Genomic DNA, 57,671 nt, shown 5'->3' with positions numbered 1-57,671 from the left:
AAAATAAAGATATTCAATTAACGAAATCATGGTTACCTAGTTCATTAATTGGATATGGTATATTTGCATATGGATTGAAGGTACTAACTCAATTAAAAAAAGCATCTAAATAAGATGCTTTACTACATGTGAGTATAGAGTACAAATCTTTCACTCAAAATAATTCTCCTAATTCGTTTTTTATGAACGAATTAGGAGAATTTATTTTGGTTTTTGTAAAGTGCATACTTGCTTAAAACAATTCTTATGTCTTAGGCTTATTATTTTCTTTATACATATTATCTGTTATTGCATATATTACATCATCAACTATTTTATCTTTATGAATACGATTTTTAGGCATTACGCCTACTTTTTTCATGCCAAGTCTTTTCATAACTTGTCCTGATTTGGGGTTTAATGTACTATGCACACCTTTAACTTGATTTAATCCCATTTCTTCAAATGATAATTTCAACAATTGATTAGCTGCTTCTGTTACATAACCATTTCCGCTATACTTTAGGTTAATCACATAACCAATTTCTGCTCTCTTATGATCTACTTCCAATCGTAAATCAATTGTACCTATAAATTTATCGTTTTCTTTTAATATAATACCGTATTTTCCTAACGGGGATTGTAAATAATACTTTGTAATGACTTCTCTTGTTTCATCTTTAGACAAATGTGTTGGAAAGACATGCGTTGTATTTTCAATATTAGAAGCATATTCAAATAATGACTGCGTATCTTCTAAAGACACAGGTCTCAATATAAGTCTTTCTGTTTCCATTGTTTGATATTCCGCTAATTTCACTAGTAAGTCCATATTATTTAATCCCCCTTTTAACCTTTATTTATATTCGCTTTGTGCAAGTGCTAAACAACCTATTACGCCTTGGTCATCATTTAAACTAGGTTTCACAATATAAGTTTCAACTGGTGGTAAATTTAAATAACCATTATTCAATATTTCAAATTGCTTATGAATTTTATCTAATAAATGATCTTGATGCATGACACCACCACCAAAAATAATCTTTTCAGGTGATAACATTAGCGTTGTATTATAAGCCGCTTGAGCTATATAGTAAGCTACCATATCCCAAGTCTTATCTTGTTCTTCAATATCTTTAGCTTTAATACCTGCACGTTTTTCTATAGCTGGTCCAGACGCCAATCCTTCTAAACAAGTATGATGGAATGGACAATTACCTTCAAAATCATCATCTTCATGCTGTTTTATAGACATATGACCCATTTCAGGATGACTTAGTCCTTGAATGTAACGACCATTCATCATAGCTCCACCGCCTACACCTGTCCCGATAGTGTAATAAACTGCTGAATCAACGTTTTTTGCAATTCCTTTTTGATATTCGCCGTATAAAGATGCATTAACATCTGTAGTAAATGCTATAGGTACGTCAAAATATTTTTTTACTGAACCGATAAAATCAAAATCTTTCCAAGCTGTCTTCGGAGTAGATGTAATATATCCATATGTTTTTGACTCTTTATTTATATCGATAGGTCCAAATGAACCTATTCCAATACTTTTCAATTCATAATTTTTGAAAAAATTAATAACTTCAGTCATTGTTTCTTCAGGATATGTAGTTGGTATAGAAACACGCTCAATAACATTTAATGCTTCATCACCTATTGCACATACAAATTTTGTTCCTCCCGCTTCAATTGCTCCATAATATTGCATGATTGACACTCGCTTTCTCATTATCTAATATTTTTGTAATTTTAAAACCATTTTTTCTTTTTAAATACAACTAGCATGATTGCTGCTATTGCTACCATAATGAATAATACAATGTAATAACCGTTGTGCCAATTTAATTCAGGCATATTTTCAAAGTTCATCCCATAAATACCGGCTATAAGTGTTAATGGCATGAATACGACAGAATAAATCGTTAAAATTTTCATAATGTTATTCATTTTAAATGAATTCAATGAAATATAATTATCCCTTATATCACTTGTCATTTCCCGTGAAGCATCAACCATTTCCATCTGTTTAATAAGATGATCATTAATATGCATGATATATAACAATTGTTGTTCATTCAAATTTAATACTTTTCCTTCACGCATCCGATAAACTAAATCTTTCATTGGTTGAACAGTTCTCTTAATTAATAACAACTCTTGTCTTAAATTAAACGTATCATCAATCAAAGTCTTTGTAGAACTATCTACATTATGCCGATCTTCAAAGTTAAAGACTTTATCTTCAATATCGTATATAAACGGAAAGAAATTATCTGTTATATCATCTAAAATATTTAATAATATATCTTTTGGTTCTTCATATTGTACCGTACGATTAAAAAGTTTTCTTTTAATTGTATCAATTTCCTCAAATCGTTCTTTATGGAAAGTAACAATGTAATCTTCGCCTATGAATATATCGATTTCTTCTGATTCTAGCGTTTTTAAATCTAAAGCATGAAATACTAAAAATTGATAACCATCATACTGTTTGAATTTTGGTCTCTGTTGTACCAATGTTGCATCTTCAATAGATAATGGGTGAAAATCAAAATATTGTGCGAGTACATTTGTTTCTTCTTCAGTTGACTCGTTCATATCAACCCATATCCATTTATACTTTTCTTGAACTTCACTAGGAAAGGTAGTTTCTTTTATCTCATCATTTAAATTTATGTAATAAGTTTTAATCATATTTTCACCGCTTAGAATTGATTTAAATTCATTATATATTATTTTAAAGTTTAGAACATAAATTGATTGTTCAAAATAATTCTCCTAATTCGTTGGAGTTTTAATTAACAGATTAGGAGAATTTATGTATGTATACGATTTTGAAAGTACAAGCTTCAACGTCAGCACTTTGCAAAATCGTTACCGTTTATATTTGATACTATTATAACTTCAGAACAATTAGTCTTGCTCCTTTTATACTTAATTAAGAAAATACGATAGTCTTGTTTCCATTAACAATCACTTTATGTTCACAATGCCATTGTACCGCTCTAGCTAGTACTTCTGATTCTACATGACGACCTGTATTTTTCATATCTTGTGCTGTATAGCGATGGTTCACTCTTACAACATCTTGCTCGATAATCGGACCAGCATCTAAGTCTTCTGTTACATAATGGCTTGTAGCACCTATTAGTTTAACCCCTCTTGTATACGCTTGTTTATATGGATTAGCTCCGATAAATGAAGGTAAAAATGAATGGTGTATATTGATTATTTTCAAGTGGTGTCTATCAACAAATTCAGGAGATAATATTTGCATATATTTAGCTAATACTAATAAATCAACGCCATATCCTTCACAAATTTCTGTTATTTTCTCTTCACTTTGTCGCTTTGTTTCTTTTGTAACTTCTACATGATGAAATGGAATACCCATGTCTTCTACAAATTTTCTATTATTTTCATGGTTGCTTATAACGCAACTAATTTCGATAGGAAATTCTTGTCTATTTGCTCGTAACATAATCTCACTTAAAGCGTGATCTTCTTTAGAAACGAGTAGCGCAGTTTTCACTTTCGTGTTAGCGTCATAAATTTTGAAATGTATATTTCTGCTATTTAGTTCTTTTTCTAATAGTCCTTTAACTTCATCATTTTGATCGAAGACTATTCTTAAATATAAATGATTTTCATTTTCTTGAACATCTGTATAGTGATCCAAATGAAATATATTAGAGTTTGTATTTTTAATAGTTGTAGAGATTAAAGATGTGATCCCTATTTCATCTTTACAATCTGCAAGTAAAATATAATGATTATTCATGTTTCTCATCCTTTTATAAATTGTGTAAAAATTCTTACGATAATAGCTATTATAAAATTTTATATGAGATAACACAATCAAACTTGCCTACTTATTCCAATGTAAGCGAATTCAGTTAATAATTATTATTTAAATACATAAATTGATCCAATTGCAATTCTTCCAATGTATCTCTTATTAATTTTTTTCTTTGGAAATAATTTAATCCATATTTTTCAACTGGAACAACTTTACCTTCGTAAACATACTTACCATTAAATAAAGTGCGATTTTTTGTCACTTTAATAGTTGAGAGCGCCCCTTCTTCTGGCGAAATAAAAAATGAATCAAATACTTTGTAGATGAAGTCACCAATTTTTTTATTGTATTTGGTTTTGCCTAAATTAGTAGACACAGCTCCCGGATGTACAGCCGATACATTTAATCCATGTTTACTATAACGTTCATCCAATTCCTGCATAAAGTAAAGTACTGCTAACTTAGATTTACTATATGATTTGACTGGGTTAAATTTTAGTGGGTAAGCAAAATTATGATTCCCCATAGCTGTATATTTGTATGCACCTGATGATACAACAATAATTTGTTTATCTTCACTTTCCATTATTTTTTCGAATAAAGTATGTGTTAATAAAAAATGACCTAAATAATTTGTTCCAAACATGAGCTCATAACCATCTACAGTTTTTTGCCTTGTTAAAGAAACGACACCCGCATTATTAATCAGGCAATCTACATGTGTATAACGATTTAAAATATTAGTTGCTGCTTGCATTACACTCGCTAGATCAGATAAATCACATTTGATGATATCAACACGCTTATAAGGGTGTCGTGCCTGTATGAGCTGCTTAACTGATTCTCCTTTATCAACGTTTCTACAAAGTAATATTAAAATATCATATTCTGACGCTAATTCAATTACAGTGCTTTTGCCTATACCAGACGTAGGCCCGGTAATAGCTAGAATTCTATTCGACATTATAATTACTCCTTTTATTTATTAAGTTATATTTACCCGAAAAAATGTATAATTAACATAAATGAGAATGAAAAATCGCTCTTTCTATTCATAAGATTTTTTATCGCTTTGTCATGTCTACTGCCAACATAACTAATCAGGCTGAGTCATTTATTTATGTCCCAGCCTGATTAGTTTCTAAAATTACTTTTTTATATAATTTTCATGAACATAAATTAATTCTTTCGCCATCTCTTTTATAATTTCAGTTGAAATAAGTTGATCTTCTGCGTGTACCAATAACAGATTAAGTTTAATCTCTTCTCCTGCAGATTCGGATTGGATGAGGTCTTTATGAACTTTATGTCCTTCAGTTAAATATTTATTGCCTTCTTCAACTAAATCATAAGAATCATTAAAATTATTTGATTTTGCTTCTTGAATCGCTTGCATATAGGTACTTTTAGCCATGCCTACATTCGTTATAATCTGAAAAGCTATCTGTTCGTACTTTTCCATTTAATCACCTTATTCCATTAGACTTTCTGCTTGTTTAAGTACCCCTTCTCCATCCATCATGCCATATTGTTGCATGCCTATAACGTCGATTGGAACTTTTCCGTCAGCTATTTTTTCTACTTGAGCTTTTTGAAATCTCACTTGAGGTCCTAATAAAATGACATCAACTTCATCTATTTTCGATTCAGCTTCAGATAAAGCTAATGCTTCAATTTCATAATCTTTATTTTCTTTATTGGCAGTTTCTTGCATTTTTTTAACCAACATACTAGTAGACATACCCGCTGAACAAACTAATAATATTTTTTTCATTTTTATCTCTCCCATAATTTAAATTTAAAGAATGCCCAAGGTTTTAAGTAATCTAATAGTTGCAAGTCATGATTTTCTATTTTTCCTACAACATTCACTTTTCCTGTGTTGAGCATCGGTTTTAAAGCAATTTGTAATTCCCCTTTATATTGACCATATTCATCATTATCGATTAATACATCGCCTCTTTTTATAGCAACTGTATGATGAGGTGGAAATGATTCTTGTTTATATTTCACTCGACTTTGAGTAGATCGAATCAAATAGTCGCTTACATCACCTCTATAAAAATGTGGTTCTTCAAAAATAATTTTCTTTTCTAAATCTGTATAGCTTCCCACTAATTTAATATCAAAAGTTATCGGTTCATGGATTAAATCACTCAATTCCTTTAATTCTTTTTCAGATGGATAGCAATTACTGATAATAACATCATCTATTAAGCCGGTTGCCCATAAATATTTTGCTTGAGAAGTAATCGGCAAACCGCGATGTTGTTCTAATGTAGGAAGTCCTTCTGTAATAGGCCAAGGTCCAAAATCCGCTTCTTTACTAGATACAAATGCAGCTGTTCTCAAGCCGTAATGTTTAAATTTCTTACTGCCTTCTATAAAAAAGGCTTCAGATATACCTGCATAACGATGGGGATAAAAGTTATGACAACCTACGAGCCGATTTCGATTAGGTTCAAAGTCTAATACATTGTCTATATAATGATTCATTACGCTCATATTCAGCTCTATTTTGATTCCATATGGATTATAAGTCATATCACTCGTTTCTTTTGCTCCTACCCCTTCGTCGAGTCTGATACCATCTACACCCATTTCATAAAAGAATGATAAATCGTTAGTTTCAATATTTAATACTTTAAATGTTCTAGGTGCTACATCAACAAATATTTCAAAATTTAAAGACTTTGCGAATTGAATAATTTTTTTGATAGATGGAAGTATTTCGGATTTGTTTTCTTCAGTAATTTGTAATAAGTTCGTAAATATTCTAGAAAAACCGTACTCATGTGCTTTCTCTATATACTTTAAGTCATCAGCTTCCTTAGATTTCCCCGGATATAGAGATATCCCCAATTTTCTCATGATATAACCTCACAATTCTTTCAATTAATTTCTTTTTTATAATTTTGAATAATTTTACTATTTAGTTTATACTATAACAAAATTAAAGCGCTTACAAACAAAGGGGGATTAACATTGAATAATTTTGCAACTTGGATAGAAAATAAGCTTTCGGGACCAATGACTAAGCTTTCAAACCAAAGACATCTACTTGCTATTCGTGATGGGGTTATTTCAGCGTTACCATTCATTATATTTGGTTCATTTTTCTTAATATTTGCAACACCACCATTGCCAGAATCTTGGGCAATTACTAAGTGGGCAACAGCACATGCCGAAGAAATTTTAATACCTTATAGAATGACTATGTTTATAATGAGTTTGTATATCGTTTTTGGTATAGGATATAATCTTGCAAAATCCTATGACCTTGATCCATTATCTGCCGCACAACTTTCTACCGCAGCTTTTCTATTAACTATCGCACCTACTATGGACGATAAATTAGGTTTTGTTTTGCCTATGACAAATTTAGGTGGGCACGGTTTATTTGTCGCAATGATTGTTGCTATACTTTCTGTAGAAATATATCGTTTCTGTAAAATTAAAAACATCACGATTAAAATGCCACCACAAGTTCCACCTTCCGTCAGTCGCTCATTCGAATCTCTTATACCTGTCGTTTTTGTTCTAGGGTTTATGAGTATCATTACAGTACTATTCCAACTAGACTTACACTCACTCGTAGATAAAATTGTCGGACCGCTTGTGTTTGCAGGCGACACACTACCAGGTGTTTTAGTGCCAGTATTTTTAACAACATTCTTCTGGTCATTTGGTATTCATGGAATGTCTATTGTCGGTACGATAGAACGACCATTATGGGAAGTTTATTTAGCTAAAAACGGTGAAGCACATGCAGCAGGAGAAGCATTACCTCATATTGCACCCGAAACATTTTTCCAATGGTTTGTATGGATTGGTGGCGCGGGCGCAACTTTAGGTCTTGTTATTTGTATATTAATATTTGCAAAATCACAATTCCTTAAAAAAATGGGTAAAGCAGTTGCCATCCCTTCTTTATTTAACATCAATGAACCAGTTATATTTGGTTTGCCAATTGTATTAAACCCAATTATGGTCATTCCATTTATTTTAATACCTATCGTTTTAACGATTATCACTTATATCGCAACTGCCCTCGGATTAGTCAATGCGACCAGTGTAATGCCTCCATGGACTTTACCTGCTCCAATTGGTGCATACTTAGCCACTGGTGGCGATTGGCGGGCTATCATACTCGTATTAATCAATATTGCAATTTCTGTCGGTATTTATTTCCCATTCTTTAAAATGTATGATCGTAAAATGATTTTAGAGGAAAGTGGCGAATCTAAAGAAGAAATTGAAAAAGATATGGAAGAAGAAAACAAATAATAATGTAGAAGATATAAATAAGGATGAAAGATGCACGAAGATTTTTATAAAAAATAAGCATATCACTTTCAAACTGAAACAATCCGTTAAGTGATATGCTTATTTATTTTGAGTTAGAATTTATGTTTCAAGCTCTTAAATGTTAAAAAATAATATCAATAAAGAACCAAATAACCATAACGATCATGATAAGTGCTTTTGCTATTGTACTTGTTAAAAATCCTAATAGTGAACCTATACTTGCATTAAGTGCAGCACTGATATCACTCTTTTGTATAATTTCTGAAACGAATACTAAGATAAACGGTACGATAATAATACCGAAAGGTGGAAATACAAAGCAACCAATAATAACACCAACTGCTGCCATTGTCTCTCCTAATTTAGAACCACCAAATTTTTTCACAAAGTAACTGTTCATGATGATGTCCGACAAAATCATAAATACTGTAAAGAGTATCATAACCGTCCAAAATACCCATGATAATTTTGATGAATCTATTGCAAAATGATATATAAAGTACCCTATCCAAAGAAATAAAACGGATGGGATAATTGGTTTGATTAAACCGATAAATGCAATTACAAACATTATAATGATAAGTAACCAACTAATTGTTGTCATGTAATTTAGTACTCCTAACTAATTTGTGTATTGTTTTGTTCCTTATGTTCTATAGTGAAAATTAAAAGAACAAACGCAAGTGCTATCGAAAAACTTGAAACAAAGAACACATTTCCTAATCCTACTATATCACTCATGACACCACCAAGTAAATTTCCACCTAGTTGTCCAATAACCATAGCGTTCGCAAATAAAGTCGAAGCGTAACCTGGAAAGTCTGGTAAAATATCTTGGAAATAACTGATACCGAGCCCTAACAAAATAGCTAAGAAAAATGCTAAAGCTAATTGCCCAATTAACATTGCAGTAAAACTATCAAACACCCCGATACTGAAATAATAACCAAAGCCAAATATTGAACCTACCATGAGTAAAGTTTTCGTTCTGAATTTACTTGCAATAGCTCCTAGAATAATCATAAGCGGTACTTCTAAGCCTGCACATAAACTTGCTAAATAACCAACATGAGACTCATCATCTTTCAAATATTCAGTTACATATAAAGGCATGTTTAAAGTATACATCCATTGCCCAATATGCAATAGAATGAAAGCTAAAAATGGTATAAGTAAAGTCGGTTCTTTAATTAAGTTCGGAGCTTTTTTCTCTGGAAAATTCCCTACTATATTATTTAAGATTTTCTTTGGTTCCTTATAAAATAATAATAGTAATACGAGTACAGTTAAGAATATAGTAACCGTACCACCAAATAGACCGTCATAACCCAATAGTGAAAGTAATACAGTACCTATCAATGGACCAAATAAGAAACCTAATGAGAAAGTTGATCTTAAAACAGTATTGGCAAAGATACTTCTATCTTTATATTCTGATTCATTAATAGATTCACGAGCAGAAGCATACATTTGAGGCATTGCAGGTGCTGCCAGACCTTGGAACATTCCGTATAATACAATGAAGATCCAAATAGTATGTACATAGAAATAAATGGAGAAACATAAAGCACCCATTATAAGGGCTGTTGCGATAAGATATTTACGGTTGATTTTACCATTATCTGAAAACCTAGCTACTATAGAATTCACAGTGAAGGATGCTCCAGCAGCAAGAGCCATTAATAGACCATATTGGCCACTAGTCATTCCTAAGTGTTGTGTCGCATATAACACTAAGAACGGGGTAGTGATTGCGATTGCCATACCGAGTAATCCCATATTCACTGTAAAGAGCTTATAATTTTTGATTTGAAACAGTTTCAAAAACATGAATTCACATCTTTCTTTATTTTATTATATGCTTGTACTTTATAGCTAAACCCCTGTTACGTCAATGCTAAAATTGATATAATTTTTCTAAAGTTATAAAATAAATTTACATGATTTAAGAAGGAGAAAAGCCATGGTATTTAAAATTGATTATATTTCTACTGGTAAAGTTTCTAACGTTACGTTCGATAATCAAAAAACAAAAAAGACCGCCATTTATAAAACCCCTATTTCAAATAGTATGTTTTTATCAAAAACAGGGTTTGTTGAAGATGAACAACAATATAAAGGGCACGGCGGTCCTGAAAAAGCTATATGTTTCTATAGTAAAGATAACTATCAATATTGGAACGATATCATTCACCTGTTGCCTGAATATGCAATTTTTGGAGAAAACTTAACAGTCTCTGGCTTAACTGAAGCGGAATTAAATATCGGTGATACATATCAGTTAGGTGAAGCCACTATACAAGTATCTTGTCCAAGACAACCTTGCGCTACAATCGCGCAAAGGTATGGCATAAAAGACTTAGTTAAAAGAATGGCAGACAGTTGTAAAACAGGATGTTATTTTCGCGTAATCAAAGAAGGCTATGTATCACAAGGAGACGATTTAGTATTGATTGAACAAAAAAAGCCTTCCCTTTCTATACTTGAATTGAATGAAACACGTTTTAAAGATAATAAAAACAAACAACGCATACAATCAGTATTAAATCATGATGGTATAAATGAAGAAACAAGAAATATATTTATTAAATTATTAAAATAAATGATAACATCGTACAAATCCCTATCGGTTACTTCTTTTTAACATCAATTTGGTTTATGTAATTTTTAATCACTTCAATAAATGATTTTACTTGTGGTAATTGCAATACACTATGTTCATAACAAATATATGTTGACCGTTTTAAAGGCTTTTTCATGATATTTAATTTTTTAATTTCAAAAAGGTCTGTATCTATATCACCTATAACTAATTCAGGTAAAACTGTAACGCCTACACCATTTAATAACAATGCTTTACAAGTTGCGATTTGATCTACTTTTATAAGAGCATGGTATTCTTGTTTGAAATAATCTGAATACCATTCTTCAATTTGCTTTAAATATATTGGTTCAGCTTGAAATTCAATCATCGGTAATAAATGCAAATCATGTTTTCTATTTTTAGGATAAATAAAGTAATGTTGTTCATTTAATAATAAGTCGTTCTGTACATTCATTACTTCATTACCTCTAATTACTGTTACATGAAATTCATTCTGATATGATTTAATATGTTCACTTGAGCCAATTTGTAATTGTATATCGACGTTAGGGTAAAGTTTAGTATATTGCCCTAGAACTTGAGGCAAAATTGTTTGTCCAATTAACGAAGATACGCCAATTGAGATACTCCCATTAACTTCCCCGACTTTCGAACTTATTCTATCCAGTAATAGACGCTCTTCTTTAAGCATTTTTCTAGCGTGATCAATAACGAGCGAACCTTCATTAGTTGTTATTAATTGCTTCTTAGTCCTTATAAAAATATCTATACCAAAAAAGTTTTCGATAGATTTGAGACGTTGACTGACGGCAGGCTGCGAAATATAGAGAATGTCAGCAGCCTTCCTCAATGTCTTCACATCTTCTAAAGTCACTAATAGTTTGTAATCATCTACTTTCATAAAAAGACACCCTCCTCACATTTATTTCATTATAACATGCTTTAATTATTACAAGCATGCCTTTAAGCAACTACTACTTAAGACCGAATTATAAAAAATCTTACTATCTAAATTGAATACTTTTTTAAAATTAGTTATAGTTAAGCATGTAAATTAAATAGGAAGGATCTTACTATGTTACTTATTGAGATAATAAAGTATATTTTTCTAGGTTTATTGCAAGGTGTAACTGAACCCATACCTGTATCATCTAGTGGTCACCTTGTAATGGCTCAAGAATTTTTAGGCTTACATACAGAAGGTTTAACATTTGAAATTTTTGTAAATACGGCTTCATTAGTTGCTGTACTGATTTTGTTTAGAAAAGATATTATCGAACTCATTGTTGATACTTTAAAATTTATTAAAGGAGATCGCACTGAAGAAGTAATTCGAAACTTTAGATTTGCTATGTATCTTGTAGTTGCCACGATACCTGCTGGTGTTCTTGGGTTAATCTTTAACGATATAATTGGCGACACAAAAAGTGTTATGCTAGTCGGTTTCATGTTAATTGTAACTGGTATTGCACTATGGTTTATTAAAAATAAACGCGGTCAAAAGTTAGATAAAGATTTAACGTTAAAAGATGCGATTATAGTAGGGCTATTTCAAGCTATTGCATTAATTCCAGGAATTAGTCGTAGTGGTGCAACGATAGTTGGTGCTTTAGGTGTTGGTATGAATCAAAAAACAGCATTTAAGTTCTCATTCTTACTTTATATACCAGTAAGTTTAGGGACTGCATTGCTTGGTATTAAAGATATCATTCAAACACCCCCAGATTCTTCATTAATGATTTCTTATATGTTCGCATTTGTAGCTTCACTTGTGGCCAGCTATTTCTCTTTAAAATGGCTAAAAGGCATAATGGAACGCGGACAATTAGGTATATTTAGTAAATACTGTTTCGTTGTAGGACCATTAGCAATTATACTTGCCCTGATATTCTTATAAAAACTTTTAAAAAACGAGCATACACAGTATTAACTGTGTATGCTCGTTTTTTATGTAAATCATAGTTTAGGAATATTTATTTATTACTATTCTTATTTGCATTCATTATTTCATGAAAACAATATCTTATCTTTTTCTCTATTCCTTTAAAATCTGTTTCTAACTTGAACATAATCTCATGAGCAGTAACATATGCCTTATGAAATTGCGCTTTAGAAATTTTGTTTTCTTTAAGCATTCTTTCTAAATCATCTTCATCAACTAGTTCATATTCCCCTGTCTTTGGTATCACCAACACATCTAAGCATAAATCTAAAGTTCGTGCATTTCCAAGCTGGGTAATATTCCTCAAATTCACATCAAAATAATACTGCACTGGTTGATTTTGTTTATTATACATCACAGTAATACTATATGGCTTTTTCTCCGGTAATATTTGCATCCATTTATAGCCCTTGTCAGCTACTGTAATTTCTTTACCTACAACATTTACTATTAACGGTTCTTTTACTTCAAGCATCGTTACAAGTCCTACAAGACCTTTAAAGTGATTAGTATCCAGCGCAACTTCTTTATATTCGCGATTAAGGAGACGTCGCCAATGACGTTTGTCAATATACTTAACTTTCACAAGTTACCAACTCCTTTTATTCATTATATAAAAAACGGGAGCCGATATAAAGCATTCGAGTAATCTTTTATTTTTTTTATTATTTTACACAAAGAAACCACAAGAAGTTTGAAATTCTTGTGGCTTTGAAATGATTATTTATATATAAAATTTAAACTTTAAAACATATGTTTTTTAATTCTAAAATTTTACGTTATTCATGTGAAATATAATGTGACTTACCTTTTAAGAATAAACTTAAGATTAATGCAATAACACTAAACAGAGTTGCAATCCAGAAAGCGTCATTTATACCTTGTACAGTTGCAAGTTTATTTAGAAACTCAACAAGTGCTGACATGCCACTTTCTTTTCCACCAACAGAATCTGAAAGTGCTTTAACTTGTTCTTGAATAATTGGATCAGTTGAATCTAAATTATCTGACATGTTAGCTAAATGAGTAGTCGTATTTTGTGTCATAACTGTTACAAGTATTGCAGTACCAATTGACCCTGCCAATTGTCTCACTGTGTTACTGATTGCATTACCATGCGGTATCAATCGTTGAGGTAATGAATTCATCCCAGCCGTCATAATAGGCATCATGATGAAACTCATACCAAATGAACGTACGATATAAATAATTAATATTGTTGAATATGGTGTATCCATATTTAACTGTGTTAACTCCCATGTTGCAAAAGTCATAATTGTTAAACCAATTAAAGCTAATGGCTTAATACCAAATGAATCTAGCATTTTACCAGCAATTGGTCCCATAAAGCCCATTATTAATGAACCTGGTAACAATAATAAACCAGAATCTAATGGAGAAAACCCACGAAGATTTTGTAAGTAAATTGGTAATAATATCATACCACCAAATAAACTCATTGTTACGATAACGTTAATAACTGTCGTTAATGTGAACCCAGAATATTTTAATGCTGACATATCAAGCATTGGATTTTTCATTCTTATTTCACGAATAACAAACATTGTTGTAAAGATAACGCCAATAATTAATGATAATGAAACTGTTGTAGATGTCCATCCATTATTACCCGCTTCACTGAAACCGTATAATAATAGTCCAAAACCTAACGTACTAAATATAATACCTTGAACGTCTGGTTTAGGGTTAGACGTTTGCTGATAAATTCTAAACCAGAAATAACTGATTATGATAGAAATTAAACCGATAGCAAACATTCCGTAGAACATGATATTCCAATGGTAATTTTGTACAACCCAACCTGATAATGTTGGTCCTATAGCTGGTGCTAAAATAAATGCAATACCTAATGTACCCATTGCTGCACCACGCTTTTCTGGTGGGAAGATTGTCATAAACACATTAGAACCTAATGGCATAAGCACGCCTGCTCCTACAGCTTGTATGACACGTCCTGTCATCATCATTGGAAAGTTTACTGACAACGCGCAAATGAATGATCCGATTGTAAACAGAATCATTGCTATAATGAATAATTTTCTATAAGAATACTTACTGATTAAAAAGGCGCTGATTGGGATTAATATACCATTTACAAGCATAAATCCTGTCATTAGCCATTGACCAGTTGAAGCTGAAATACTAAATTCATTATTAATAACAGGTAATGCTACATTTAATAATGTTTGGTTTAAAATTGCTATGAACATACCGAACATCATTGCAATTAATATTTTATTTCTTGTAATACCTTTACCATAAACAAAATTAACATGATTCTTTTTAATTTGTTCGTTGATTGGTTCGTCTTCATGTATTTCCATACCACGATCAGATAATACAGAATCTTCATCTTCTGAATTATTATTATCGTCAGATACGTTTTCTTTAAATGATGGTTGATTATTTTCATCTTGGTTCATTTGTTCAACTTGCTCTTCTTTATATTCTTTTTGATGACGGTTAACTGTTAAGCTATCATCATCTTTAGATTTAAGTTGACTGTATTCTTCTTTATGATCTTTTTCAAAAGATTCATTAGAAACTTGTTTTCTTTTTTTACGTTTTAATACAAATGCATTAATTCCAATCCAAAGTAAGATTGCAATTATTATATAAGCCACCGTAAAGGTTGATGTCATAATACACCCTCCTTAATTCTTGTGGATTCGAACTTCAACATTCATTCCTGGAACAACATTTGTTGATGGCTTAGAATCAAATGTGATTTTCACTGGAACAACTTGTGTCACCTTTGTATAGTTTCCATTACTATTTGATGAAGGCATCAACGAGAAACTTGATGCAGTTGCTAATCCAACTTGAGACACTTTACCTTTAACACTAGCTTTTTGACCATCGATATCAATGTCAACTGCTTGTCCTTCTTCTACATCCTCTACATCTGTATCATCAATGTTTGCAGTTACATATAAATCATCAAAATTATATGCATAAGCAATCGGTGAGCCAGCTTGTACTAAATTGTTCTCTGTTTCAGAAGTTTTTACGATTGTACTTTTTGATGGTGCTTCAATCTTCATTTTTTGAGATTGACCATCTTCACCTTTACCTTCTACTTCACCAATTTTATCGCCTTTGTCATAAGTTTTACCTTCTTTAGCGTCAAAACTAGTTAAATTACCTGATACTGGACTAGCAATTTTAATTTGCTCTCCATCCACTTTTGCATTTTCTGTTTTTACATAATCTGTTGCTTCACTATAATAATGGAATCCTACTAGGCCAATAGCCACTAAAACCACTATCGTGATAACATTTACAAGCACGATTTTTTTCATTACTTTATATCCTCCATATTTCAATGATTTACTTATTATACGGCTACGCTTTTACTAATTAAACCAACAAAAATTAAAAATTTGTCGGGTTAAATTAACTAAAAAATCAGATAAATCAACATATTAAATTAAAGTTTTTAAAGTATATTAATATATATTCTATACTTTATTTGTTAAAATATAGGACATGTAAGTTATAGAGGTGAATTATGAAAAAACATGCGAGACAATTAATTATTAGTAATATGGTTTATTTATTGGAAGATTATCACTTTGACGAAATTACAATAAAAATGTTGTGCGCAGAAAGTGGTATTAACCGTTCAACTTTTTATGCCCATTTCAAAGATAAATATGATACATATGATGAAATCCAAAAATATCACATGAGTAATTACGAAAATTTAATGGATAATATTGAACTATCTATTATTGAAGAACCAGCCAATAGGAGAAAATATGTAAAACGGTATTTTACAAATGTTTTTTATTATATTTTAAAATACCAAAAATTTTTCTACAGTGTCTTTGTTTTACATCCTGAACGAGATTTTATCATTAACTTTATCAAGCTTATAAAAGACAGAATTGAAAAACTCATTTCTAAAATCGGTACATTACAAGATGCCAACTTCTTTCTTGAATATACAATTGGTGGACAAATCGCGTCTATATATAGTTGGTTACGTGACGGATGTCAGGACTCACCTGAAAAAATGGCAGATATTATGTATAGAAACATCTTAAGAATAAATAGATAAAAATTAATGCTCCTATTTCGTTAATTAAAATTCAAACGAAATAGAGCATTTATATTAGAAACTGGATAAACCAGTCTCTTCTTGTATTCTATATAATAGTTTCTTCCACAGTGATTCATCTTTATATTCATCATACTGTGCAGTGTATGAATGTTCATTATTAATCCATGCATCATTAAATGTTGTAGATAGTTTTTGAAACGCAGGATCATCCTGTTTACCTTGAATTATAATATCAGTTTCCAAATTGTAATCATTCATATTTCTTCTAGTTAAATTGGATGAACCTAATATCATCGTTGCATCTTTATTTTCATGTTGTTCAAACAATAAATATTTAGAATGAAATTGTTCCCCATTGCTTAAAGCCCATTTCACTTTAATATTATTATTTGTTCGATTAATTAATTCACTAGCTACCGGTTTATTAGGCACGCCTGGTTTTTCTTTACCAAAAGCTTCCTTATTAATGTCTAAAATAATTTTAATATCTACATTTCTTTTAGATGCTTTTATCAGTTCCTTAACTACATCACGGTCAGATAAATAGAACATACCTATTGAAATACGGTCTTTGGATTGTACTTTCTTAATGTTACTAATGACCTTTTCTTTAATTTTACCTTCTGTAGCCAATTGTACAGTATAACGTGCATTATCTTTCCAACTATTATGATTGATTTTAAAATCTGATTCGTCATATTGAGCACCGCTCATATTTATAGCAGCAATCTCAGATTTTATGAGTGCCTTTTGAATCGGACCAGACACTCTTACACCGACATTTTGATGATAACCACTTGGATCGTGAGGATTGCTAGAAAGTATCATCCCATGATTTTCAGTAACAAGTGTTTTTCTGTGATTGGCTTTCATATTTAATAACTTTAAATAACTTCTAACAGTAACATTTGGTGCTTCTCCACTCAGAGGGTTAGGCAACTTACCTTTCTCACTATTACCAAACCATTGAAATAATGTGCGATATGCACCTGAATAAATAGGATTAGAATCTCTTAACTTACTTAAATTTGTGTAACGTACATCTATATTATGATTCTTTAAATCTTTTATATTATCAGGCGTGTATGAGCCATAAAATGTATTGATAGGGTCTGTTAATATTATGATTCTAACATTTGGATTCTCTTGTTTTTTCTGAATTAAAGAATCTGTAATCCGTTTTGATATTGGTGGATACTTTTTGTCTCCAGTTTGATAACCATTGAATAAAAACATATCCATTATAATAAAATCATTTGCTTCTTGAATGGTTTCATTGACTTTATCAAATATTTCGTGGTCGTAATGCATTTCATTTCCGGATTTATATGATAAATCAGTTAATAGTTCTACATCATCTGTTTTAGTCTCTGAACTTAATTTTGATACTCCATGAGGTAAGGGCTTAAATACGTTATAAATACTGACTGCTATAATCGTGAATATTATTATATATAAACTCCATAAAATATAATGTTTCTTAAATTTACTTCTTTTCTTTTTACTTTTTGTAGATTTTTTTCTTTGCTTTAAATTATTTTTACTCTTCACATTTGTTTTCTTTTTATTTGCCAAATTTATAACCCCCTCTCCTTATATTTTTATTATATCAAAATATAATTGACAGCGATGGATTACTTTGGTATTTTTATTAATATTGAATTTTTCAGAATTTTTAGAGAAAATACATAGGAGTGAAGTAAATTGACAGAAGCATTAAGACCTTTCCGTGCCGACCATGTTGGCAGTTTATTACGCACAGAACCTTTAAAAGAAGCTAGAGAGAAATATTTTGAAGGTAATCTATCTAAAGACGAATTAAAAAAAGTCGAAGATGAAGAAATAAATAAAATAGTCGAAAAACAATTAGAAGTCGGTTTAAAAAGTATCACTGATGGAGAATTCAGACGTGCTTATTGGCACTTTGACTTCTTAGAAAATTTAACAGGTATTGAAGATTATGAGCCTGAAATTGGACTGACTTTTAATGGTGTAGAAACTAAAAAGCACGACGTAAGAGTTGTCCAAAAAGTTGAATTTAATCCTAATCATCCACACTTTGAACATTTTGAATATTTACATAAGCAAGTTGACGGTAGAGCTGTAAGTAAAGTGTCTATTCCAAGTCCAAATCAATTATTTCACCCAAATATTTTAAACCACGATATTTATCCTGATATTCATGATTTTGCTAAAGATGTATCAGAAGCTTATCGTCAAACTATTTTAAAATTTTATGAACTAGGTTGTCGTTACTTACAAATTGATGATGTTTATTGGGCTGGATTAGCAGCAACAAAACAACTTATCAAGAATAGAGAGCGTACAGAAGATGAAAAAGCAGAAGCAATTAAATTAGCCGCTAAAGTAGTGAATGATTCATTGAGAGATCTACCAAATGACCTATTAATTACTACTCATATTTGTAGAGGGAATTATCAATCTTCATGGGCAATTAGTGGTGGATATGAGCCAATTGCAAAAGAGCTATTCACAGAAAAATTACAAGGTTTCTTCCTTGAATACGATGATAATCGTTCAGGAGACTTTGAACCTTTAAGACATTTCGATAGAGACGATGCTTATATCGTTCTAGGATTATTCACTTCTAAAACTGGTGAATTAGAAGTTAAAGAGAATATACTAAATCGTCTTGATGAAGCGACAGAATATGTATCGAAAGACCAACTATGTTTAAGCCCACAATGTGGCTTTGCTTCAACTGAAGAAGGTAATATCTTAACAGAAGAAGCACAATGGAAAAAGTTAGCTTATATTGTTGAAACAGCAAAAGAAGTATATGGCGAACTATAATAACAACAATTAAAAATGTTTAACTATTTCATTTAAATAATGCTCCTAACCCTTTATTTTAATTAAAGGATTAGGAGCATTTATTTTGAGTATGAGATTTATATTTCGCCTTTTTTGCTATTTTATTCAATGGATTCAAATGCATACTTTTTAATTGCTTCTTCGTGTTGGGGGTAATCTACTAACAATTCTTCTTGAGTAAACAATTCGAATTTTTCAAATTGAAAACCTGGTGAACACATACAGCCTACTAATGCAAAATCATTATCGCCTTCAACAGTTGATGCAAATATTGTATTTTTAGGTACAAGTGCTTGTAACACATCACCATCTTGAATGTTAGGCCCTACTTTTACTTGTTCATAAACGCCATTGGAATGAATCATGTGCACAGTTAATGTTTGTCCTGCATGATAGTACCACACTTCATCTGATTGAATACGATGAAAATGAGATATGTTATCTTTTTCTAATAAAAAATATATACTCGTATACATCGCATTTTGGTCATCCAAAGTATGACTAGATTTAATAATTTCTTTATAATAGCCACCTTCAGGATGAGGCTCTAAATTTAGCCTATCAATCCATTGTTCTTGATTCATTTTTATCTCTCCATTTATAATTCAACGTTATGATAAACTTGTTGAACATCTTCTAAGTCTTCAATAGCATCTACTAATTTTTCAAACGTTTCTAAATCTTCTTCAGATAATGTTACTTCAGATTGTGCTAACCAAGATAATTCAGCAACTTCGAAGTCCTCTACACCATTATTTTTTAGGACAGTTTGGACTTGAGCAAATTGATCAGGTTCAGCATAAACAATTGTTAAATCTTCTTCTTCAATAACATCTCTAACGTCTAAATCTTCTTCCAATAATAATTCAAAAACTTCATCAGTAGATTTACCTTTAAATGCAAATACTGCTGTGTTATTAAACATGTATGCTACTGATCCAGAAACACCCATATTTCCACCATTTTTACCGAATGCAGCTCTAACGTCACTTACTGTACGGTTAACGTTGTTTGTTAATGCATCTACAATAAGCATTGAACCACTTGGACCAAAGCCTTCGTATCTTAATTCATCATAATTTTCTTCTGAACCGCCTTTTGCTTTTTCAATAGCTCTATCTACTATATGTTTAGGAACAGAATACGTTTTAGCTTTTTCCAATACGAATTTTAAATTTTGATTAGCCTCTGGGTCTGGCTCACCTGATCTAGCTGCCATGTATATTTCACGGCCGAATTTCGCGTATATTCTACTCGTATTTTTATCTTTTTGGGCTTTTTTTTCCTTAATATTATTCCATTTACGTCCCATAATTCCATCTCTCTTTCAAAGTGAGTTATTTTAACATTCTTATTATACAATATTGCGCTCATCTCGCAAAGTTTACCGTTTTATGTAAAAAAAGTGAGATTGAAAAATCTTGATAAAAGCAAACTTTTAATTTTGCCATATACTACCAATATAATAAAATAGACTGAGACATGTAATTTTGTCTCAGTCTAATTATTTAATCTCTCAAAATACTCGCTAATCTAAGTATATGCATGATGATGTTAAGTAAGTTTATAAATAAGTTAAATCCCATTTCTCTCGGTGAAAATTGACCTCTTTTCATTCGATTGAAATCGTACACTGTATATAATAAGAATAAACCAATTCCAATAACTGAAATAATTGTATGGAATATAGGATTATTTAAAAATATACCAATAAAACTAGCAATAACTAAAGCTACTAATGTAACAAATAAATATTTTCCTAATCCCGCGGCATTATCAATCATGAAGTAACCTAGCACACCAAAAGCAGCAAAGGCTCCTATAGCTAACGCGATATTACCATAAAATGCTTGAGTACCTAATGTTCCTAGGTAATACATAAACGATGTATAAGATAATATACCAATTAAAAATGCGAATAGATTTGATATTAATCCGCCAAATTTTCTAGATGATTTTGTAAATAAAGAAATCATTATCATAGCGAATACGCCTATTGTTATAGGTAGATATAATGCTGGTGGCACAAACTGACCTAAATATGTACCAATTCCAAAAATTACCCAATAGTATAAAAAATACAACCAAGTTTTTCGAATTGATGAACCTCGTGATTCTATTTCTTGATATGTACCGTAGTTATGTTCATAACTCAATTTTTATCATTCCTTTTATAAAGTATTATCCATATTTTACATGTTAGACCTTAACATATCAAACGAGTTGATTGATTCAAATTTGTAATATTCAATCAACAACCATATATTACCATATTACATATATACCCCACCATCACAGTGACTATGCATATAAATATTTTTCAAAACAATATTTAATATTATTGTGTTTTTATTACAAGATGATTACATACAGTACACAGGTTTTTATTTTTGTTACTATTTATCTATCGAGGGATTTATATATTAGCTATTAGCTTTATGCTTTATAACATAATATCGAGATAACAAGGAGGATAAGCCTTTGAAAAAATTTGCATTCGCGGTAACAGCAGTTTCAGGTGTTGCAGCAATCGCCGCTCATAACGATGCTGAAGCTTCTACACAACACACTGTCAAAAATGGTGAGTCATTGTGGGCTATTGCAGATCAATATGGTGTGTCAGTAGATCAACTGAAATCAAGTAACAACATTTCAGGGAATATGATTTTTCCTGGACAAGTCATTACTGTAAACGGAAGTAGTTCAGCTGGAGGAAGTGGTTCACAAGAAACAGCAACTTCAGGTTCTACATACACAGTTAAAAATGGTGATTCTTTAGAAGTAATCGCCCAAAAACATGGTGTTTCAGTTGACCAACTTATGAAATCAAATAATTTACAAGGTTATATTATCTATCCTGGTCAAACTTTAAAAATTGCAGGTGGTAGTGGTAGTGATACAACTGCACCTTCTGACAATACACCACCTTCTCAAACGGGCGGTAACCAAACATTTAATGACCAAAACTTATACGACTGGGGACAATGCACATATTATGTCTTTGACCGCAGAGGTCAAGCTGGTAGTGCAATTAGCACATACTGGGGAGACGCAAAATATTGGGCTGGCGCTGCACAAGCAGACGGTTTCCGTGTAGATAATACACCAGCTGTTGGTTCAATTATGCAATCAAGTGCTGGTCAATATGGTCATGTTTCATATGTAGAATCTATTAATGCAGATGGTAGTCTACTTGTATCTGAAACAAATTACAATACACCACCGGGTGTAACAGACTACAGAACAATCCCTGCATCTGAAGCTTACAACTATTCTTATATTCATTAATATATTGAAAGAGGCTGAGGCATAAATACATGTCTCAGCCTCTTTTATTATAATGGCAGTAGCTGACTGGATTGAAAATGCGCTTATATCAAGCTTTTTCCAACCCTAGTCATCCTTGCCGGGGTGGGACTACGAAATCTATTTATTAAAATGAGATTTCTGTCCCATCCCTTTTTTAATTTAAATTAAAAAGCACACTTTCAAGTTACAATTGAAAGTGTGCTTTCCTATTTTTATACAAATAGTACGCAAATATGATAAATAATAAACGATAGTATTATTGATACTGGTAATGTAATAATCCATGTAATAATCATTCTCTGAGCTGTAGTCCATTTAACACCTTTAACGCGTTGAGAAGAACCTACACCTAAAATTGATGAAGATACAACATGTGTTGTTGATACTGGTAAATGAATAAACGTCGCACCAAAAATGACAAATGCTGATGATAAGTCTGCTGCAACACCATTTGCCGGACGAATTTTCATAATGTTACCACCAACAGTTTTAATGATTTTCCAACCACCTACTGCTGTTCCAAGTCCCATTGCGGTAGCACAACTTACTTTAACCCACAATTCTATATCAGTTGTAGATTGTAGATTAGCTGAAATAAGCGCCATAGTAATAATACCCATTGCTTTTTGAGCATCGTTTGTACCGTGTGAGAAAGCTTGTAAAGCTGCTGTACCAATTTGAATAAATCTAAAGTTTCTATTTGTTCTTGTTAAGTTATTATTTTTAAATACAACTTTAAAAATGGAATACATCGTAAACCCGACAATAAAAGCAAGAATTGGAGAAGCAATTAATGCTAATATAATTTTAGAAAATCCTTGGTAATGTAATACGCCGAACCCTGCCGAACCGATTGCAGCTCCAGCGATAGATCCAATTAGAGCATGTGAAGACGAACTTGGAATACCAAAGTACCAAGTTATCAGATTCCATGCTATTGCTGAAAGCAATGCTGCTAAAATAACAATCGAACCATTTTCTAATTTGAATGGGTCAACGATATCTTTTGCAATTGTTTGGGCAACACCTGTCGCCATTAAAGCTCCGATAAAATTCATTACTGCTGCTAATAATATGGCATGTCTTGGTTTAAGTGCCTTTGTAGATACTGCTGTTGCGATAGCATTGGCTGTATCATGGAAACCATTAATAAAGTCAAAAAGTAACGCACATACAACAATAGCTACGGTAAGAATGAGTAAACTATCCATTTTTTAAACTCCTTAGCTATTTTTCATAATGATTTGTTCAAGTTTGTTTGCTACTAATTGACATTTATCTGCTACATCTTCTAATGATTCGTAAATATCTTTTATTTTTATTAATGTTACAGGGTCTGTTTCACTGTTGAAAATGTATTTAATAGATTGTCTTAAAATACCATCACAGTTAGTTTCATATTCTTTAATGTTGATTGAGTGAACGCGAATATGTGAGAATTTCTTCTCTGCTACAAGTGACACAGCAATTGCAATTTCTTTTACTGCTGCTTGAATGTTCTTAACGAATTCTGCCATGTAGTCATCAGAATAACTGATAGAGTACATTTCAAACATTGCTGATGTTTCTTCCATTTCATCTAAAACATCATCCAATGCATCACAAAGTTCAAGAATATCTTCTCTTTCAATTGGTGTGATGAAAGTTTGATTTAAATCTGTAATCATTTGGTGCATTAAATCATCACCATTTGATTCATAGGCTTTTATCTTATCTGAATAAGCTTTCAAATCGAAGTCAGAGTCAAAATCCATTTCTCCAAATTCAACAGATGCGCGGCTTAAATTCTCAGCTATAGCTTCTAGCTGTATACCAAACTTATCCTTTTTCTTATTAAACATTAATAATCCTCCCAAAATATACATCATAATTTACGTAATTACTCTTCCATTGTACTCTTTCAAATTGAATTAAACCACTATTTATTAATGTATTTTTAAATTTTTAAGTTCTTTGTAAACTTTCTGAAAATACAATGTTTACATTGATTTTTTATAACATAAAAAAAGACTAATGGCAAGCATTAGTCTTGAAAACCTTTATAACGCGCGTTGTATAACACGTTTAGAATGTATATAAGCAAGTACTCCAAAGAGAACATATATTAAAGAGTATAGTGACATAACAATTAATACTGGTGTGTAGAATGATTCTCCCATAAAGAACCAACCTGATTTAGCAGCAAAATAACCATGACACAAACCGATAATAAGTGGTAATGCAAAGTTAAAACTAATTTTCAATGCTATACCACGTGACATATCTCTTGAAGTATAACCAAGCTTTCTTAAAATCTTGTAATTTGAAGTTTCATCTTCAGTTTCATCAATTTGTTTAATATATATGATACAACCCGTTGATAGTAAGAAAGCTATCCCTAAGAATCCTAGCACGAATAACATTAAACCTAATGTGCTTTTAGAATTTTCATATATTTCATTGTAAGATAAAGCACCGCCATTTTCATCTTTTGCTACCTTAGCGAATATACTTTCAGCTTTTTTAATATCTTGTTTATTTTTTAAATTAATACCATATTGATCATTATAACTATCATTTTTAGCTTCATTCTTTTTCATTTCATTGAATGTATCATCTGAAACAACATTAACAGGACTATTAAATGAAACTATACTTGCTAAATATTTATCATTATTAATTGATTTAACTTTTAATTTTTTCGTTTCATTATTTACCTTATAAACAATTGGCTCTTTATCATCTACTGTTACAACTTTATCTAACATATCACTATAACCAACTATTGCAACTTCATCATTTTTTAAATTTATATCTTTAAAATCTGAAGCTTTTGCAACAACAGTCGGAGAATTAGATTGTTGACCTTCCATATCATTTCGAGCTTTAAATACTTTTGAATCATCTAACTTATAGAACGTCACATGGAAATCATGAACTTTATATGGAATACCTTCGTTCTTAAGTTCTTCTTTAAATTGTTTCGCTTTGTCTTCTTTAATGAAGATATAGTCATCTGGTGATGTATCACGAGCAGTTTCTGCTGCATTATAATATGAAATGTAACTTAAAGATAAGAGCCCTACTGCTAAAGCTGAAACAATTGCGATAATTGTAAGAGATAAAGCATTTGTTTTCATTTTATGCATAATAGATGAAGTTGATACAACATCTGTAACAGTTAACATTCCTCTTTTATACTTACGTATCGTATTGAATATTAAAGATATAGAACATCTAAATAGTAAGTAAGCACCTACTATTGTTAAGAAAAGTATAGTTAACATTCTTGTATATAAATCGATCATACCCTTAGAATTATCAAATAATACACTTGATAAATAATAACCACTAATAATCATAATGATACCTATTGCACCGAATATAAGCTCGTATAATTTTATTTTTTTAATTTTAGTATCCGTTGCATGATGTTCATTCATTAAAGTTAAAATTGTTTTTCGTTTAATGAAAATATAGTTTTGTATAGATATAATAATGTAAATAACAATCATTAATATTACAGTTTGTAAAAGTGCTTGTATACTAAAATCTAAATGTGCTTCTTGATTTACTCCAATTATTTTATAAAGTATCATAAGTAAAATTTTTGATGAGAAAAATCCTAAAATAGTACCTGAAATAACTGTAAGTGCAAATAACACTAGATTTTCTAAAGCGAATATTTTAAATACTTCACGTTTAGTCATACCTATTAATTGATATAATCCCATTTCTCTTGATCTTCTTTTTATAAATAATTGGTTTGCATATAATAAGAAAATCACAATAATAACAGTTAATAATGTTATACCAATTTTAATACCTGCGTCTGGCTTAACGCCAGATTGTAGACCTTTTAAATCATCTGAATACTTTAAAGTTACAAATCCAAAGAATAACATGACGCTCATCGTAATTGAAAAAACATACATACTATAATGCTGGATACTACGTCGTAAGTTTTTAATGACGATTTGATTAAAGCTCATTTACGACACCACCTAACACACTTTGTGTTTTGATGATTTCTTTATAGAATGTTTCTCTATCATCGTCTCCTTTATAAAGTTCAGAATAAACTTTACCATCTTTTAAGAAAATAACACGATTAGAATAACTTGCAGCTACCGAATCATGTGTAACCATTACGATTGTTGCACCAGTTGTTTGATTAAGTTGATCCAACTTATTAAGTAAATCTGAAGCTGATTTAGAATCTAATGCACCTGTCGGTTCATCAGCAAATATTATAGATGGTTGTGCTATAAAAGCTCTTGCTGCAGAAGTTCTTTGCTTTTGACCACCTGAGATTTCATTAGGATATTTGTTTTGGATATCTAAAATACCTAATACTTTACTAACTTCTTCGTATCTTTTATATGCTTCTTTTTTAGAGATTTTTTGAATTGTTAATGGCAACATAATATTTTCTTGAACAGTTAACGTATTTAATAAATTGTACTCTTGGAAAATAAAACCTAATTCTTTTTTTCTAAAGTTCGACATCTGTCTGTTATTCATATTTTGTAGTTGATTACCATTGATTTCAATTTGTCCACTAGTTGCGTAATCGATAGAACTTAATACATTAAGTAACGTTGTTTTACCAGAACCAGAAGGTCCCATTATGCTAATAAATTCGCCTTTTTCTACTGACATATCTATTTGTTTTAAAACTTCTTGTTGATTATTTTTAGAACCATAAACTTTTACTAGTTGTTCGGTTTTTAATATGCTCATTTTCAAAACTCCTTTAAATTTGTTTATGGTTTAATATTAATCGTTTACCGCTTCTAAATCCTTCGATTCATGATACAATTTGAACTTGCAAAGTGACATTATTGTCACTTTGCAAGTTCAATTGTTGTAAACATATTCGGATTAGGGAAAATGAGAAGGACTTTTGTACCTTCGCCGTATGTTGATTTGACATTCACTTTTATACTTAGTCCTTCAGCTATTTCTTTCACAAGATATAATCCCATGCCCGTCGCAGTTGATTCCCTTTGATTCGTTGTAGAAGTAAAACCTCTTTCAAAAATTCTTGGTAAATCTCTTGCTTTTATACCTCTACCTTTATCTTCTATTACTAAATAAGTTTGACCGTGTTGTTCTCCAGATTTAATCAATATATCACTATTTTCAGTGTATTTTAAAGCATTACTTATAATTTGTCTCAAGATGGTACGGCACCATTTTTCGTCAGTATAGACTTCTGTATTATCTATTTTTATATCGTAACCGACACCTTTGGCAATGCTTATATTTCTACCATGCTGAATTTCTTTTATGACCATATTTTTCAGATTAAAGTGTCCAAAGTAAAAGTCATTAGATTTAGAAGTTAATCTTCTAATGTATAATTGTTGATCGAGTAAGTAATCGATACGACTCCACTCATACAATAAATCTTGCTTTAACTTTGTGTCTTCTATTTGATCTAACAATAATTTCATAGCAGTGATAGGTGTCTTCACTTCATGAATCCATTCTAATAAATCATTTTTAGTTTGCTTAAGTTCTTTATTCTGTTTATGAATAGTTGAACGACTCGTTTCTTCATAATCTTCAATATAGTTAAATATAATTTTTTCATAAGCAGAATGTTGTAAGTCTTTATGTTCCATTTCTTTTAGAGACATATTCGACTTTAAAGCATGATAAAACCTTGTTTCTCTTGAATAGATTAATAACAAAAAGATAACAAATAAAATAAGATTAACGCATATTAAATATTGAGCACTTTTTACAGATATCGCTACATCAAGCCAAGAAGTGATGAGAATCACAATTTGCATAGCTATAAAAAATATTATCCACGGCCATCTTTCTTTTAAAAACTGTCTAAGCATCCTATCCCTCCGGCTCGTGGGCAATATAACCCTTGCCTACTTTTGTTTCAATTAAATCATTTAAACCAATGTCCGTTAATTTTTTTCTTAGTCTATTAACATTTACTGTTAAAGTATTATCACTAACAAATTGCTCATCATCCCACAATGCGGTAATAATTGTATCTCTTGTTACGATTTCATTTTTATGATTAAGTAAAATTTCTAATATAAACATTTCATTTTTAGTAAGTGATATTTCAATATCATTTTTTTCTATAACATGCTTACCATAATCTACACGAGCTTTATTCCATAATTTCACACGAGGTTCTTCTTTATTATACTGATAGACCCTTCTATATATTGCCTGTAATTTCGCAACGAGTACTTCTGTGTGGAATGGCTTTTGTATAAAATCATCTGCACCTAGTTCCATACTCATGACTTGGTCCATAGGATGGTCTCTAGAAGATAAAAATATTATCGGCACATTAGATTGTTGCCTAATCATCCGACACCAGTAAAATCCATCATATTTAGGTAATTGAATATCAATAATAACCATTTCTGGTTCTATTTTTTGATACTCTTCAAATACTAAACTGAAATCATTAATACCATGAACAGACCAACCCCATTTCTCAAGTTGAGTTTGCATCGCTTTAAATAGTGTTTCATCATCTTCTATAATTAATAATTCCATTCTATCCCTCTACTTAGTATATTTTTTTGATTCTCCTGCCTCTGAACGTAATTGAAAATCTTTAATTCTACAATCAATCTCAAATCCTTTTAATGTAACATTATGAATAGGTGCTTGAGATAAATAATAAATCCCCCAAGGAATTCTAGGTATATAATTAAATAAATGAACCATAAATTCATTCGTTTCTTTAAAACGTCTAAATTCTAAAATGCCATTATCTTCGTACATATTTACAGCTAGTGTGCCGCCTACTACTTTAAATTGTATTATATCATCACCAATATCATGACGTTCTCTTTGTAATTGTAATAATGGTTTATTACTATGCTTAAAATAAATATAATAAGTATCTTTGTAATGTTTAATCCTTACAAGCGTGCCACTTGTTTCTTCTAACCATTCAAAATAGTATTCCATACCTTGTTCTAAATTCCATGAATACGGTAATGGCATACGATGTACACTTCTAACATCATCATATTTCGACCTTTGCAATTCAATAGAAACAGCAGGTCGTTTAATAGATTGTTCTGTTTCGATAACTTCTGTACCGTATGATTTTAAAGTTTGAATTGTTTCTTGATCAAAAGGAGAGCCTGTAATATATATGATTTGTTTAACATTATTTGCTTTACATGCTCTTGCCATATTATCGCTAGCTATAATGTTTAAATTTCTTGCATTACTTTGAGTTAATTTTGCAGATTTTTTATTTGGATCTAAATAATATATTGCAATATCTATATCTTTTAATGCTTCTATCATATCTTTCAAAACAAAAATATCGCATTTTCTCCATAACACATCTTCTTCAGTCATATCTTCTTCATATTTTGTAATAGCATATAAATTGCCTATATCTTTTAAAGTATGAATTAAATGTTTACCTATATATCCTGAACCACCAGAGATTAATACATTCGGTTTCATGTTGAAACACTCCTTTATTAACGGTCTTTACACATATGTTATACTGATTATAACTTTAAACTTTAATTACCCTAAATATAACACTGATTATAAATAATAAATAGAAATAGGAGATATTTTATGGAGGAAATCATTCGAGAAATTAGAATAAATGACGTTGAAAATTTCAACAAATTATTAGATAGCGTTATTAACCAGTCAGAATATCTTTTGTTCAATCCTGGTGAACATCAAATTTCTATACAAAACCAAACATTATTTTTAGAAGAGATGATTACTACAAGTAATTCTACTATAATCGTTGCTGAACTAAATGATGTCTTAATCGGTTATGTTACTATTCAAGGCGGTCGTACACATAGAAACCAACATTCTGCAAAATTAGCAATGGGTCTATTACCAACATTTAGAAATAAAGGAATCGGCTATAAATTACTACAAAAATCTGAGTCTTGGGCGATAGAAAGACAGCTCCATCGATTAGAGCTAACAGTTGTTACAGAAAATGAACCCGCCTACCGCTTATATGAGAAGTTTGGTTTTAAAAATGAAGGTAGAAAAAAAGATACTTTGTATTTTAATGAAAAATATTATGATGAATTTGTAATGGCTAAACTTTTATAAAATCATCCACCTATATAAAACTAACAGGCTAAGACAAATAATTGTCTTAGCCTGTTAGTTTTTATTTATCTTTTTTTACTACAGTTTCAGATTCACGCTTTGTATTATTTTCATATGGTGACTTATTAGTGTTCGCACCTAAGAACATCATTACATTATTATAATTTTTCTTAGCTTCTTTTAAGTTCATATGAAATTGATATTGGTGACGTAATCCGTGTGTACCATCAAAGAATGTTGTTGTTGTTTGAACATTATATTTTTTTAGTACATCGTTAAATTCTCTATTTTGTGGGTCAAATGGATCTGCATCCCCTACTGTTAAAAATGTAGGAGGATAATTATCTGTAATCTGTTCAACTGTAGATAATTGATTAATTTGAGAAAAGTTTCTTTCCCATTCTTCAGAGCCTGTGTAACTTGTCATAAATAAATCAATTCTAGGAAATTCCGTACTTCTAACAGTTTGCATATTATATAAACCACCGAATAATATAACACCTTTAAGGTATTTACGTTTAACTGTTGGTTTCATTTCCATTTGTTGTCGTAATTTTGGATTTGTTTGTAGTGCAACATATTGACTTGCAATCTGTGCACCGGCTGAGTCTCCACCATATACGATTTGTCTATGATCAATGTTAAATTTGTTTCTATTTTTGAGTGTATATTTTGTAGCTTGATCTAATTGTTGTATAGGCGTTGGGTATCTAGAAGCTGGTGCTAACGCGTAATTAACATTCACAATAATATATCCTTGCTCTGCAATTTGCGCTAAGTAAGGATTTTTATGCCTTTTATCGCCAGCTATAAATCCGCCCCCATGCGTCCAAAAAATAACAGGTAATTTTTCACCTTTTTTAATATTGGATGGTGTTATTATATCCATTTGGCTATTTGGAGCTTCGTGCCCATATGCCACATCGCGTGAAAGTTGAACTTTTTTGTTATTAAGTAGCAACTGGTTTGCCTTTTGAGCTTGCAACTGCATTTCACGTTGTTTATGTTCTTGATATTTGTTATAGATATAGAAACCGCTTATAACAACGATGATCGCCACTATTAAAATAAACAATCGTCGTTTCTTTCTTTTCATATGTTCACTTCCTCATGTAAGAAGATAGTTTAACATATACAATAATTTTATGCGATATGTTTTTTGTTGTCTTTTTTCCTTAAAATATACTTAAATAATATAGCCGCACAGATAACTAAACCTATAACACCCATAGCTGGATATAATTTATCGATAAGTGATGAGAACCCAACAAAACTAAGTCCATAAGCTGCTACCATTGCTATAGTAAGTAATACAATATATTGTTTAGAAAAAGGCACTGTAAATCTAGCAGTAAATGAATACATTAGCCCTAATATTGTGTTATACATTACCATTAACATGATAATCGATAATGCTAAACCAACTATTGGAGAAATCGTTCTAGCTAAGGCTAAAGTTGGTATTTCTACTCCGATAATGTTTGGGTATTCTGATAGTAAACCTGAATTGATTAAACCTAATAATACTAAATAAATAACACCGCCGATAATTCCACCTAAACCTGAAATATGTCGTTTATCAGCATCGCCACCTATAGCGACTAAAGTACTAAATCCTACTGAAAATGCTAAACCACCGTAAATAAATCCTTGTAAAATCCCCCATAATAAACTTGGTTGTTTTACAGTTGAATTTATATCACTAATGCTTACATGACCATTCACAAAGAAATAGCCTGCAATAATTAGAATGACAATGATTAAGAATGGTGTTACGACACCCAAAGCTTTAACTATTTTATCAAAATCTAATAATAATGTTATATATATAACAATACACATTATTAACGCCCCCAACCAAGTTGGGACACTGAAACTTTCTTCAAATGCAGAGCCTGCGCCAGCAATCATCGTGACGGATATACCAAATAAGAAAAAGATTAATACATAATCAATCACGACACCGAATTTTCCGAATAAGTAATTAATAGTTGAGCTATGGTCATCAGCATCTAACGCCGTACCAATTTTCGCGACTTGTCTACCAAAGAAGGCCAACATAATCCCTGAAATAATAACGCCTATGTATCCATATAAGCCATAATGAGTGAAGAATTTCATCACTTCTTGACCAGTAGAAAATCCTGCACCTACCACGACTCCGACATAGGCAAAACCAATTTTAGTTGCTTCTTTTACATTTGACACAAATGTTCCTCCTCATTTAATTGAATCAACATATAATCTTATACCCACTGTTTTTAAAAATATTCATTAAGATTAAGAAAACCTCTTACTTATGTAAGAGGTTTTATATTTTTACATTTATTGTTCACTTTTACTTTCTAAAGTTTTGCTATAGTTAGCTCTCGTAACTGTGAAACCAACAATTACAACTAATGCTAATAATACAATAGCGAACCAATAAGACTGATGTAATCCAATAGTCATCGCTTGGTTTACATCTTCTGTTGTAGGGTTTTTAATGCCTTCTAAAGCTGCAGTTTGTCCACCGTTCATAATACTCACAAATACTGCAATACCTAATGCTCCACCTATTGGTTGAAGCATATTAGATACAGCTGTTCCGTGTGGATACATTTCTTTAGGTAACGCATTTAAAGCATTAGTATTAGCAGGCATAAGTACAGCTGATATACTGACCATCAATATAATATAAACAAGTACAAATACCCATACCGATATACCTGGATGAATGTTTGCGTAAAAAATAGACACACCTAATAATAAAAGTAATCCCGGTACAACTAGTTTTCTTGGCCCAACTTTATCAAAAATAGCTCCCATAAACGGTGAAAGGAAACCATTTAATAATGCACCAGGTAATAGAATGAGACCAGCTACTTTTGCACTAAAGCCCATCGGACCTTGTAGATACATAGGCATTACAATTTCCGAAGCAAACATCGTCATAATAACAGCAACGAATATGATAACACCTTTAGTATAATTATGATATTTAAACACTCTTAAATCCAATACTGGCTCTTCAAGTTTAAATTGTCTTAAAACAAATAAAACGATTGAAATTGCGCCCACGATCAATGTAATGTAGATGGCTGGATTCGTAAAACCACCTTCAATTGAACTAACTGATGAAACGCTGTATATGATACCAGCAATACCTACTGTAGACATTACAATTGATGCAATATCGACTTTTGGTTTTGTAACCTCTCCTACATTTTGTAAATATTTATAAGCAAATATAAATGTAAATAACATAAATGGAAGAACAATTAAAAATAACCATCTCCAACCTAGGTAATCAACGATAACTCCCGATAACGTTGGTCCTAATGCTGGAGCAAACATTATAACTAAACCAAATTGACCCATAATCTTCCCGCGTTCACTTTCTTTATAAAGCATCAGCATGGCGTTCATAACAGTAGGTATCATAAGTCCCGTACCTGCAGCTTGAACCATTCTTCCGACTAATAACATTGGAAAATTCAATGCCAATCCCGCAATTAATGTTCCAATTGAGAATATAACAACTAACCCTAAAAATAGTTTTCTTGTGGGGAACCACTGGTTAACGATTGCTGATAACGGCGTCAACACACCCATTACCAACATGAAACCAGTTGCCATCCATTGCACAGTTGGTGCATCTACATTAAATACAGACATTAGCTCTTTTAATGCTATATTCAAAAGTGTTTCATTTAAAATCATAAAAAATGTTCCCACTAGGAACACTATCATTATGATTCTTCTCTTAAATTTATTATCCATGTCTTTCTCCTAATTTTTATTTTTTTAACTTTCCTATGATGCCATAAAAAATAAACCTAGTCAATTGACTAGGTTTAAGCGTTATTGAATTTAGACAGTTGAGAAAAATCAACTACAACTTGATCCATACGCTTAGCAGTTTCTTTCATTATGTTTCTTGCTACTTTATTTTCTGGATCTAATTTTAAAATTTGTTTACTTAAGTCAAAAGCTTGTTTATCAGTTAGCAAAGGTTCAGGAATAGCGTGTAATAAAAGCATCTGTAACAAACTCTTCACTTCCTTATGTTCTGTAAGAATCATAGAACGCTCTGCGTGATAATAAGCTGTATGGAAAGCACCTTCATGATCACTATATGGATATACATGTAGAAGAAATGCTAAATCGTGTAATTCATTCGTTTCTTCTCTTTTTATGCAATCGAGTATAAAAGTATAAAACATTGTACTTTCATCTTCATGAGCTGCTGAAATAAAGTGTTCTTCAAATTCTAAGAAATCCACTTCGGACATCAATCTATATGCAGTATCAAATTCGCCACTTAATATATGACCTTTAATCAAATCTTTCATTCAATGTCCTCCTTCTCTCTATGCAACATCTATCGAAGTTAACTCTCAATTTTATGGTTAAAAATATTATAACACGTTTTTATTATAAATACTTTCAAAAACTGGTATATTTTAAATTTTAAAATAAATATGATGGTGATATTTGCATCTATGATTAAATCTTGCAGAACAGTGCGGACATACCTCACTTAACATATAATCATTAATGGACATTGTTTGATTACAGACACCGCATAAAATTGCTTGTTCATCAAATTCATCTTTTTCCCATCTTATTATTTCATGATTTTCATTTTCATTATGACATTTATAACATGAATAAAACTTATTACAACATTTAAATTTTATTGCTATGATATCAAGTGGCGTATGGTAATGTGTACATCTCGACTCATCGTCAACAGTTAAACCGTGTATGTTAACCATGTGTACCTCCTCAATTTATAATATTTAAAACTTCTCATAATAAAGTATACTTTGTCAATTTTATACGCTTTGACTTTTAATGTTTTATGTTATATATTTATATATGAACACATATTCATATGAAAAGGAGTACACTATGACACAATCTAATTTATTAGATGAAGAAACATTATTATTAGTTTCTCAAACATTTAAAGCATTGAGCGATCCAACTCGCGTAAAAATATTGCATTTACTATGTACTGGTCGTCATTCTGTAGGCTGTATAGCAGAAACACTTTCTTTAAGTCAGTCTTCTGTTTCTCACCAACTTAGATTTTTAAAAAATTTAAGACTGGTTAAATTCGATCGCGAAGGAAAAAGTATTTATTATTCTATAGATGATGACCATGTGATTTTACTGCTAAAGCAAGCTATAGAGCATGCTAAACATTAAATATATTTGGGGGTAAAATTTATGTCACACGATCATCACCACGATCATGCACATAACCATGTGCATACTAATAACAAAAAAATATTGCTCATTTCGTTTATTATTATTGGTTTATTTATGATAGTAGAGGTAATTGGTGGTTATATTACAAATAGTTTAGCTCTGTTATCAGATGCTGGTCATATGTTAAGTGATGCTATTTCACTATTTATAGCACTTATGGCGTTTAAATTTGGCGAACGCGTTGCAAATCATAAGAAAACATACGGGTATCGCAGGTTTGAAATACTAGCTGCATTAATTAATGGTGTACTTTTAATCGCCATTAGTTTATATATTTTTTACGAAGCTTTTGAAAGATTTTTCAATCCTCCTGAAGTGGCATCAACTGGGATGCTTATAATCAGTACAATAGGTTTAATAGTGAACTTATTCATAGCTTGGTTAATGTTTAAAGGCTCTGACACGAAAGATAATTTAAATATGAGAGGCGCTTTTATACATGTACTCGGTGATTTATTAGGGTCTGTCGGTGCAATTGCAGCAGCTTTAATTATGATTATATTTGGTTGGAGATTAGCCGATCCAATCGCAAGTGTTATTGTGGCACTTCTTATTATTAAGAGTGGCTATGGGGTTACAAAATCAGCACTCAACGTGTTAATGGAAGGTACACCGCCAAACATCGATGTTAACGAAATAACCGAAACTATTAAATCACATCCTGACATTATAGATATACATGATTTACACATCTGGTCAATAACAAGTGACTTAACAGCTTTAAGTTGTCATGCTGTTGTAGATAGTCAAAAAACTGTCTCAGAATGTGACAATATAATAGAAGAAATCAATCACAAATTAAGTCATAAATCTATTCATCATGCGACAATACAGTTAGAAACACCAAATCATCAACATGACGATTCATTATTATGTTGTATGGATACAACTGAACATGTGCATTAAATTAAATATTATAAAGCCTTCCCTTTAAGTATCTACTTTAAAAGGAAGGCTTTTAATTTAAATAAATGATTCAAATATCAATTCTTTTCCTGGAACGTTCTTTTCTTCGAAACCATCTAAAAATGCTTGGTTATCATATGGTACTTTAATACGTTCAACATTTATTGCACCATCTTTAACTTCAACGATACCATACACGGCATAAGCACCGTTGTTAAGACCTACTGAACCAGGGTTAAAATAAATTGTCTCAATATCATCAAAATGGTGTAACACGTGATTGTGTCCAAATGTAACAAAGTCTGCATCTATACCATTAAATAAGCCGTGAACATGTTCTAAAGATGGTTCAACGATTGGTTGAAACGGATCTTCACTTATATGCTTATCCATATCTTCTTCTAATATACGATAATGGGTAAAGTAAAAATTCAGTCCATCTATTTCTTTTGTGATTTCTCGGTCTAATTGATCTAAAAAAGTATAATATTTAGAATCAAGATGTTCTACTATCCATTGATGGTGTTCGTAAAATTTATTTTTAAGACTTTCAGGATACGTTTCATTATGAGCTACTGCCATAATTGCTTCATCATGATTTCCAGCAATATTGGTCATATCCTTGCGATTTGTAACAAGGTCCAATACTTCATTCGTCTTATGACCAACTCCGATATTATCACCTAAATTATAAATGTGTTCTATATCAGAACGACTATCTATATCCTTTATTACCGCTTCTAAAGCATCATAATTACCATGTATATCTGTTAAAATAGCAAATTTAACCATAATACATCTCCTTAAATCACACTATTATTGTTGATTCACTGCTTCTGTTATATCTATATTTCCAGTAACAACTTGGAATTCTTTTCCGATTGTACCCTCGTTATTTAAAACAGCTTGTATAACTGAAGCAACGTCTTGGCGAGGGACTTCTCCACGTTCAACTTCTCCTGCTATTTCAACTTTTCCAGTGCCCTCATTATTAGTTAATAAGCCAGGATGTACAATTGTATAAGGTAGTTCAGATCTTCTTAAATGATCATCTGCATAATGTTTTGCGATTGTATAAGGTTTTAAATCACCTTCGAATGCCGAACGTCTTGTATCAAATGATGAAACGAGAACGAAGTGTTCAATATTAGCTCGTTTACTTGCTTCTATTGATTTCACAGCACCATCTAAATCAATAATAATTGTTTGGTCAGCACCAGTGTGTCCACCAGAACCAGCAGTGAAGACAACTTTATCTGCATCTTTAATTTTTTCAGCAATATCATCAATATCGTCATACTCTAAATCAAGAGAAGCTGTTTTAGCGCCTATTTCTTCAAAATAGCTAGCTTGGCTCGTTTTTCTTATTCCTGCTGTTACTTGATTACCTTCTTCTACTAAATCTTTTACAAGTAATCTACCGATTTGTCCATTTGCACCTATAACGAATATATTCATATAAAACACTCCTTATATTTTTTCATGGATAAATTGATAATTATGCAATCTATCCGATGTAATAACTCTTTTTGTTACTTCATATGGTTTCTCATAGTTCATATCTGATACAACTATATTACCATTTGAGTGTACTTCTTTTACAATTGCTACATGACCTAAATCACCATAATCTGTTTGCAGTATAGAACCTTTTGCTGGCTTACCATTCACTTTAAAGCCATCTTTTTTAGCCCTTTCCGCCCAGTGTTTAGCATCTCCCCACGAAGTTGGGATTCTTTTATCTATTTTTAAGCGTTCTTCAAATACATAAAAAGTACATTGTCCTTCTTGATAGAAATTACCTAGTGAACGGTCATCAGTTTTATCTTTTTGTTTAATTTGTTCTGTTCGTGATGCTATTTCTTTTTGTCGCATTTCTTTTTGAATATTATCAACATATTGGGTTACAAAGTTGAAGCCACCTTGTTGCTTGAATAAGATAAGCATCGTAATGATTATAACCCAAGTAACGATAAACATCGTGAAACGAAATAACTTCTTCATAGCTCACTCCTAAATTTAATCTACCCTCAATATATGAGTAATTTAATATGATATCAAACAAACTGCTTATTATGATAATTATATTAACTTTATCTTCCCCCATATTTTTGACAATATTATGACATTTATAAAACTTTTTATGTTACGCTATTGATATAAAATAGAATACGGAGTGATCAATATGTTTGAATTTCATTTAGATTATTGGCGAAATGGTCGAGGACTTCATTTAAAGACAGTTCTCCTTTCAATATTAACGTCAATTGTTCTTGGTATCATCATGTTAGTGCCAGGTGTTATATTTTTAATAGGTGCCATTAGCATGATATCTTCTCAAGATTTCTCTGGCGAGCCTTCAGGCGGAGGTATCGTAGCCTTTTTAATATCTATGGTAATAGGTTTTATCGTTAGTTTATTATTATATGTTTTTGTCTTAATACCTATGACTTATGGGTTCTTAAAATATTATAAAGATACAGACTTAGGACGTGCGCCAAGATTTTCTGATTTGTTATTATTCTTCAAGAAAGGTAAATACGTAAAGACACTTAAACTAACTGCAATTATGTTTGTCATTTCTGTTGCATTAGCAATTGTATTATATATCGTTGTGTTTATTGTAGAATTGATATTTATCGCGATATTTGGCACTTCAGCTGCGTTTATAAACGAAAATAACTTTGGTGCTATGTCAGTATCATTCTTAATTATTATGTTACTTATGATGTTAATCATCTTTGCGCTTTACATACCAATTTATTATGTTGTCATTTTCTTAGTTAATACGGTTCTTGTACATATTGACCAACAATCACTGCCAACACTAAATAAATTATCTATAGGTTGGAACATTACAAGTAAAGGTCCTAAAAGTGCGTGGAAATTACTATTTAGTAATGTATTATATTTCATTGTTGCTTATATCATACTCGCTATAATCGCAGTTATTACCGCGCTTATAATATCATTACTTCCTGACGTACTAAAAATATTACTTGGCATCTTCGCTTATATTTTCGCATTTGTTTATTTAATAGCTATGAGTTATATCATGTACGGAAGTGCAATGAACTTCTATCATAAAAATAAAAATGCACTATACCCACAAAATGATCAACCTGATGAATAAATGATTAATAAAAAACTGAGAATCAAATCTTTCATTTGGTGATTCTCAGTTTTTTCATTATTTTATTAAAGAAATTAAACCGTATAAAGTCTGGTATTCATAGTCAGGTTCAACATCGATATGTTCAAACTCCGTTAAATATCTATTAATCCATGCTGTCTTATATCCAAAATTCTGGGCACCAATAATATCCCATTTATTAGAAGAAACAAATAAAATATCTTCTTTGTTTAAATCTAATTTTTCATATAAATATTTATAACTGTTTGAATCTGGCTTATAAAGCCCTATTTCTTCTAAAGCTACAATATGTTTAAATTTTCCTTCTATATGTGCATGTTCTAAAACAGTTAATACCATCTCTTCATTTCCATTGCTAAATACAATCTTATCTATATTCTCTAACTGATTTAAAACTTGTTCAGTTTCAGGAAAAGCTTCTAGCTTATTATATTCGTTTACACATTCAGATACATCTTCTGAATCGTAATCATATTCATTTCTATCTAATACATACTCAAGTGAGTCTTTTACTACGAGACTGAAAGGTTTATATTGATTTACTAATTGTCTTACGTGAATATATTCAATTAACTTTTGTCGCCAAGCTTTTGCAATTTTTTCTCCGTTGCCCGGAAATAACTTCTCACACTTATTTTTAACACTATCGATATCAAATAATGTTCCATATATATCAAATACTATCGCTTTAATCATAGTATCACTCCTTCAAACGAGTACTATTATTAATATATCCGAACATTATTATTTCAATCGTTCCAAATAAATTGTGCACTACTTACATCTACGTAAATTACACGGCTAAAATATGACTTCTAACCAAAATAATTCTCCTAACCCGTTATTTTTAAACTAACAGATTAGGAGAATTATTTTTGTATGAGATTCTTATGTTTTATTCAGATAAAAATTTAAGTTTTAAAAATTCTGCTGCACCATTTTCGAGGTTAGATAATTGTGTTACTTCTTTACCTAGTAGCTTAATATGATCTGGTGCATTTTTCATTACGATAGGATTATCTACATGTTCTAACATTTGTCTGTCATTATCACTATCACCAATAGCGTAAGTTATAGCATCTTCTTCTATTTCGAAATGCGTTAAAACTTTTTGAATAGCTGTCGCTTTATTAACGCCTTTAGGCATTGTTTCTAAATTACAAGGTGTTGAATTTGATATTGATATATTTAAAGTTTCTTTTAAAGGTTCAACTACTTTTTCCCATCTATCGATATCAGTGTGATACTTTTTGAAGAAATAGATTTTAGAATAGGCATCATTTGGTATTTCATCTACCCAAGTGATTTTATCTTTCATTGCTTCTAATCTTGATTTCCATTCATTAATTTCTACATCTGCATCATCTGACTGCTCAAGTTCTGAAACTAATAATGCTTTATCACGATTTAAAGCTATTCTATCTTTATGATAAGGGAATAACTCATAATATATTTGGTGTTCTTCAGCTAAATCAATTAATTTATGTACTGTATCCATTTCTAACTGATATTTAAATATTTCTTCACCATCAATATAACCAACTGCTCCATTTGAAGATAAAATACCATCTACTTCAAAATCATCTGGCACAAGATAGTGTATCTCGTCATATGCGCGACCGGTTGCTAGAAAGACTTTCACACCTTTATTACGTACCTTTTTAATAATTTGAGTTGTGTAATTTGTTACTCTATTATCTTCATTTAAAATCGTACCGTCCATGTCTAAAAAAACTACTTGCGTTGTCATGTATAATCCTCCAAAGTTTATTTCCATTATTATTATTTCACGGAAGATTTATTTAATCAATTTTTTAGACTTTAGACAAAATTGGACGTCTACTTTTAAAAGTTACATCTACTTCTATATTGAATAAATCACTCATAGTTTCTGAATTAACAACTGATTCAATGCCCCCTGAAGCAAATACTTGTCCTTCTTTCAGCAACAATATATGTTTGAACACTGGCAATACCTCTTCTAAATGATGCGTTACATAAATCATTGTCGGACCATTTTTATCTTGACCGATATTTCCAATTCTTTCTAATAAATCCTCTCTTGCAACAAAATCTAAGCCGTTAGTCGGTTCGTCTAAAATAAGTAACCTAGGTTCTGACATTAAAGCTCTACCAATTAACACACGTGTTTGTTCACCTTGAGATAATGTACTAAATCTTCTATTTATATATGGTGTAATACCTAGCATCGCACAAATTTCTTCAGCTTTATTTCTAATCTCATCTGTAGGATCCTCGTATACACCAATTGAAGCATACGCTCCGCTAATAACAGTTGTAAAAGCATTATCTTCTTGACGCATTTTTTTAAATAATGATTGTGAGACGTAACCGATTTGCTTTCGAATATTATCCGCTGAGTAACCTGGTTTGCCTTGTTTCATATCTAATATTTCAAATTCGCCAGACGATGGCGCTGTATAAGCATTTATAATATCTAATATAGTAGATTTACCTGCTCCATTTAAACCGTACAACACCCAATGATCCCCATCGTTTATTTCCCAAGAAATATCTTTTAATATGTAATTACCTTCACGTATCCAGTTGATATTTTTTAAATCAAGTAACATTTTGTCATCCCCCAAAGTTTTCATAATATTCACTCATTGTACATGAAATTACTTTGATGTTAAAGACCGGGATTCTAACAAGACTCTCATAAAAGAAGGAGTCTAAAACATAAATAACTGTCTCAGACTCCTTGATTATAATTTTCTATTTTAATTCTAATTCTAACCGAACCATATCTTTGCACTGTATGCCATTCTCATAAATGGGCTCATCATAATATTTTATAAAGTAATCAATATCAATGGACTTCATTCTAAAGCCTGCTTGTTGATATAGCTTTAATTGCCCAATCCCTGAATTACCAGTACCAACAGTAACAGTGTGACAATCTAAATTTTTAGCTACTTCAATAATATAATTTACTAACTGTTTACCTATACCTTGATGTTGATAATGTGAATCCACAGCTAAGTTTACAAGTTCAAATGTATTTGGCCTCGTTAATAATCCGACTACAATACCTACTGGTTGTCCTTCTTTAACAAATGCAAATACTTCTCCACGTGAAGTATAATCATTTATTGCTTTTTGATTATCATCTGCTAATGAAAGCAACTCATAATGCTTATCAGTTAACAATTTGCATGTTTGGATCATCACATTCACCTACAGTTTTTATTTAGTAGAAGTTTTTTTCCTTTTTATAAACCAAATTATAAAAATTACCGCACTTACTGCAATAACTACATACATAATATTTGAATAAACATCCATATAATTTACAATTTGGTGCCAATTATTCCCTACTTTTGCTCCGACTAGAACAAGTACTAAGTTCCATATTAATGTACCTAACGTCGTTAATACTAAAAACAGCCATTGATTCATACCACTCATACCGGCTGGGATTGATATTAAACTTCTAATAAGTGGAATAAACCTACAGAAAAATACTGTCCAAGGTCCATATTTATCAAACCAAGCATCAGCTTTTCTAACATCTTCTTTTGTTAATCTTAAATACTTTCCCCATTTTTCAATGATTCGTTCAAGACGTTCAACGTTAAGAATACGACCAATCCAATATAATATGACAGCTCCACCTACAGAACCAATCGTCGATGCTACGACCACACCAAATATAGATAATTCGGATTTAGTCGTCATAAACCCTCCAAAGGTTAAAATGACTTCAGATGGTATAGGTGGAAATACATTCTCAACTAATATTAATAAGGCTATACCGAAATAGCCAAACTGTTCCATTACACTTGTTATCCAACTCTCCATTAATAGACTCCTTTAAGTTGTTTTCAATAATTTATTACCGTATTACATAAAACATAAACCATAAATTCAAAAAATTAAAAATAAAAGTTAAACTCCATTATATAACATTACAAGTGTGTTAGTGTCGGACTTTAGTATGAACATTTAATTAACGATTGTTATTTAAAATTTTCAGATTAATTAGAAATATTCAATAATTTACTTTATACTCTTATTATAACATTTTAAAGGAGAGTGATGAATTTGGGTTGGTATGCAACTTACTTTATAGTTTATTTCATATTTATGCTTGCAATAGCATATTATTATTTCAAAAAAATCAAAACTTATGAGGATTACTTAATCGGTGGTTGGAACACTGGGTTTTGGCAAATTACGGGGACAATTATAAGTACATTTTGTGGAGCCGCAGTATTCATCGGTTGGGTAGGACTCGGTTTTACAGTTGGGTTATCAGGTTATTGGAAATTCGCTTTTGTAGCGATTTTATTTTCATTAATATTAATCTTAGGATTTGCCAGGCCACTTAGAAGGCAAAAGCTCATTACTTTAGCAGATTTATTTACTAAAAGATTTGGTGGTAAAGCAGGAGTTGTGCCTTCCATACTATCTGCGTTTATATATTCAGTACCGACAACGGCTCTACAAATGGTCGGTATGTCTACTGTCTTTAATATTACTTTTGATATGAATGTTTCATTAGGTATATTTATATCATTTGTCGTCATCTTAATATTCACTGTAATCGGAGGATTACCAGCAACTATGTTAACTGATGCTATTCAATCAATCATCATTATTATTGGTGTCGTTATTCTTGCGGTTGTTACGGTAGTTCATGTTGGAGGACTTTCAACACTTTTTGAAAACAGTAGTTCTAAACTTTTAAGTATTTCAGGACCAGATGGTTATGGGGAAGTCTTACTTTATGCATTATCAGTCGGGCCATTTTATTTAGTATGGCAATCTATTTGGCAGAGAATCTTTGCTGCAAAAAGCGAAAATGTAGCTGTTTCAGCAAATGCCTTAGGGTTTGTAATTTCAGGTTTCATTTCTATTTTACCTTTTATTATTGGCTTAGCAGCAAGACAATTTGTTCCGCTTGATATGCACCCTGACTTAGTTTTTTCATATGTAACAGATTTATTATTATCTAGCCCACTAGGAGGACTTGTATTCTTAGGTTTATTAGCTGCTTTAATGACAGGAGCAACATCATTTATTTTACAAGGTAGCAGTAACCTGACAATTGATTTTTATCAAACATTTATTAATAAAAATGCTAGCAGCAGAAAAATGTTAGTATTTTCGAGAATTTCAGTTGCAATCATAACAATATTGGCTTGTTTATTTGCATATACTGTAAGTGATATCGCCACTACATACCAATGGGCTTTAAGATTAACATCTACTATACTTGTCATACCATTTATTGCAGTAATGTTCTGGAAAGGTGTAACGAAAATTGGCGTTATGGTAAGTATGATAGGAACAGCAATACTTGTCTTATTATATCCTTTATTTAATTTACCTATTGATCATGCAATATTTGGATTTATAATTTCATTTATTTTATTAGTAGGCACAAGTTTACTAACTAAACACGATAAGTTAGAAACGATTCAAGCTGCTTATTTTGAAAAATTAGACAACCCGAATTTGGAGGATTATTATGAGTAACTTAATGATTAAAAACGTTAATATTATAGACATGGTTAATCCTAAACCTTATAAAAGTAATATATTAATTAAAGATGGAAAGATTAAAGAAATTAATACATCTATCAGTAATCAAAATGTTGAAACATTAGATGGTAAAGAACAATTTATTATACCTGGTTTTATTGATGCACATAGTCATTTATTACTTTATGGCTTATTTAAAGAATTAGTAGATGTAAGGCCAGAAACAATTAAAAATATTTCAGACATTAAAAAAGCATTGAAACAACAATTACCTAAAAAGGATTCAGGGGAATGGATAGTTGGTCAAGGTTACAACGAACTAGAACTTGATGAAGAACGACATATTACGAAGCAAGAACTCGATGAAGTTTCAACTGAACACCCTATTTACTTACGTCATAGCTCTGCACATATGGGGGTTGCAAACAGTAAAGCTCTAGAAATAGCAAATATTAATGATGAAACAGAAAATCCTGAAGGTGGCTATTTTTCTAAAACGGATGGTACCTTAAACGGTTTACTTTATGAATTACCAGCAGTAGAAAAACTGTTACCTTATTTACCGAAACCATCTAAAGAAGAGATGATTGATGCGCTGAAAAATGCTGCTCAAGATTATATTGAAAAAGGTATTACAACAGCTTCAGAAGCGTCGGTTGGTCTAGCTCATGGTAAAGATGATATATCTGCTTATCATGAATATATACAATTAGAAAATGACATTAATTTAAGGATCATGATAGATTACCAACTGCTATTAAATGATGAAAGAATCAAAGATAAAACATATCAAGAATTAAATGAACAAATACAAACACTTTCAAACCAAAAATGTACTTTGGATAGCGCTAAATTTTTCCAAGATGGATCAATCCAAATAAATACAGCAGCACTCACACAACCTTATAAAAATGAAAATACAAAGAGTGAGATTATTATAAAACAAGAAACATTAGAAAGTTTATATACATCGTTCGCAGAAAAAGGATTTCCATTAACAACGCATGCGAATGGCGATGCTGCTATTAAATCCATTATAAAAGCTTATTCTAAAATACAATCTTTACCAAATTATAATCATGAAACACGAATTGAACATATTCAAACTGGTGAATATGAAGACATTGTGGCAATGAAAAACAATCAAATTTCCGGTTCATTTTTTACTAATCATATATATTATTTTGGTGATCAACATTATGAAAAATTTTTAGGTCCTAATCGGGCAAATCTAATAGATCCTGCAAGATGGGCTCAAGATTTAGGCGTATTATATACGCTGCATTCAGACTGTCCTGTAACGCCCATCTCTCCAATAGATAATATAATGATTGCTTGTAATCGTAAAACAAAAAGCGGACGTACTTTAGATGAAGAATTGAAATTAACACGCCTAGAATCATTAAAAGCAATGACTATAAACGGCGCAAAGCTCAACCATACCGAAAATCAAAACGGTACAATTGAGCCTAATAAAAACGCTGATTTTGTAATATTGAATCATAACCCATTAGACGAATCAATCGATCTAAATGATGATATGATTCAATATACGATTATTGGAGGAAAAGTAGTATATAAACGCTCATAGCCCATTAAATTATAAAGTGCCTATGAATCCACCATCAATATTAACTGAAGCTCCAGACACATATGAAGCGGCTGATGATGATAAGAAAGTAATCACATTGGCCGCTTCTTCTGTGTTCCCAATTCTTCCTAAAGGAATTGAACGGTCAATTTTTGAGTATTCTTCCCAAGATAACTCAGGATTTTCATTTTTCCATCTTTTTTCTAATTGTTCACTTCTTATAAGTCCTATACATACTGTATTGACTCTTATATTATATTCACCTAAATCTTTACTCATCGCTTTTGTAAGTGCCATGCCAGCAGCTCTTGATACAGAAGTCGGCAACGATGATTTAGGAGGTGTCTTGCCTAACGCTGCTGTGACATTAATGATTGAACCTTGTTCATTTTCTTTCATATAAGGGATTGCTGCTTTTGAACAATTTATGGCTCCAAATAATTTTAAATCAAGATCATCTTCCCAAAGTTCATTTTCTACTTCTTCAAACGCATGAGCTTGGGATGTACCAGCATTGTTCACTAATATATCTATCGTTCCAAACTTACCCACTGTTTCTTCTACAGCTTTTATACATTCTGACTTATCTGTTACATCAGCAACAATAATTTGGACATTAGCTTTTGTGTGTTTTTGAATATAACTTTTTGCTTCTTCTAATCTATCTTTATTTCTAGCACAAATAGCTACTTTTGCTCCCTCTTTCGCCAAACATAAAGCTGATTCTAAACCGATACCTTTACTGCCTCCAGTAATTAATGCTACTTTGTTCTCTAATTTAAAATCCATCTAATACCCCTTTCTTTTGTTGTACTTATATCTCAATATACGTTAGTCTATATCTTACTGCAAAAATTCTCCCTTGTTTTCATGATGACTCTAGTTTCCTTATAAAAATAGGAGTGGACAGAAATTTCATTTTCTTAAAAAGATTTCGTAGTCCCACACTGCTTAGAATGACTAGTATTGAAAAAAGCTTTTTATAAACTTATTTTCAGTCAAATCAGCTACTGCCAATACAAAATAAAGTCCTAGACAATTATTTATGTCCAGGACTCATATAAAATTCATTATATTTTCTTGTTATGCTTCAACATCGTATCCTTGATCTTCTATTGCTTCTTTCATCTGGTCAAAGTTTACTTTGCCTTCTTCATATGCTACTTGTACATTATTTTCTTCTAAGTTTACAGCGGCATTATTTACACCATCTAATTGATTTAAAGCACCTTCTACTGATGATTTACAATGATTACAAGTCATACCTTCTACTTTAATTGTTTGTTCCATTATATACATCTCCTTATAATTTATAGTTTAACTCTTTTTAATCTTAAAGCATTAGTGACAACACTAACTGAACTTAGAGCCATTGCAGCCCCTGCTATCCACGGTGCTAATAAACCGAGGGCAGCTATAGGTATACCAGCTGTGTTATACCCAAATGCCCAGAATAAGTTTTGTTTAATATTTTTAATTGTTGCGTGACTAATCTTGATTGCTTTAGGGATTAATAATAGTTCTCCCCCTAAAATCGTTACGTCAGCTGCTTCTATCGCTACTTCAGTTCCAGTTCCTATAGCTATTCCGATATCTGCTACTACTAATGCAGGTGCATCATTTACACCATCTCCGACCATAGCTACTTTCTTGCCTTTATCTTGTAAAGCTTTTATTTCATTTGATTTTTCTTCTGGTAATACTTCTGCTATAACTGAATCAATACCTACTTGCTTAGCAATAGCTTGCGCAGTTCTTTCATTATCACCTGTAAGCATAATTACTTCTAATCCCTCATCTTGCATCAGTTTAATCGCTTCAGGTGCCGTTTCTTTAATTGTATCAGCAACTGCTACTACGCCTTTATATTGACCATTAACTGCCATTAACATTGCAGTTTTACCTTGATGTTCAAAGTTTGTAAGTGTTTCTTCAACTTGATTAACTGAAATTTGAGCATCAGTCATTAGTTTTCTATTACCTACTAATATTTCATTTCCATCTATAGTTGCTTTTATACCGTGTCCAGGTATTGCATCAAAGCTTGATACGTCTTTTAAAGTTAAATCTTTTTCTGTAGCATATGCAACTATTGCTTCAGCTAGTGGATGTTCAGATCCTCTTTCTGCACTTGCCAACAATTGTAAAGTTTCATCGTCACCTGTAAAGTCAGTCACTTCTGGTTTTCCTTTTGTTATTGTTCCTGTCTTATCTAGAACAATAGCATTTAATTGGTGTGTTCTCTCTAAGTGTCCGCCACCTTTAAATAAAATACCACTTTCTGCTGCTTTACCCGTGCCTACCATGATAGAAGTAGGTGTTGCTAACCCTAAAGCACATGGACAAGCAATAACGAGCACTGCAATTGCAGCTACAAGTGCGCCTTCAAATTGTCCTGGGTTAACTAAAGTTATCCATATCACAAATGTTAAGATTGCTATTCCAACCACGATTGGTACGAAATAACCTGATATAACATCGGCAAGTCTTTGTATAGGAGCTTTAGACCCTTGAGCTTCTTCTACAACTTTAACGATTGATGCTAAAGCAGTATCTGAACCAACTTTTGTTGCTTTCATTTCAATTGAACCATTTTTATTAATTGTTGAACCAATTAACGCTTCATCTATTGATTTCTCTACCGGTATAGATTCACCAGTAATCATTGATTCATCAATAGAAGTATTTCCTTTTATAACTTTACCGTCTACTGGTATTTTTTCACCAGGTTTAATTCTTAAAACATCACCTACTACAACTTCTTCTACAGGTATCATCATTTCTTTGTCTTCTCTAATAACCCTTGCTTCTTTCGCTTGTAAATTAAGAAGTGATGATAATGCATTTGTTGTTTGACTTTTTGCTCTTTGCTCTAAATATTTACCGAATAAAATAAGAGTGATTAGAACTGCGCTTGTTTCAAAGTATAAATGTGGCATGTATTCTGGATTACCAATAGTTTTAATCGCTTCGTATAAACTATAAAAATATGCCGCACTAGTACCTAATACAACAAGCACATCCATATTGGCGCCGCCGTTTCTTAAATTTTTATATGCTCCAATATAGAACTGCCATCCTATTACGAATTGAACAGGTGTAGCAAGAATAAATTGAAACCATGGATTCATAAATATACTAGGTAATTGAACATTAAATAAATGAACAAGCATTGTCATGAATAGTGGCAAGGATAAAACTGCTGAAATAATTAATTTTAATTTCATTTGTTTTATTTCTTTTTGTTTGTGTGTTTCTTTATTTTTCATTTCACTTTTTGCTTGTGCATCATATCCTAATTTTTTAATTTTATCTATGATTGCTTTAATATCCACTATTTCAGGATTATATTCTATATTAGCCTGTTCTGTAGTTAAATTAACTGTTGCTTGCTCAATGCCTTCTTGTCTATTTAATACTTTCTCGATACGACTTGAACATGCTGCACATGTCATACCAAATACATCAAGTTCTGCCTTTTCTGTTAACACGCCATATCCAAGTTTTTCAATTTTATTAGTTATATCCTTTAAAGAAGATTGTTCAGGATCAAATGAAACAGATGCTTTTTCTGTTGTTAAGTTCACTTTGGCATCTACACTGTCCATTCTATTTAACACTTTCTCAATTCGACTTGAACATGCTGCACATGTCATGCCAGTGACGCCAACAGTTGTTTGTTTCTGATTTGCCACTTATACCACACCTCCTTATTTAGAAAATTGTTTAAGAACACTCATTAATTCATCTATTGTTTCTTCGCCTTCGCCTTTTTGGATAGCATCTGTAACACAATGTTTAATATGACGTTCTGTTACTGCGAACCCAACATTCTTAAGTGCAGACTGTATAGCACTAATTTGAACGAGTATATCCACACAATAACGGTCTTCTTCAACCATACTTTGAATACCTCGTACTTGCCCTTCAATACGTTTTAATCTATTTAATACTTTCTCTTTTTCTTCTTTAGTTCTTGGTGTTACAGGATGATCATGTAAAAACTCTCCCATATACTCACGTCCTTTCTTAATTAATACTATACCCCCCTAGCGTATATTTTTCAAGTTTTTTGTTTATAAAATTAAATATGATACATAATTTTCTATAAAAAAGATCTATTAGTCCAACCGCGGCAATGATTACTGGCAATATAAAAAAAGAGCCGGAGACATTGATTATGTCCCAGACTCTTTAAAAACTAAAATATATTATTCAACTGTTACTGATTTAGCTAAGTTACGTGGTTTATCTACGTCACAGCCTCTGTGAAGCGCTGCGTAATAAGAAACTAATTGTAGTACTACTACTGAAACAAGTGGTGATAATAATTCATGTACATGTGGGATTACATAAGTATCCTCATCATGTTCTAATCCTTCCATAGAAATGATACAAGGATTAGCTCCACGTGCTACTACTTCTTTTACATTACCACGGATAGATAAGTTAACTTTTTCTTGAGTAGCTAATGCAATAATTGGCGTACCTTCTTCAATTAAAGCAATTGTTCCGTGTTTCAACTCTCCTCCAGCAAATCCTTCTGCTTGGATATACGAAATTTCTTTAAGTTTTAAAGCACCTTCTAAGCCAACATAGTAATCCATCGTACGACCAATGAAGAATGCGTTGCGAGTTGTTTCTAAGAAATCTTTAGCAATTTGTTCCATTTTAGAAGCATCATCGACGATAGCTGTAATAGCTGTCGTTACTTTTGCAAGTTCTGGTAAAATATCAACACCTGTTTCTTTACCATGAGCATTTGCTACAACTTGTGAAAGAATCGCTAATACTGCGATTTGAGCTGTATATGCTTTTGTAGAAGCAACAGCAATTTCAGGACCTGCATGTAAGATTAATGTATGATCCGCTTCACGAGATAAAGTAGAGCCAGGAACATTTGTAATCGTCAGTGCTTTATGACCAAGACGTTTCGCTTCAACTAATACTGCACGACTATCTGCTGTTTCACCTGATTGTGAAATAAAGATAAATAATGGTTTCTTAGATAGTAATGGCATATTGTAAACAAATTCTGAAGCTACATGTACTTCCGTAGGTACTTCAGCCCATTTTTCGATATATTCTTTACCTACTAAACCAGCATGATAACTTGTACCACAAGCTACAATGTATATTCTATCTGCTTGTGCAACATCATCGATAATTTCTTTATCGATTTTTAAGTTACCTTCATCATCTTGATAATTTTGAATAATGTTACGCATAACTGCAGGTTGTTCATGAATTTCTTTTAACATGTAATGATCGTAAGTACCTTTTTCAACATCTGATGCATCAATTTCTGCTTTATAGCTATCTCTATCGATAACATTGCCTTCTTGATCTTTAATGATTACTTTATCTTTTTTCACTATTACAATTTCATTATCTACTAACTCTTTATAAGTATCTGTGACAGCTAGCATCGCAATTGCATCTGAAGCAATAACATTGAAGCCATCTCCAACACCAACTAATAATGGTGATTTATTTTTAGCAACATAAATAGTTTCTGCATCTTGTTCATCTAATAAGCCTAATGCATAAGAACCATGTAGTAATGATAATACTTTATTAAAAGCTTCTTCAGTTGTTAAACCTTCATTTGAAAAATGTTCAATTAATTCTACAATTACTTCAGTATCAGTATCTGATTTAAATGTTACACTTTGTAAAAATTCATTTCTTAATTGTTCATAGTTCTCTATTACACCATTGTGTACTAAAGTAAAACGACCTGATGTTGATTGGTGAGGGTGTGCATTTTCGTAGTTAGGTACACCATGTGTTGCCCAACGAGTATGTCCAATCCCAATATTTCCATCAAAATCATTATCTGCAACTTTACGTAATTCAGCAATTCTACCTTTTTCTTTAAATACTTTTATTTCTTCTTCGTTACGAACAGCAATACCTGCTGAATCATAGCCTCTATATTCTAATTTTTCTAATCCTCTAAGTAATAATTCTTTTGCATTGGCTGTACCAATATATCCGACGATTCCACACATAAATTAAATTCCTCCAATTTTAAATAAGCGGTTAGACAACTTCAAAAAGTGTCCAGTCGCTTTCAGTACGTTATTGACTTCATGGCTGTTTCAATGACTTTGGACATACAGTCACCCATATGCTTTAACCATTGAACTTTCGAATGAGCCACATCCGGGATAGCATCCGCCGATAATTCGATAACCATCCTCCTCGTCAACAAAAGCGAAATTATTCATTCAACATGTATCTGAATATACACGCATCTTTAGTCATAATTCCCTTTTGTTCAGGCGCTATAAGTTTCCTTATTTTGATAAACCTCACAATCCTCCTTTAGTGAACTTTCTTTATTCTACAATGAATCTCAGTATTGTGCAATTATATCACTATATATATCAACTTATTTTATAAATTTATATTAAATGAACTTGTGATAATAATTTATAATAAAAAACGGTTGAGCCATAAAACATATGACTCAACCGCTTTTATATTCATTTAATTATTCAATTCCCATTTCTCTTTTAACAACTTCTGCAATACTATTTACATATCTTTCAGCATCTTCTTCAGTTTTAGCTTCTACCATTACACGAACTAACGGTTCTGTTCCAGATGGACGTACTAAAATACGGCCTTCTCCATTCATTTCAACTTCAACTTTTGTAATAATTTCTGCAACTTTAGTATTTTCTTCAACACCATACTTATCAGAAACTTTTACATTGACTAAACGCTGAGGATATTTTTTCATTTTACTTGCTAATTCGCTTAATGATTTACCCGTTCTTTTAACGATGCTTGCTAAATGTACACCTGTTAGTAAACCATCACCTGTTGTATTATAGTCCATTAATACGATATGGCCAGATTGCTCGCCTCCAAGACTATAAGAACCTCTTCTCATTTCTTCTACAACATATCTGTCGCCTACTTTAGTTTTGTCGGATTTTATACCTACTTCTTCTAAAGCTTTATAGAAACCTAAATTACTCATTACTGTTGATACAACCATATTATCTTTTAATTCACCTTGTTCAGCCATATCTTGCGCTAAAATGAACATAATTTGGTCACCGTCTACTATTTGACCTTTTTCATCAACCGCTATAATTCTGTCTCCATCACCATCAAATGCTAAACCAAAATCTGCTTCGTACTCTACAACTGCATTAGATAATTCTTCAGGATGTGTAGATCCAACATTTAAATTAATATTATAGCCATCCGGTTTACAACCAATTGTCTCACTAGAGGCTTCTAAATCTCCGAATAAATAAGGAGCTAGAGAATATGTAGCACCGTGCGCGCCATCTAATACAATTTTAAGCCCTTCTAAGTCTCCATCCACTGTTGACTTAATATAGCTCATATATTTTTGAGCGCCTTCGAAATAATCAGATATATGATTTAATTCGTTACCTGTAGGTCTTGGTAAATTATCTTCAGTTGAATCTAATAATTTTTCTATTTCTAATTCTTCATCATCAGTCAGCTTGAAACCATCTGGTCCGAAGAATTTAATACCATTATCAGCTACTGGATTATGAGAAGCACTAATCATAACACCTAAATCTGCTTCTACTTCTTTAGTTAAATAAGCTACACCTGGTGTTGAAATGACACCTAATCTCATAACTTCTGCTCCTATTGATGATAGACCAGCAATTAAAGCAGATTCTAACATTTCTCCTGATACTCGTGTATCTCTACCTACTAATACTTTCGGGTTTTCGCTATTATGCTTTTTAGCTAAAACATATCCACCAAATCTACCTAATTTAAAAGCAATTTCAGGAGTTAATTCAGAATTCGCTACTCCCCTTACACCATCAGTACCAAAATATTTGCCCATTTGTAATTCTCCTTTTATTTCCATTAGTTTTTAGAAGTTTTTATTTTTGCTTCGACTTTGTTGAATTCGGCTTCGTCTATATCATCAGGTAAATTTAAATCTACCTTTTTCGTTGTATCATTATCGATATCCGATACATCTACTGGCACATCTATTGAACTAATACCATCTAATACATTACGTGAACCGTATATTTTAACTTCTGATTTATCTAAACTTATATCGTCAATATTTGTGTTTTTTGAAGCAGATCCTTTTGTGACAGGATTTAAACTTACTGTTTTACTCGATCTCGCAACTTTAATGTTTACATTAACGGTATCAGGTCTAATTTGAACATCTAATTTGTTCAAGTTACTATCTAGTACGCTAATGCCTGCTTTCTCAGTTGTATCATCAGTAAGTTGTTTATTCTCATCTAATGTTGCCTTTACATATGCGATTTTATTTAATTCTTCTTGACCACCAGTAATCGTTATTTGTGATGGATTAACTGTTTCACCTAATAATTCATAACCGGAAGCGATTCTATTTTGATTGATTTCAGCTTCGATTGGGAATTTCTTAGATACTTTTTCTTGTAAAGAAACAGTTGTGGTTTTCGGAATAACTTGATAATTCAAATCTTTGTTTAATCCTTTTACTTTAAAGCTTTCTTTATATTCTCCTACTGATTTATTCTTTAGATTAAGTTCCACCTTAAAATTAAGTAATTTTTCTGTTTTTAAGATTGTAGATTGTGGTCCTGAAACTTTAACATCTACTGTCTTAGGTGCACCTGATAAGTATAATTCTTTAGAATTGTAAACTGTTTCAACAGGAACATCCTCTATAACATGATCAGAATTTTTTAACGTTGTTTCGTTAAATAAACTACCAAATACATTATTAACAGATAAGAACATGACTAAAGCTAGTACTAATGCGACAAAACGTAATCCCCATTTAGATTCTAGCATCTACTTCACATCCTTTCTGCTTTGAACAGAACCAAACCAATGCTCAACTAGTAATTCTCTAAAAGTATCACTAGATATTTCTTTTCTTAATTTACCATCAAATGAAACAGAAATCGACCCCGTTTCTTCAGATACAACTACTGTAAATGCATCTGAAACTTCAGAGATACCTACCGCCGCTCTATGTCTAGTACCTAAACTTTTAGATATTTTTTGACTATCTGATAATGGTAAGTAACTTGCAGCTGTAGCAATCTTTTGTTCTCTAATAATCATAGCCCCATCATGTAATGGTGTATTAGGAATGAATATATTAGTGAGTAGCTCTTGAGTAATATCAGCGTTAATAGGGATGCCCGTCTCTATGTAATCCTGCAAACCTGTTTCTTTCTCAAAGACTATGAGTGCACCTATACGTCTCTTAGCCATGTATTGAACAGCTTTATCGATACTATCAGTTAGACGTTCTTGTTCAGCAGAGGTCGTTACATTTACGCGTTTAAACAAGCTACCTCTACCTAACTGTTCTAGAGCTCTTCTAAACTCTGGTTGGAATATAACAATAATCGCTAAAAATCCCCATTGTAATACGAAGTCAAATAATAGCGTTGTTGTTGTTAAATTTAAAAAATCACTTACTGTTCTACCAATTATGATGAAAAATATACCTTTTAATAATTGTATCGCTTTTGTACCTTTCACTACTGTAATAATTAAGTACAATACATACCATACAATAATCAAATCAAGTATACCTGTTATAACTTTTATGGCACTTAAATCGCCAAAAATGTCAGGTAACTGCATAGTATCTCCTCCATATTTCGTTAACCTATTATTTATTATATCAATTTTTCAGTTATATTGTTAATTTAAATAAAAAAGAAGTCTCTATAATTAGAGACTTCTTTATTTATAATGATTTTATTCATAATTGTCAATTATAATAGTTTTTCACCAAAAAATGAACCCATTAATCCAATCGCTAATCTAGCTGTTTTATTATATTCATCAATAAGTGGGTTTACTTCTACTAAGTCAGCAGAAACAATCAATTTAGATTCATGCAACATTTCCATCGCAAGATGACTTTCTCTATATGTAGCTCCACCAGGTACAATTGTTCCTGTTCCTGGTGTTTCAACAGGATCTAAAGCATCAACGTCTAGCGATAAGTGAATACCATCCGTTTTATCTTTTAGATATTCTATCGTTTCTGAAATGACTTGTCCCATACCTAACCTATCAATATCAGCCATAGTATATGTTAAAATACCTGCTTTTTTTATGTACTTTTTCTCGCCTTCATCTAAATCTCTCATACCTATTAATACGACATTTTCAGGTTTAACTTTATTTTTATATCCACCAATGTTTGTCAGTGCTTCATCACCTTCACCAATCAATGCTCTTAATGGCATACCGTGTATATTTCCGCTAGGAGAAGACTCTAACGTATTTAAATCACCGTGTGCATCGTACCAAAT

60 protein-coding genes (2 of these 60 only partly in view) are annotated in these 57,671 nt (G+C 31.4%); 13 read left to right on the top strand and 47 right to left on the bottom strand.

From position 1 onward, the window contains the following. On the top strand, positions 1-113 hold the 3' portion of the coding sequence (locus tag ACNMOQ_RS02945) for a hypothetical protein (RefSeq protein WP_016998764.1). The gene continues 73 nt to the left of window position 1, outside the view; 113 of the gene's 186 nt are visible here — the last part of the coding sequence; its start codon lies off the left edge, out of view; the stop codon is at positions 111-113. A gap of 131 nt (positions 114-244) precedes the next feature. Here the strand turns inward: ACNMOQ_RS02945 and ACNMOQ_RS02940 are convergent, their stop codons facing one another. The 8 genes from ACNMOQ_RS02940 to ACNMOQ_RS02905 all read right to left on the bottom strand — a co-directional run bounded on the left by ACNMOQ_RS02940 (position 245) and on the right by ACNMOQ_RS02905 (position 6,661). Continuing rightward, positions 245-811, bottom strand: coding sequence for a GNAT family N-acetyltransferase (locus tag ACNMOQ_RS02940; protein WP_016998765.1), 567 nt, complete (start codon positions 809-811; stop codon positions 245-247). Between the two features lie 24 nt (positions 812-835). After that, a complete protein-coding gene (locus ACNMOQ_RS02935; protein ID WP_016998766.1) occupies positions 836-1,699 on the bottom strand; it encodes an ROK family protein in 864 nt (287 codons plus the stop codon). Between the two features lie 41 nt (positions 1,700-1,740). Next, complete coding sequence (gene corA / locus ACNMOQ_RS02930) at positions 1,741-2,685, bottom strand: magnesium/cobalt transporter CorA (protein WP_016998767.1); 945 nt, start codon at positions 2,683-2,685, stop codon at positions 1,741-1,743. A gap of 244 nt (positions 2,686-2,929) precedes the next feature. After that, complete coding sequence (purU, locus tag ACNMOQ_RS02925) at positions 2,930-3,772, bottom strand: formyltetrahydrofolate deformylase (RefSeq protein ID WP_135021026.1); 843 nt, start codon at positions 3,770-3,772, stop codon at positions 2,930-2,932. A 115-nt stretch (positions 3,773-3,887) separates the two neighbouring features. Continuing rightward, entirely contained in the window at positions 3,888-4,754 is an 867-nt protein-coding gene (locus ACNMOQ_RS02920; RefSeq protein ID WP_416350229.1) for an SDR family NAD(P)-dependent oxidoreductase, read from the bottom strand. A 183-nt stretch (positions 4,755-4,937) separates the two neighbouring features. Beyond that, the gene (locus ACNMOQ_RS02915) at positions 4,938-5,252 is read right to left on the bottom strand and encodes a PTS lactose/cellobiose transporter subunit IIA (protein WP_016998770.1); all 315 of its coding nucleotides are present in this window, start codon (positions 5,250-5,252) and stop codon (positions 4,938-4,940) included. Positions 5,253-5,261: 9 nt separating this feature from the next. Continuing rightward, entirely contained in the window at positions 5,262-5,564 is a 303-nt protein-coding gene (locus ACNMOQ_RS02910) for a PTS sugar transporter subunit IIB (protein ID WP_416350228.1), read from the bottom strand. Positions 5,565-5,566: 2 nt separating this feature from the next. After that, on the bottom strand, positions 5,567-6,661 hold the full coding sequence (locus ACNMOQ_RS02905) for a DUF871 domain-containing protein (RefSeq protein WP_064205073.1): 1,095 nt from the start codon (positions 6,659-6,661) through the stop codon (positions 5,567-5,569). A 114-nt stretch (positions 6,662-6,775) separates the two neighbouring features. Between ACNMOQ_RS02905 and ACNMOQ_RS02900 the strand changes: the two genes are divergently transcribed. Further along, on the top strand, positions 6,776-8,077 hold the full coding sequence (locus ACNMOQ_RS02900; protein ID WP_064205074.1) for a PTS sugar transporter subunit IIC: 1,302 nt from the start codon (positions 6,776-6,778) through the stop codon (positions 8,075-8,077). Between the two features lie 142 nt (positions 8,078-8,219). On the opposite strand, the gene ACNMOQ_RS02895 is transcribed toward ACNMOQ_RS02900, so the two are convergent. Continuing rightward, positions 8,220-8,702 carry a DUF456 domain-containing protein gene (locus ACNMOQ_RS02895; protein WP_016998932.1) on the bottom strand — a complete coding sequence of 161 codons (483 nt, stop codon included), beginning with the start codon at positions 8,700-8,702 and terminating at the stop codon, positions 8,220-8,222. A 14-nt stretch (positions 8,703-8,716) separates the two neighbouring features. Continuing rightward, complete coding sequence (locus ACNMOQ_RS02890) at positions 8,717-9,928, bottom strand: sugar efflux transporter (protein ID WP_016998931.1); 1,212 nt, start codon at positions 9,926-9,928, stop codon at positions 8,717-8,719. A gap of 133 nt (positions 9,929-10,061) precedes the next feature. Here ACNMOQ_RS02890 and ACNMOQ_RS02885 point away from each other — a divergent pair, with 133 nt between their 5' ends. Beyond that, on the top strand, positions 10,062-10,700 hold the full coding sequence (locus ACNMOQ_RS02885) for an MOSC domain-containing protein (RefSeq protein WP_218688305.1): 639 nt from the start codon (positions 10,062-10,064) through the stop codon (positions 10,698-10,700). 28 nt (positions 10,701-10,728) lie between these two features. Here the strand turns inward: ACNMOQ_RS02885 and ACNMOQ_RS02880 are convergent, their stop codons facing one another. Beyond that, entirely contained in the window at positions 10,729-11,604 is an 876-nt protein-coding gene (locus tag ACNMOQ_RS02880) for a LysR family transcriptional regulator (RefSeq protein WP_016998929.1), read from the bottom strand. A gap of 174 nt (positions 11,605-11,778) precedes the next feature. Between ACNMOQ_RS02880 and ACNMOQ_RS02875 the strand changes: the two genes are divergently transcribed. Next, the gene (locus ACNMOQ_RS02875) at positions 11,779-12,600 is read left to right on the top strand and encodes an undecaprenyl-diphosphate phosphatase (RefSeq protein ID WP_016998928.1); all 822 of its coding nucleotides are present in this window, start codon (positions 11,779-11,781) and stop codon (positions 12,598-12,600) included. A 76-nt stretch (positions 12,601-12,676) separates the two neighbouring features. Here ACNMOQ_RS02875 and ACNMOQ_RS02870 read toward each other — a convergent pair whose 3' ends face one another. The 3 genes from ACNMOQ_RS02870 to ACNMOQ_RS02860 form a co-directional block, all read right to left on the bottom strand. Beyond that, a complete protein-coding gene (locus tag ACNMOQ_RS02870) occupies positions 12,677-13,231 on the bottom strand; it encodes a ribonuclease FAU-1 family protein (protein ID WP_016998927.1) in 555 nt (184 codons plus the stop codon). 193 nt (positions 13,232-13,424) lie between these two features. Next, positions 13,425-15,308 carry a DHA2 family efflux MFS transporter permease subunit gene (locus tag ACNMOQ_RS02865; protein WP_016998926.1) on the bottom strand — a complete coding sequence of 628 codons (1,884 nt, stop codon included), beginning with the start codon at positions 15,306-15,308 and terminating at the stop codon, positions 13,425-13,427. A gap of 12 nt (positions 15,309-15,320) precedes the next feature. Next, a complete protein-coding gene (locus ACNMOQ_RS02860) occupies positions 15,321-15,968 on the bottom strand; it encodes an HlyD family efflux transporter periplasmic adaptor subunit (RefSeq protein WP_016998925.1) in 648 nt (215 codons plus the stop codon). Between the two features lie 209 nt (positions 15,969-16,177). Between ACNMOQ_RS02860 and ACNMOQ_RS02855 the strand changes: the two genes are divergently transcribed. Next, positions 16,178-16,729, top strand: a complete 552-nt coding sequence (locus ACNMOQ_RS02855) for a TetR/AcrR family transcriptional regulator (RefSeq protein ID WP_016998924.1) — start codon at positions 16,178-16,180, stop codon at positions 16,727-16,729. 54 nt (positions 16,730-16,783) lie between these two features. Here ACNMOQ_RS02855 and ACNMOQ_RS02850 read toward each other — a convergent pair whose 3' ends face one another. Further along, positions 16,784-18,307: a phospholipase D-like domain-containing protein gene (locus ACNMOQ_RS02850; RefSeq protein WP_135031183.1), complete on the bottom strand. Its 1,524-nt coding sequence runs from the start codon at positions 18,305-18,307 to the stop codon at positions 16,784-16,786. A gap of 129 nt (positions 18,308-18,436) precedes the next feature. Between ACNMOQ_RS02850 and ACNMOQ_RS02845 the strand changes: the two genes are divergently transcribed. Continuing rightward, positions 18,437-19,546, top strand: coding sequence for a 5-methyltetrahydropteroyltriglutamate--homocysteine S-methyltransferase (locus ACNMOQ_RS02845; RefSeq protein ID WP_315296271.1), 1,110 nt, complete (start codon positions 18,437-18,439; stop codon positions 19,544-19,546). Positions 19,547-19,668: 122 nt separating this feature from the next. Here ACNMOQ_RS02845 and ACNMOQ_RS02840 read toward each other — a convergent pair whose 3' ends face one another. The 3 genes from ACNMOQ_RS02840 to ACNMOQ_RS02830 form a co-directional block, all read right to left on the bottom strand. After that, a complete protein-coding gene (locus ACNMOQ_RS02840; protein ID WP_416350227.1) occupies positions 19,669-20,151 on the bottom strand; it encodes a cupin domain-containing protein in 483 nt (160 codons plus the stop codon). Positions 20,152-20,165: 14 nt separating this feature from the next. Next, a complete protein-coding gene (locus ACNMOQ_RS02835; RefSeq protein ID WP_016998920.1) occupies positions 20,166-20,879 on the bottom strand; it encodes a YebC/PmpR family DNA-binding transcriptional regulator in 714 nt (237 codons plus the stop codon). A 196-nt stretch (positions 20,880-21,075) separates the two neighbouring features. Further along, positions 21,076-21,723 (bottom strand): Bax inhibitor-1/YccA family protein, encoded by a 648-nt coding sequence (locus ACNMOQ_RS02830; RefSeq protein ID WP_016998919.1) that lies wholly within the window; start codon positions 21,721-21,723, stop codon positions 21,076-21,078. A 325-nt stretch (positions 21,724-22,048) separates the two neighbouring features. On the opposite strand from ACNMOQ_RS02830, the gene ACNMOQ_RS02825 reads away from it, so the two are divergent. Further along, positions 22,049-22,855: a LysM peptidoglycan-binding domain-containing protein gene (locus ACNMOQ_RS02825; RefSeq protein ID WP_315296268.1), complete on the top strand. Its 807-nt coding sequence runs from the start codon at positions 22,049-22,051 to the stop codon at positions 22,853-22,855. Positions 22,856-23,088: 233 nt separating this feature from the next. Here ACNMOQ_RS02825 and ACNMOQ_RS02820 read toward each other — a convergent pair whose 3' ends face one another. The 7 genes from ACNMOQ_RS02820 to ACNMOQ_RS02790 all read right to left on the bottom strand — a co-directional run bounded on the left by ACNMOQ_RS02820 (position 23,089) and on the right by ACNMOQ_RS02790 (position 30,328). Then, positions 23,089-24,087, bottom strand: a complete 999-nt coding sequence (locus ACNMOQ_RS02820; RefSeq protein ID WP_064205079.1) for an inorganic phosphate transporter — start codon at positions 24,085-24,087, stop codon at positions 23,089-23,091. Positions 24,088-24,099: 12 nt separating this feature from the next. Then, the gene (locus ACNMOQ_RS02815; protein WP_016998473.1) at positions 24,100-24,717 is read right to left on the bottom strand and encodes a DUF47 domain-containing protein; all 618 of its coding nucleotides are present in this window, start codon (positions 24,715-24,717) and stop codon (positions 24,100-24,102) included. A gap of 198 nt (positions 24,718-24,915) precedes the next feature. Beyond that, complete coding sequence (locus ACNMOQ_RS02810; RefSeq protein ID WP_135021012.1) at positions 24,916-26,847, bottom strand: ABC transporter permease; 1,932 nt, start codon at positions 26,845-26,847, stop codon at positions 24,916-24,918. Beyond that, positions 26,837-27,598 carry an ABC transporter ATP-binding protein gene (locus ACNMOQ_RS02805; protein ID WP_016998475.1) on the bottom strand — a complete coding sequence of 254 codons (762 nt, stop codon included), beginning with the start codon at positions 27,596-27,598 and terminating at the stop codon, positions 26,837-26,839. Before ACNMOQ_RS02805 ends, ACNMOQ_RS02810 begins: the two co-directional genes overlap by 11 nt. A gap of 104 nt (positions 27,599-27,702) precedes the next feature. After that, a complete protein-coding gene (locus tag ACNMOQ_RS02800; RefSeq protein ID WP_016998476.1) occupies positions 27,703-28,710 on the bottom strand; it encodes a sensor histidine kinase in 1,008 nt (335 codons plus the stop codon). A gap of 1 nt (position 28,711) precedes the next feature. Next, positions 28,712-29,395 (bottom strand): response regulator transcription factor, encoded by a 684-nt coding sequence (locus ACNMOQ_RS02795; protein WP_016998477.1) that lies wholly within the window; start codon positions 29,393-29,395, stop codon positions 28,712-28,714. A 9-nt stretch (positions 29,396-29,404) separates the two neighbouring features. Continuing rightward, positions 29,405-30,328 (bottom strand): NAD-dependent epimerase/dehydratase family protein, encoded by a 924-nt coding sequence (locus ACNMOQ_RS02790; RefSeq protein WP_016998478.1) that lies wholly within the window; start codon positions 30,326-30,328, stop codon positions 29,405-29,407. Positions 30,329-30,448: 120 nt separating this feature from the next. Here ACNMOQ_RS02790 and ACNMOQ_RS02785 point away from each other — a divergent pair, with 120 nt between their 5' ends. After that, the gene (locus tag ACNMOQ_RS02785; RefSeq protein WP_016998479.1) at positions 30,449-30,952 is read left to right on the top strand and encodes a GNAT family N-acetyltransferase; all 504 of its coding nucleotides are present in this window, start codon (positions 30,449-30,451) and stop codon (positions 30,950-30,952) included. 61 nt (positions 30,953-31,013) lie between these two features. On the opposite strand, the gene ACNMOQ_RS02780 is transcribed toward ACNMOQ_RS02785, so the two are convergent. The 5 genes from ACNMOQ_RS02780 to ACNMOQ_RS02760 all read right to left on the bottom strand — a co-directional run bounded on the left by ACNMOQ_RS02780 (position 31,014) and on the right by ACNMOQ_RS02760 (position 35,712). Next, entirely contained in the window at positions 31,014-32,048 is a 1,035-nt protein-coding gene (locus ACNMOQ_RS02780) for an alpha/beta hydrolase (RefSeq protein ID WP_064211413.1), read from the bottom strand. A 47-nt stretch (positions 32,049-32,095) separates the two neighbouring features. Continuing rightward, complete coding sequence (locus tag ACNMOQ_RS02775) at positions 32,096-33,160, bottom strand: YkvI family membrane protein (RefSeq protein WP_016998481.1); 1,065 nt, start codon at positions 33,158-33,160, stop codon at positions 32,096-32,098. 117 nt (positions 33,161-33,277) lie between these two features. Then, positions 33,278-34,714, bottom strand: coding sequence for an MDR family MFS transporter (locus tag ACNMOQ_RS02770; protein WP_016998482.1), 1,437 nt, complete (start codon positions 34,712-34,714; stop codon positions 33,278-33,280). Positions 34,715-34,788: 74 nt separating this feature from the next. Beyond that, complete coding sequence (locus ACNMOQ_RS02765; protein WP_016998483.1) at positions 34,789-35,286, bottom strand: hypothetical protein; 498 nt, start codon at positions 35,284-35,286, stop codon at positions 34,789-34,791. Between the two features lie 111 nt (positions 35,287-35,397). Continuing rightward, positions 35,398-35,712, bottom strand: a complete 315-nt coding sequence (locus ACNMOQ_RS02760) for a CHY zinc finger protein (RefSeq protein ID WP_016998484.1) — start codon at positions 35,710-35,712, stop codon at positions 35,398-35,400. Between the two features lie 136 nt (positions 35,713-35,848). On the opposite strand from ACNMOQ_RS02760, the gene ACNMOQ_RS02755 reads away from it, so the two are divergent. Together ACNMOQ_RS02755 and ACNMOQ_RS02750 are read left to right on the top strand one after the other, a co-directional pair. After that, on the top strand, positions 35,849-36,148 hold the full coding sequence (locus tag ACNMOQ_RS02755; protein WP_082892515.1) for an ArsR/SmtB family transcription factor: 300 nt from the start codon (positions 35,849-35,851) through the stop codon (positions 36,146-36,148). A gap of 21 nt (positions 36,149-36,169) precedes the next feature. After that, positions 36,170-37,117, top strand: a complete 948-nt coding sequence (locus tag ACNMOQ_RS02750) for a cation diffusion facilitator family transporter (RefSeq protein WP_016998486.1) — start codon at positions 36,170-36,172, stop codon at positions 37,115-37,117. Between the two features lie 57 nt (positions 37,118-37,174). On the opposite strand, the gene ACNMOQ_RS02745 is transcribed toward ACNMOQ_RS02750, so the two are convergent. From ACNMOQ_RS02745 to ACNMOQ_RS02735, 3 genes are read right to left on the bottom strand one after another with little or no spacing between them, the layout of a single operon-like run. Then, a complete protein-coding gene (locus ACNMOQ_RS02745; RefSeq protein WP_070044994.1) occupies positions 37,175-37,909 on the bottom strand; it encodes a metallophosphoesterase family protein in 735 nt (244 codons plus the stop codon). Positions 37,910-37,933: 24 nt separating this feature from the next. After that, positions 37,934-38,575 (bottom strand): SDR family oxidoreductase, encoded by a 642-nt coding sequence (locus tag ACNMOQ_RS02740; protein ID WP_218707237.1) that lies wholly within the window; start codon positions 38,573-38,575, stop codon positions 37,934-37,936. 12 nt (positions 38,576-38,587) lie between these two features. Further along, a complete protein-coding gene (locus ACNMOQ_RS02735; RefSeq protein WP_016998489.1) occupies positions 38,588-39,121 on the bottom strand; it encodes a CHAP domain-containing protein in 534 nt (177 codons plus the stop codon). 181 nt (positions 39,122-39,302) lie between these two features. On the opposite strand from ACNMOQ_RS02735, the gene ACNMOQ_RS02730 reads away from it, so the two are divergent. Then, on the top strand, positions 39,303-40,250 hold the full coding sequence (locus ACNMOQ_RS02730; RefSeq protein WP_228064739.1) for a hypothetical protein: 948 nt from the start codon (positions 39,303-39,305) through the stop codon (positions 40,248-40,250). Between the two features lie 57 nt (positions 40,251-40,307). Here the strand turns inward: ACNMOQ_RS02730 and ACNMOQ_RS02725 are convergent, their stop codons facing one another. The 5 genes from ACNMOQ_RS02725 to ACNMOQ_RS02705 all read right to left on the bottom strand — a co-directional run bounded on the left by ACNMOQ_RS02725 (position 40,308) and on the right by ACNMOQ_RS02705 (position 44,096). Beyond that, positions 40,308-40,967: a haloacid dehalogenase type II gene (locus ACNMOQ_RS02725; protein WP_135022358.1), complete on the bottom strand. Its 660-nt coding sequence runs from the start codon at positions 40,965-40,967 to the stop codon at positions 40,308-40,310. A 199-nt stretch (positions 40,968-41,166) separates the two neighbouring features. After that, the gene (locus ACNMOQ_RS02720; RefSeq protein WP_016998493.1) at positions 41,167-42,021 is read right to left on the bottom strand and encodes an HAD family hydrolase; all 855 of its coding nucleotides are present in this window, start codon (positions 42,019-42,021) and stop codon (positions 41,167-41,169) included. 64 nt (positions 42,022-42,085) lie between these two features. Continuing rightward, on the bottom strand, positions 42,086-42,865 hold the full coding sequence (locus ACNMOQ_RS02715; protein ID WP_064205301.1) for an ABC transporter ATP-binding protein: 780 nt from the start codon (positions 42,863-42,865) through the stop codon (positions 42,086-42,088). A 145-nt stretch (positions 42,866-43,010) separates the two neighbouring features. Further along, positions 43,011-43,463: a GNAT family N-acetyltransferase gene (locus ACNMOQ_RS02710; RefSeq protein ID WP_147640844.1), complete on the bottom strand. Its 453-nt coding sequence runs from the start codon at positions 43,461-43,463 to the stop codon at positions 43,011-43,013. Between the two features lie 18 nt (positions 43,464-43,481). Beyond that, the gene (locus tag ACNMOQ_RS02705; RefSeq protein ID WP_016998496.1) at positions 43,482-44,096 is read right to left on the bottom strand and encodes a DedA family protein; all 615 of its coding nucleotides are present in this window, start codon (positions 44,094-44,096) and stop codon (positions 43,482-43,484) included. 243 nt (positions 44,097-44,339) lie between these two features. On the opposite strand from ACNMOQ_RS02705, the gene ACNMOQ_RS02700 reads away from it, so the two are divergent. Beyond that, the gene (locus ACNMOQ_RS02700) at positions 44,340-45,776 is read left to right on the top strand and encodes a sodium:solute symporter family protein (protein WP_016998497.1); all 1,437 of its coding nucleotides are present in this window, start codon (positions 44,340-44,342) and stop codon (positions 45,774-45,776) included. Then, positions 45,769-47,373 (top strand): amidohydrolase, encoded by a 1,605-nt coding sequence (locus tag ACNMOQ_RS02695; RefSeq protein ID WP_416350226.1) that lies wholly within the window; start codon positions 45,769-45,771, stop codon positions 47,371-47,373. Before ACNMOQ_RS02700 ends, ACNMOQ_RS02695 begins: the two co-directional genes overlap by 8 nt. A gap of 9 nt (positions 47,374-47,382) precedes the next feature. Here ACNMOQ_RS02695 and ACNMOQ_RS02690 read toward each other — a convergent pair whose 3' ends face one another. The 9 genes from ACNMOQ_RS02690 to rocF all read right to left on the bottom strand — a co-directional run. Continuing rightward, positions 47,383-48,162 (bottom strand): SDR family NAD(P)-dependent oxidoreductase, encoded by a 780-nt coding sequence (locus ACNMOQ_RS02690; protein ID WP_103269340.1) that lies wholly within the window; start codon positions 48,160-48,162, stop codon positions 47,383-47,385. 294 nt (positions 48,163-48,456) lie between these two features. Beyond that, on the bottom strand, positions 48,457-48,663 hold the full coding sequence (gene copZ / locus ACNMOQ_RS02685; RefSeq protein WP_016998500.1) for a copper chaperone CopZ: 207 nt from the start codon (positions 48,661-48,663) through the stop codon (positions 48,457-48,459). A 20-nt stretch (positions 48,664-48,683) separates the two neighbouring features. Then, the gene (locus tag ACNMOQ_RS02680; RefSeq protein WP_239704174.1) at positions 48,684-51,068 is read right to left on the bottom strand and encodes a heavy metal translocating P-type ATPase; all 2,385 of its coding nucleotides are present in this window, start codon (positions 51,066-51,068) and stop codon (positions 48,684-48,686) included. A gap of 15 nt (positions 51,069-51,083) precedes the next feature. Next, on the bottom strand, positions 51,084-51,386 hold the full coding sequence (locus ACNMOQ_RS02675; RefSeq protein ID WP_016998501.1) for a metal-sensing transcriptional repressor: 303 nt from the start codon (positions 51,384-51,386) through the stop codon (positions 51,084-51,086). A 198-nt stretch (positions 51,387-51,584) separates the two neighbouring features. Further along, positions 51,585-53,387: a glutamine--fructose-6-phosphate transaminase (isomerizing) gene (gene glmS / locus ACNMOQ_RS02670; RefSeq protein ID WP_064205297.1), complete on the bottom strand. Its 1,803-nt coding sequence runs from the start codon at positions 53,385-53,387 to the stop codon at positions 51,585-51,587. Between the two features lie 485 nt (positions 53,388-53,872). Next, positions 53,873-55,225: a phosphoglucosamine mutase gene (glmM, locus tag ACNMOQ_RS02665; protein WP_416350225.1), complete on the bottom strand. Its 1,353-nt coding sequence runs from the start codon at positions 55,223-55,225 to the stop codon at positions 53,873-53,875. Positions 55,226-55,248: 23 nt separating this feature from the next. Further along, positions 55,249-56,184, bottom strand: coding sequence for a CdaR family protein (locus ACNMOQ_RS02660; RefSeq protein WP_016998505.1), 936 nt, complete (start codon positions 56,182-56,184; stop codon positions 55,249-55,251). Continuing rightward, positions 56,185-56,991 carry a diadenylate cyclase CdaA gene (gene cdaA / locus ACNMOQ_RS02655; protein WP_016998506.1) on the bottom strand — a complete coding sequence of 269 codons (807 nt, stop codon included), beginning with the start codon at positions 56,989-56,991 and terminating at the stop codon, positions 56,185-56,187. A 134-nt stretch (positions 56,992-57,125) separates the two neighbouring features. Then, on the bottom strand, positions 57,126-57,671 hold the 3' portion of the coding sequence (gene rocF, locus ACNMOQ_RS02650; protein ID WP_218688296.1) for an arginase. It continues 360 nt past the right edge of the window; only the last 546 of its 906 coding nucleotides appear in the window; its start codon lies off the right edge, out of view; the stop codon is at positions 57,126-57,128.

The organism is Mammaliicoccus lentus (assembly GCF_947036595.1).
GTDB lineage: Bacteria > Bacillota > Bacilli > Staphylococcales > Staphylococcaceae > Mammaliicoccus > Mammaliicoccus lentus.
Note: the sequence above shows the minus strand (reverse complement) of the source record. Positions and strands in the feature narration are given on the sequence as shown.

Coding starts and splice junctions, on each gene's coding strand:
- ACNMOQ_RS02740 (WP_218707237.1), bottom strand. CDS start 38,575: ATGAATATATTCGTTATAGGTGCAAATGGACAAATCGGTAGATTACTT.
- ACNMOQ_RS02785 (WP_016998479.1), top strand. CDS start 30,449: ATGGAGGAAATCATTCGAGAAATTAGAATAAATGACGTTGAAAATTTC.
- purU (WP_135021026.1), bottom strand. CDS start 3,772: ATGAATAATCATTATATTTTACTTGCAGATTGTAAAGATGAAATAGGG.
- corA (WP_016998767.1), bottom strand. CDS start 2,685: ATGATTAAAACTTATTACATAAATTTAAATGATGAGATAAAAGAAACT.
- ACNMOQ_RS02790 (WP_016998478.1), bottom strand. CDS start 30,328: ATGAAACCGAATGTATTAATCTCTGGTGGTTCAGGATATATAGGTAAA.
- ACNMOQ_RS02935 (WP_016998766.1), bottom strand. CDS start 1,699: ATGCAATATTATGGAGCAATTGAAGCGGGAGGAACAAAATTTGTATGT.
- ACNMOQ_RS02840 (WP_416350227.1), bottom strand. CDS start 20,151: ATGAATCAAGAACAATGGATTGATAGGCTAAATTTAGAGCCTCATCCT.
- ACNMOQ_RS02750 (WP_016998486.1), top strand. CDS start 36,170: ATGTCACACGATCATCACCACGATCATGCACATAACCATGTGCATACT.
- ACNMOQ_RS02715 (WP_064205301.1), bottom strand. CDS start 42,865: ATGTTACTTGATTTAAAAAATATCAACTGGATACGTGAAGGTAATTAC.
- copZ (WP_016998500.1), bottom strand. CDS start 48,663: ATGGAACAAACAATTAAAGTAGAAGGTATGACTTGTAATCATTGTAAA.
- ACNMOQ_RS02810 (WP_135021012.1), bottom strand. CDS start 26,847: ATGAGCTTTAATCAAATCGTCATTAAAAACTTACGACGTAGTATCCAG.
- ACNMOQ_RS02860 (WP_016998925.1), bottom strand. CDS start 15,968: ATGAAAAAAATCGTGCTTGTAAATGTTATCACGATAGTGGTTTTAGTG.
- ACNMOQ_RS02720 (WP_016998493.1), bottom strand. CDS start 42,021: ATGACAACGCAAGTAGTTTTTTTAGACATGGACGGTACGATTTTAAAT.
- glmM (WP_416350225.1), bottom strand. CDS start 55,225: ATGGGCAAATATTTTGGTACTGATGGTGTAAGGGGAGTAGCGAATTCT.
- ACNMOQ_RS02865 (WP_016998926.1), bottom strand. CDS start 15,308: ATGACATCAACCTTTACGGTGGCTTATATAATAATTGCAATCTTACTT.
- ACNMOQ_RS02730 (WP_228064739.1), top strand. CDS start 39,303: ATGTTTGAATTTCATTTAGATTATTGGCGAAATGGTCGAGGACTTCAT.
- ACNMOQ_RS02690 (WP_103269340.1), bottom strand. CDS start 48,162: ATGGATTTTAAATTAGAGAACAAAGTAGCATTAATTACTGGAGGCAGT.
- ACNMOQ_RS02710 (WP_147640844.1), bottom strand. CDS start 43,463: ATGATCCAAACATGCAAATTGTTAACTGATAAGCATTATGAGTTGCTT.
- ACNMOQ_RS02940 (WP_016998765.1), bottom strand. CDS start 811: ATGGACTTACTAGTGAAATTAGCGGAATATCAAACAATGGAAACAGAA.
- ACNMOQ_RS02760 (WP_016998484.1), bottom strand. CDS start 35,712: ATGGTTAACATACACGGTTTAACTGTTGACGATGAGTCGAGATGTACA.
- ACNMOQ_RS02770 (WP_016998482.1), bottom strand. CDS start 34,714: ATGGATAATAAATTTAAGAGAAGAATCATAATGATAGTGTTCCTAGTG.
- ACNMOQ_RS02885 (WP_218688305.1), top strand. CDS start 10,062: ATGGTATTTAAAATTGATTATATTTCTACTGGTAAAGTTTCTAACGTT.
- ACNMOQ_RS02765 (WP_016998483.1), bottom strand. CDS start 35,286: ATGAAAGATTTGATTAAAGGTCATATATTAAGTGGCGAATTTGATACT.
- ACNMOQ_RS02895 (WP_016998932.1), bottom strand. CDS start 8,702: ATGACAACAATTAGTTGGTTACTTATCATTATAATGTTTGTAATTGCA.
- ACNMOQ_RS02795 (WP_016998477.1), bottom strand. CDS start 29,395: ATGGAATTATTAATTATAGAAGATGATGAAACACTATTTAAAGCGATG.
- ACNMOQ_RS02705 (WP_016998496.1), bottom strand. CDS start 44,096: ATGGAGAGTTGGATAACAAGTGTAATGGAACAGTTTGGCTATTTCGGT.
- ACNMOQ_RS02725 (WP_135022358.1), bottom strand. CDS start 40,967: ATGATTAAAGCGATAGTATTTGATATATATGGAACATTATTTGATATC.
- ACNMOQ_RS02875 (WP_016998928.1), top strand. CDS start 11,779: ATGTTACTTATTGAGATAATAAAGTATATTTTTCTAGGTTTATTGCAA.
- ACNMOQ_RS02920 (WP_416350229.1), bottom strand. CDS start 4,754: ATGTCGAATAGAATTCTAGCTATTACCGGGCCTACGTCTGGTATAGGC.
- ACNMOQ_RS02890 (WP_016998931.1), bottom strand. CDS start 9,928: ATGTTTTTGAAACTGTTTCAAATCAAAAATTATAAGCTCTTTACAGTG.
- ACNMOQ_RS02755 (WP_082892515.1), top strand. CDS start 35,849: ATGACACAATCTAATTTATTAGATGAAGAAACATTATTATTAGTTTCT.
- ACNMOQ_RS02735 (WP_016998489.1), bottom strand. CDS start 39,121: ATGAAGAAGTTATTTCGTTTCACGATGTTTATCGTTACTTGGGTTATA.
- ACNMOQ_RS02820 (WP_064205079.1), bottom strand. CDS start 24,087: ATGGATAGTTTACTCATTCTTACCGTAGCTATTGTTGTATGTGCGTTA.
- ACNMOQ_RS02800 (WP_016998476.1), bottom strand. CDS start 28,710: ATGCTTAGACAGTTTTTAAAAGAAAGATGGCCGTGGATAATATTTTTT.
- ACNMOQ_RS02660 (WP_016998505.1), bottom strand. CDS start 56,184: ATGCTAGAATCTAAATGGGGATTACGTTTTGTCGCATTAGTACTAGCT.
- ACNMOQ_RS02835 (WP_016998920.1), bottom strand. CDS start 20,879: ATGGGACGTAAATGGAATAATATTAAGGAAAAAAAAGCCCAAAAAGAT.
- ACNMOQ_RS02910 (WP_416350228.1), bottom strand. CDS start 5,564: ATGAAAAAAATATTATTAGTTTGTTCAGCGGGTATGTCTACTAGTATG.
- ACNMOQ_RS02815 (WP_016998473.1), bottom strand. CDS start 24,717: ATGTTTAATAAGAAAAAGGATAAGTTTGGTATACAGCTAGAAGCTATA.
- ACNMOQ_RS02805 (WP_016998475.1), bottom strand. CDS start 27,598: ATGAGCATATTAAAAACCGAACAACTAGTAAAAGTTTATGGTTCTAAA.
- glmS (WP_064205297.1), bottom strand. CDS start 53,387: ATGTGTGGAATCGTCGGATATATTGGTACAGCCAATGCAAAAGAATTA.
- ACNMOQ_RS02695 (WP_416350226.1), top strand. CDS start 45,769: ATGAGTAACTTAATGATTAAAAACGTTAATATTATAGACATGGTTAAT.
- cdaA (WP_016998506.1), bottom strand. CDS start 56,991: ATGCAGTTACCTGACATTTTTGGCGATTTAAGTGCCATAAAAGTTATA.
- ACNMOQ_RS02675 (WP_016998501.1), bottom strand. CDS start 51,386: ATGGGAGAGTTTTTACATGATCATCCTGTAACACCAAGAACTAAAGAA.
- ACNMOQ_RS02880 (WP_016998929.1), bottom strand. CDS start 11,604: ATGAAAGTAGATGATTACAAACTATTAGTGACTTTAGAAGATGTGAAG.
- ACNMOQ_RS02855 (WP_016998924.1), top strand. CDS start 16,178: ATGAAAAAACATGCGAGACAATTAATTATTAGTAATATGGTTTATTTA.
- ACNMOQ_RS02745 (WP_070044994.1), bottom strand. CDS start 37,909: ATGGTTAAATTTGCTATTTTAACAGATATACATGGTAATTATGATGCT.
- ACNMOQ_RS02915 (WP_016998770.1), bottom strand. CDS start 5,252: ATGGAAAAGTACGAACAGATAGCTTTTCAGATTATAACGAATGTAGGC.
- ACNMOQ_RS02780 (WP_064211413.1), bottom strand. CDS start 32,048: ATGAAAAGAAAGAAACGACGATTGTTTATTTTAATAGTGGCGATCATC.
- ACNMOQ_RS02905 (WP_064205073.1), bottom strand. CDS start 6,661: ATGAGAAAATTGGGGATATCTCTATATCCGGGGAAATCTAAGGAAGCT.